At 62.2% G+C, this 52,593-nt stretch carries 67 protein-coding genes and 1 other RNA gene (2 of these 68 only partly in view); 48 read left to right on the plus strand and 20 right to left on the minus strand.

What is annotated here, in order from left to right:
• Positions 1-942 carry the 3' portion of an MFS transporter gene (locus Q4I12_RS02180; protein WP_204625349.1) on the plus strand. The gene continues 291 nt to the left of window position 1, outside the view, so only the last 942 of its 1,233 coding nucleotides appear in the window; the start codon falls outside the window, past its left edge; the stop codon is at positions 940-942.
• Between the two features lie 249 nt (positions 943-1,191).
• Here the strand turns inward: Q4I12_RS02180 and Q4I12_RS02185 are convergent, their stop codons facing one another.
• The 16 genes from Q4I12_RS02185 to Q4I12_RS02260 form a co-directional block, all read right to left on the minus strand.
• Complete coding sequence (locus Q4I12_RS02185; RefSeq protein ID WP_302260336.1) at positions 1,192-1,866, minus strand: hypothetical protein; 675 nt, start codon at positions 1,864-1,866, stop codon at positions 1,192-1,194.
• A 291-nt stretch (positions 1,867-2,157) separates the two neighbouring features.
• Positions 2,158-2,222, minus strand: an RNA gene (locus Q4I12_RS02190) — hammerhead ribozyme type II.
• 10 nt (positions 2,223-2,232) lie between these two features.
• Positions 2,233-2,577, minus strand: a complete 345-nt coding sequence (locus tag Q4I12_RS02195; RefSeq protein ID WP_302260337.1) for a hypothetical protein — start codon at positions 2,575-2,577, stop codon at positions 2,233-2,235.
• A 72-nt stretch (positions 2,578-2,649) separates the two neighbouring features.
• Positions 2,650-2,790 carry a hypothetical protein gene (locus Q4I12_RS02200; RefSeq protein ID WP_302260339.1) on the minus strand — a complete coding sequence of 47 codons (141 nt, stop codon included), beginning with the start codon at positions 2,788-2,790 and terminating at the stop codon, positions 2,650-2,652.
• Positions 2,783-3,076: an HU family DNA-binding protein gene (locus Q4I12_RS02205; protein WP_302260340.1), complete on the minus strand. Its 294-nt coding sequence runs from the start codon at positions 3,074-3,076 to the stop codon at positions 2,783-2,785. The genes Q4I12_RS02200 and Q4I12_RS02205 overlap by 8 nt, the downstream gene beginning before the upstream one ends.
• 23 nt (positions 3,077-3,099) lie before the next feature.
• Positions 3,100-3,552, minus strand: a complete 453-nt coding sequence (locus Q4I12_RS02210; RefSeq protein WP_302260341.1) for a regulatory protein GemA — start codon at positions 3,550-3,552, stop codon at positions 3,100-3,102.
• Entirely contained in the window at positions 3,549-4,091 is a 543-nt protein-coding gene (locus Q4I12_RS02215) for a host-nuclease inhibitor Gam family protein (RefSeq protein ID WP_302260342.1), read from the minus strand. The genes Q4I12_RS02210 and Q4I12_RS02215 overlap by 4 nt, the downstream gene beginning before the upstream one ends.
• A 125-nt stretch (positions 4,092-4,216) precedes the next feature.
• Entirely contained in the window at positions 4,217-4,393 is a 177-nt protein-coding gene (locus Q4I12_RS02220) for a hypothetical protein (RefSeq protein ID WP_278901183.1), read from the minus strand.
• A gap of 6 nt (positions 4,394-4,399) precedes the next feature.
• Positions 4,400-4,951 carry a DUF5420 family protein gene (locus Q4I12_RS02225; RefSeq protein WP_302260344.1) on the minus strand — a complete coding sequence of 184 codons (552 nt, stop codon included), beginning with the start codon at positions 4,949-4,951 and terminating at the stop codon, positions 4,400-4,402.
• 11 nt (positions 4,952-4,962) lie between these two features.
• A complete protein-coding gene (locus Q4I12_RS02230; protein ID WP_302260346.1) occupies positions 4,963-6,120 on the minus strand; it encodes an AAA family ATPase in 1,158 nt (385 codons plus the stop codon).
• Positions 6,111-7,949 (minus strand): hypothetical protein, encoded by a 1,839-nt coding sequence (locus Q4I12_RS02235; RefSeq protein WP_302260347.1) that lies wholly within the window; start codon positions 7,947-7,949, stop codon positions 6,111-6,113. Before Q4I12_RS02235 ends, Q4I12_RS02230 begins: the two co-directional genes overlap by 10 nt.
• Positions 7,950-7,961: 12 nt before the next feature.
• Positions 7,962-8,948, minus strand: coding sequence for a hypothetical protein (locus Q4I12_RS02240; RefSeq protein WP_302260349.1), 987 nt, complete (start codon positions 8,946-8,948; stop codon positions 7,962-7,964).
• A gap of 4 nt (positions 8,949-8,952) precedes the next feature.
• Positions 8,953-9,273 (minus strand): helix-turn-helix domain-containing protein, encoded by a 321-nt coding sequence (locus Q4I12_RS02245; RefSeq protein WP_302260351.1) that lies wholly within the window; start codon positions 9,271-9,273, stop codon positions 8,953-8,955.
• A complete protein-coding gene (locus Q4I12_RS02250; protein WP_302260353.1) occupies positions 9,266-9,715 on the minus strand; it encodes a hypothetical protein in 450 nt (149 codons plus the stop codon). The genes Q4I12_RS02245 and Q4I12_RS02250 overlap by 8 nt, the downstream gene beginning before the upstream one ends.
• Before the next feature lie 4 nt (positions 9,716-9,719).
• Positions 9,720-9,905: a hypothetical protein gene (locus Q4I12_RS02255; protein ID WP_302260354.1), complete on the minus strand. Its 186-nt coding sequence runs from the start codon at positions 9,903-9,905 to the stop codon at positions 9,720-9,722.
• Between the two features lie 98 nt (positions 9,906-10,003).
• The gene (locus Q4I12_RS02260; RefSeq protein WP_302260356.1) at positions 10,004-10,234 is read right to left on the minus strand and encodes a helix-turn-helix domain-containing protein; all 231 of its coding nucleotides are present in this window, start codon (positions 10,232-10,234) and stop codon (positions 10,004-10,006) included.
• 150 nt (positions 10,235-10,384) lie between these two features.
• Between Q4I12_RS02260 and Q4I12_RS02265 the strand changes: the two genes are divergently transcribed.
• From Q4I12_RS02265 to Q4I12_RS02405, 29 genes are all read left to right on the plus strand, one after another.
• Positions 10,385-10,978, plus strand: a complete 594-nt coding sequence (locus tag Q4I12_RS02265; protein ID WP_302260357.1) for a helix-turn-helix domain-containing protein — start codon at positions 10,385-10,387, stop codon at positions 10,976-10,978.
• Between the two features lie 80 nt (positions 10,979-11,058).
• A complete protein-coding gene (locus Q4I12_RS02270) occupies positions 11,059-12,027 on the plus strand; it encodes a hypothetical protein (RefSeq protein WP_302260359.1) in 969 nt (322 codons plus the stop codon).
• 1 nt (position 12,028) lies between these two features.
• The gene (locus Q4I12_RS02275) at positions 12,029-12,517 is read left to right on the plus strand and encodes a hypothetical protein (protein WP_302260362.1); all 489 of its coding nucleotides are present in this window, start codon (positions 12,029-12,031) and stop codon (positions 12,515-12,517) included.
• Positions 12,518-12,683: 166 nt separating this feature from the next.
• Positions 12,684-13,040, plus strand: coding sequence for a Mor transcription activator family protein (locus Q4I12_RS02280; protein WP_302260363.1), 357 nt, complete (start codon positions 12,684-12,686; stop codon positions 13,038-13,040).
• Between the two features lie 88 nt (positions 13,041-13,128).
• The gene (locus tag Q4I12_RS02285) at positions 13,129-13,485 is read left to right on the plus strand and encodes a putative holin (RefSeq protein ID WP_302260365.1); all 357 of its coding nucleotides are present in this window, start codon (positions 13,129-13,131) and stop codon (positions 13,483-13,485) included.
• A 98-nt stretch (positions 13,486-13,583) separates the two neighbouring features.
• Positions 13,584-14,165 carry a transglycosylase SLT domain-containing protein gene (locus Q4I12_RS02290; protein WP_302262083.1) on the plus strand — a complete coding sequence of 194 codons (582 nt, stop codon included), beginning with the start codon at positions 13,584-13,586 and terminating at the stop codon, positions 14,163-14,165.
• A 3-nt stretch (positions 14,166-14,168) separates the two neighbouring features.
• The gene (locus Q4I12_RS02295) at positions 14,169-14,795 is read left to right on the plus strand and encodes a hypothetical protein (RefSeq protein WP_302260367.1); all 627 of its coding nucleotides are present in this window, start codon (positions 14,169-14,171) and stop codon (positions 14,793-14,795) included.
• A complete protein-coding gene (locus tag Q4I12_RS02300; RefSeq protein ID WP_302260370.1) occupies positions 14,788-15,144 on the plus strand; it encodes a DUF2730 family protein in 357 nt (118 codons plus the stop codon). The genes Q4I12_RS02295 and Q4I12_RS02300 overlap by 8 nt, the downstream gene beginning before the upstream one ends.
• Positions 15,141-15,440 (plus strand): VpaChn25_0724 family phage protein, encoded by a 300-nt coding sequence (locus tag Q4I12_RS02305; protein WP_302260372.1) that lies wholly within the window; start codon positions 15,141-15,143, stop codon positions 15,438-15,440. Before Q4I12_RS02300 ends, Q4I12_RS02305 begins: the two co-directional genes overlap by 4 nt.
• Before the next feature lies 1 nt (position 15,441).
• Positions 15,442-15,996 carry a DUF3486 family protein gene (locus tag Q4I12_RS02310; protein WP_302260374.1) on the plus strand — a complete coding sequence of 185 codons (555 nt, stop codon included), beginning with the start codon at positions 15,442-15,444 and terminating at the stop codon, positions 15,994-15,996.
• Positions 15,989-17,590, plus strand: coding sequence for a hypothetical protein (locus Q4I12_RS02315; RefSeq protein WP_302260376.1), 1,602 nt, complete (start codon positions 15,989-15,991; stop codon positions 17,588-17,590). The genes Q4I12_RS02310 and Q4I12_RS02315 overlap by 8 nt, the downstream gene beginning before the upstream one ends.
• 16 nt (positions 17,591-17,606) lie before the next feature.
• Complete coding sequence (locus tag Q4I12_RS02320; RefSeq protein WP_302260378.1) at positions 17,607-19,115, plus strand: DUF935 domain-containing protein; 1,509 nt, start codon at positions 17,607-17,609, stop codon at positions 19,113-19,115.
• Complete coding sequence (locus Q4I12_RS02325) at positions 19,108-20,442, plus strand: phage minor head protein (protein WP_302260380.1); 1,335 nt, start codon at positions 19,108-19,110, stop codon at positions 20,440-20,442. The genes Q4I12_RS02320 and Q4I12_RS02325 overlap by 8 nt, the downstream gene beginning before the upstream one ends.
• A gap of 147 nt (positions 20,443-20,589) precedes the next feature.
• Complete coding sequence (locus tag Q4I12_RS02330) at positions 20,590-21,150, plus strand: phage virion morphogenesis protein (RefSeq protein ID WP_302260382.1); 561 nt, start codon at positions 20,590-20,592, stop codon at positions 21,148-21,150.
• A 312-nt stretch (positions 21,151-21,462) separates the two neighbouring features.
• Positions 21,463-22,368 (plus strand): hypothetical protein, encoded by a 906-nt coding sequence (locus Q4I12_RS02335; RefSeq protein WP_302260384.1) that lies wholly within the window; start codon positions 21,463-21,465, stop codon positions 22,366-22,368.
• Between the two features lie 3 nt (positions 22,369-22,371).
• Positions 22,372-22,782: a head decoration protein gene (locus tag Q4I12_RS02340; RefSeq protein WP_302260385.1), complete on the plus strand. Its 411-nt coding sequence runs from the start codon at positions 22,372-22,374 to the stop codon at positions 22,780-22,782.
• An 8-nt stretch (positions 22,783-22,790) separates the two neighbouring features.
• Positions 22,791-23,786: a major capsid protein gene (locus Q4I12_RS02345; protein ID WP_302260386.1), complete on the plus strand. Its 996-nt coding sequence runs from the start codon at positions 22,791-22,793 to the stop codon at positions 23,784-23,786.
• A gap of 2 nt (positions 23,787-23,788) precedes the next feature.
• The gene (locus Q4I12_RS02350) at positions 23,789-24,229 is read left to right on the plus strand and encodes a gp436 family protein (protein ID WP_302260387.1); all 441 of its coding nucleotides are present in this window, start codon (positions 23,789-23,791) and stop codon (positions 24,227-24,229) included.
• Positions 24,229-24,690, plus strand: a complete 462-nt coding sequence (locus Q4I12_RS02355) for a Gp37 family protein (protein WP_302260389.1) — start codon at positions 24,229-24,231, stop codon at positions 24,688-24,690. The genes Q4I12_RS02350 and Q4I12_RS02355 overlap by 1 nt, the downstream gene beginning before the upstream one ends.
• Entirely contained in the window at positions 24,687-24,908 is a 222-nt protein-coding gene (locus tag Q4I12_RS02360) for a hypothetical protein (RefSeq protein ID WP_302260391.1), read from the plus strand. The genes Q4I12_RS02355 and Q4I12_RS02360 overlap by 4 nt, the downstream gene beginning before the upstream one ends.
• Complete coding sequence (locus Q4I12_RS02365; protein ID WP_302260392.1) at positions 24,908-26,338, plus strand: phage tail sheath subtilisin-like domain-containing protein; 1,431 nt, start codon at positions 24,908-24,910, stop codon at positions 26,336-26,338. The genes Q4I12_RS02360 and Q4I12_RS02365 overlap by 1 nt, the downstream gene beginning before the upstream one ends.
• Positions 26,339-26,347: 9 nt before the next feature.
• On the plus strand, positions 26,348-26,869 hold the full coding sequence (locus Q4I12_RS02370) for a phage major tail tube protein (RefSeq protein WP_302260393.1): 522 nt from the start codon (positions 26,348-26,350) through the stop codon (positions 26,867-26,869).
• Positions 26,870-26,872: 3 nt separating this feature from the next.
• On the plus strand, positions 26,873-27,184 hold the full coding sequence (locus Q4I12_RS02375; protein WP_302260395.1) for a phage tail assembly protein: 312 nt from the start codon (positions 26,873-26,875) through the stop codon (positions 27,182-27,184).
• 4 nt (positions 27,185-27,188) lie between these two features.
• Positions 27,189-27,314: a hypothetical protein gene (locus tag Q4I12_RS02380; RefSeq protein WP_278901124.1), complete on the plus strand. Its 126-nt coding sequence runs from the start codon at positions 27,189-27,191 to the stop codon at positions 27,312-27,314.
• A 308-nt stretch (positions 27,315-27,622) separates the two neighbouring features.
• Complete coding sequence (locus Q4I12_RS02385) at positions 27,623-30,157, plus strand: phage tail tape measure protein (protein WP_302260398.1); 2,535 nt, start codon at positions 27,623-27,625, stop codon at positions 30,155-30,157.
• Positions 30,150-31,106, plus strand: a complete 957-nt coding sequence (locus tag Q4I12_RS02390; RefSeq protein ID WP_302260400.1) for a phage tail protein — start codon at positions 30,150-30,152, stop codon at positions 31,104-31,106. The genes Q4I12_RS02385 and Q4I12_RS02390 overlap by 8 nt, the downstream gene beginning before the upstream one ends.
• Before the next feature lies 1 nt (position 31,107).
• Complete coding sequence (locus Q4I12_RS02395; RefSeq protein WP_302260402.1) at positions 31,108-31,338, plus strand: tail protein X; 231 nt, start codon at positions 31,108-31,110, stop codon at positions 31,336-31,338.
• A 2-nt stretch (positions 31,339-31,340) separates the two neighbouring features.
• Complete coding sequence (locus Q4I12_RS02400; RefSeq protein ID WP_302260404.1) at positions 31,341-32,408, plus strand: phage late control D family protein; 1,068 nt, start codon at positions 31,341-31,343, stop codon at positions 32,406-32,408.
• Positions 32,405-33,073, plus strand: a complete 669-nt coding sequence (locus Q4I12_RS02405) for a phage baseplate assembly protein V (RefSeq protein WP_302260406.1) — start codon at positions 32,405-32,407, stop codon at positions 33,071-33,073. The genes Q4I12_RS02400 and Q4I12_RS02405 overlap by 4 nt, the downstream gene beginning before the upstream one ends.
• Here the strand turns inward: Q4I12_RS02405 and Q4I12_RS02410 are convergent.
• Positions 33,063-33,662, minus strand: a complete 600-nt coding sequence (locus Q4I12_RS02410; protein WP_302260407.1) for a hypothetical protein — start codon at positions 33,660-33,662, stop codon at positions 33,063-33,065. The genes Q4I12_RS02405 and Q4I12_RS02410 overlap by 11 nt on opposite strands.
• Positions 33,663-33,984: 322 nt before the next feature.
• Between Q4I12_RS02410 and Q4I12_RS02415 the strand changes: the two genes are divergently transcribed.
• The 15 genes from Q4I12_RS02415 (at position 33,985) to Q4I12_RS02490 (ending at position 44,976) form a co-directional block, all read left to right on the plus strand.
• Positions 33,985-34,566 carry a Rha family transcriptional regulator gene (locus tag Q4I12_RS02415; RefSeq protein WP_302260408.1) on the plus strand — a complete coding sequence of 194 codons (582 nt, stop codon included), beginning with the start codon at positions 33,985-33,987 and terminating at the stop codon, positions 34,564-34,566.
• Positions 34,563-34,781: a hypothetical protein gene (locus Q4I12_RS02420; protein WP_302260409.1), complete on the plus strand. Its 219-nt coding sequence runs from the start codon at positions 34,563-34,565 to the stop codon at positions 34,779-34,781. Before Q4I12_RS02415 ends, Q4I12_RS02420 begins: the two co-directional genes overlap by 4 nt.
• A gap of 84 nt (positions 34,782-34,865) precedes the next feature.
• Complete coding sequence (locus Q4I12_RS02425; RefSeq protein WP_302260411.1) at positions 34,866-35,273, plus strand: GPW/gp25 family protein; 408 nt, start codon at positions 34,866-34,868, stop codon at positions 35,271-35,273.
• Positions 35,270-36,388, plus strand: a complete 1,119-nt coding sequence (locus tag Q4I12_RS02430; protein WP_302260413.1) for a baseplate assembly protein — start codon at positions 35,270-35,272, stop codon at positions 36,386-36,388. Before Q4I12_RS02425 ends, Q4I12_RS02430 begins: the two co-directional genes overlap by 4 nt.
• Positions 36,381-37,184, plus strand: a complete 804-nt coding sequence (locus Q4I12_RS02435; protein ID WP_302260414.1) for a phage tail protein I — start codon at positions 36,381-36,383, stop codon at positions 37,182-37,184. Before Q4I12_RS02430 ends, Q4I12_RS02435 begins: the two co-directional genes overlap by 8 nt.
• A complete protein-coding gene (locus tag Q4I12_RS02440; protein WP_302260416.1) occupies positions 37,169-38,119 on the plus strand; it encodes a phage tail protein in 951 nt (316 codons plus the stop codon). The genes Q4I12_RS02435 and Q4I12_RS02440 overlap by 16 nt, the downstream gene beginning before the upstream one ends.
• 11 nt (positions 38,120-38,130) lie before the next feature.
• Positions 38,131-38,688 carry a hypothetical protein gene (locus Q4I12_RS02445; RefSeq protein WP_302260418.1) on the plus strand — a complete coding sequence of 186 codons (558 nt, stop codon included), beginning with the start codon at positions 38,131-38,133 and terminating at the stop codon, positions 38,686-38,688.
• 19 nt (positions 38,689-38,707) lie between these two features.
• The gene (locus tag Q4I12_RS02450) at positions 38,708-39,016 is read left to right on the plus strand and encodes a hypothetical protein (RefSeq protein ID WP_302260419.1); all 309 of its coding nucleotides are present in this window, start codon (positions 38,708-38,710) and stop codon (positions 39,014-39,016) included.
• A gap of 10 nt (positions 39,017-39,026) precedes the next feature.
• Positions 39,027-39,725: a hypothetical protein gene (locus Q4I12_RS02455; RefSeq protein ID WP_302260420.1), complete on the plus strand. Its 699-nt coding sequence runs from the start codon at positions 39,027-39,029 to the stop codon at positions 39,723-39,725.
• Between the two features lie 860 nt (positions 39,726-40,585).
• Entirely contained in the window at positions 40,586-41,257 is a 672-nt protein-coding gene (locus Q4I12_RS02460) for a DUF4376 domain-containing protein (RefSeq protein WP_302260421.1), read from the plus strand.
• Between the two features lie 259 nt (positions 41,258-41,516).
• A complete protein-coding gene (locus Q4I12_RS02470; protein ID WP_302260423.1) occupies positions 41,517-42,071 on the plus strand; it encodes a macro domain-containing protein in 555 nt (184 codons plus the stop codon).
• Positions 42,072-42,098: 27 nt separating this feature from the next.
• On the plus strand, positions 42,099-42,989 hold the full coding sequence (locus Q4I12_RS02475; RefSeq protein WP_302260425.1) for a tyrosine-type recombinase/integrase: 891 nt from the start codon (positions 42,099-42,101) through the stop codon (positions 42,987-42,989).
• Between the two features lie 171 nt (positions 42,990-43,160).
• Positions 43,161-43,373: a Com family DNA-binding transcriptional regulator gene (locus Q4I12_RS02480; RefSeq protein ID WP_302260427.1), complete on the plus strand. Its 213-nt coding sequence runs from the start codon at positions 43,161-43,163 to the stop codon at positions 43,371-43,373.
• Positions 43,330-44,169: a DNA cytosine methyltransferase gene (locus Q4I12_RS02485; RefSeq protein ID WP_302260429.1), complete on the plus strand. Its 840-nt coding sequence runs from the start codon at positions 43,330-43,332 to the stop codon at positions 44,167-44,169. The genes Q4I12_RS02480 and Q4I12_RS02485 overlap by 44 nt, the downstream gene beginning before the upstream one ends.
• Positions 44,170-44,223: 54 nt before the next feature.
• Positions 44,224-44,976, plus strand: a complete 753-nt coding sequence (locus Q4I12_RS02490) for a DNA-methyltransferase (RefSeq protein ID WP_302262085.1) — start codon at positions 44,224-44,226, stop codon at positions 44,974-44,976.
• A 276-nt stretch (positions 44,977-45,252) separates the two neighbouring features.
• Here the strand turns inward: Q4I12_RS02490 and Q4I12_RS02495 are convergent, their stop codons facing one another.
• Positions 45,253-46,803, minus strand: a complete 1,551-nt coding sequence (locus tag Q4I12_RS02495) for a hypothetical protein (RefSeq protein WP_302260430.1) — start codon at positions 46,801-46,803, stop codon at positions 45,253-45,255.
• Positions 46,804-47,252: 449 nt separating this feature from the next.
• Here Q4I12_RS02495 and Q4I12_RS02500 point away from each other — a divergent pair, with 449 nt between their 5' ends.
• The 3 genes from Q4I12_RS02500 to truA all read left to right on the plus strand — a co-directional run bounded on the left by Q4I12_RS02500 (position 47,253) and on the right by truA (position 50,783).
• Entirely contained in the window at positions 47,253-48,686 is a 1,434-nt protein-coding gene (locus tag Q4I12_RS02500; RefSeq protein WP_168935161.1) for a carbon starvation CstA family protein, read from the plus strand.
• A 185-nt stretch (positions 48,687-48,871) separates the two neighbouring features.
• Positions 48,872-49,681 (plus strand): bifunctional hydroxymethylpyrimidine kinase/phosphomethylpyrimidine kinase, encoded by an 810-nt coding sequence (thiD, locus tag Q4I12_RS02505; protein WP_297158563.1) that lies wholly within the window; start codon positions 48,872-48,874, stop codon positions 49,679-49,681.
• A gap of 307 nt (positions 49,682-49,988) precedes the next feature.
• Positions 49,989-50,783, plus strand: coding sequence for a tRNA pseudouridine(38-40) synthase TruA (gene truA, locus Q4I12_RS02510; RefSeq protein WP_204625345.1), 795 nt, complete (start codon positions 49,989-49,991; stop codon positions 50,781-50,783).
• A gap of 402 nt (positions 50,784-51,185) precedes the next feature.
• Here the strand turns inward: truA and Q4I12_RS02515 are convergent, their stop codons facing one another.
• A complete protein-coding gene (locus Q4I12_RS02515) occupies positions 51,186-52,124 on the minus strand; it encodes a hypothetical protein (RefSeq protein WP_302260433.1) in 939 nt (312 codons plus the stop codon).
• A 38-nt stretch (positions 52,125-52,162) separates the two neighbouring features.
• Positions 52,163-52,593, minus strand: the 3' portion of a protein-coding gene (locus Q4I12_RS02520) for an HAD family hydrolase (protein WP_302260435.1). 208 nt of this gene lie beyond the right edge of the window; the window shows 431 of its 639 coding nt (coding positions 209-639); the start codon falls outside the window, past its right edge — the gene reads right to left on this strand; its stop codon occupies positions 52,163-52,165.

Consider the following 52,593-nt stretch of genomic DNA (forward strand, 5'->3'; position numbering starts at 1 on the left):
TATCCCTTCATCCACGGGCCCGACAGCATCTGGCTGATCCTGGGCCTGCGCATCGCCCAGGGCATCTCGCTGGCGGTCTACTCCAGCTGTGTGGTGGCCGTGCTGGTCAGCTGCATCCCCAAGGGCCAGAGCGCCCGGGGCTTCGCCATCTTCTCCCTGACCACCCTGCTGCCCTATTCCATCATCCCGGCCGTGGGCGAACAGATCCTGCCCCTGCTGGGCGGTGAGCCCCGTTTGTTCGCCCTCATGGCCGTGCTGGCCATCCCCGCCCTGTGCATGCTCGTGCCCCTGGCCCCCAAGCTGCGCAAGCCCGAGATCTCCGCCGATACGGCCAAGAACCAGATGACGCCGCGCGCCATCCTCTATTCCATGACCCACTCCGGCCTGGGCTGCATCTATCTGGCCTGCCTTTCCTTCAGCATCATGACGGCCCTGGCCATCTACTTCATGAAGGGCCTGTGCGTGACCACCGGCGCCACCCCGGCCATGTTCTTCATGGGCTACACCACCACCATCATCCTGGTGCGTCTGTTCGGCGGCCATGTGCTGGATACCCTGCCCCGCTACCGTATCGTGCCCCTCTGCGCCGTGGCCCTGGCCATCAGCATGACCGGTCTGGCCTGGGGCCCCCTCTGGGCCTTCCTGCCCCTGACCATCCTGTACGGCATCGGCCTGGGCCTGCTCTATCCTTTGCTGGCGGCCACCATCTACGACCGCTCCACGGACGCCACGCGCTCCATCAACTCCAACGTGATGATGCTCACCTTCGATGCCAGCGGCATGCTGGGCCCCCTGCTGGGCGGCGCCGTGATCCATGCCGGTTTCGGCTACCGGGGCGTCTTCATGGCGGCGGCCTTCATGGTGCTGTGCAGCGGCGGCTTCATGGTCCTCGACCGCCTGCGTCTGGCCCTTTGGGACCGCAGGGAACAGCGGAAGCACTGATCCCCCGCCGCCCCGCCTGCCTGCCGGAAGGGAGGCTTGCCAGTGCGTTTTCCCGCCAAAACGCAGAAAACCACCCGGTAAAACGGGTGGTTTTCTATTTTGCCTTTAAAAAAGGGAGGGAGGCCAGTCCCCGGCGGGCCGTCCGGGATGGAGCACGGGCTTGCCCTGCGCCGCAGGGCGGGCTCTGTCCCGCTTGCCTCCCGCGGACGCAGATGCCTTACAGACCGGGACCGACGCCGTCCGAAGCGCCTAGCTTTCCAGCGCCTGGGCCTCCTTGCCCAGGATGACGAACAACTGACGCAGGTTCTCCACGGCCACCACGCGCGGGCTGCCCCCGGCATCGCTCACCCGCGCACGCACGGCATAGCTGTTGCCATTGCCGTGGTCACGCAGCACGAAGGGCACGATCCAGTCCTTGCCCTGGCGCACGGGCGTGCCCACATTGCGGATCTCCTTGCGGCCCATGGACACGGACTCGAACAGGGGCGCCACCCAGCCTTCCGCCCGGTAGTCCTGCACGCTCTTCCCGGCAAAGGCACCGGAAGCGATGCCATTGTGCACGAAGGCCCGGGCTTCGGAGACCAGCAGCTTGCGCACGCCCAGGCCGTTGTCCTCGGCCATGGCGGCCCCGGAGAACATCAGGGCCAGCATGGGCGGCAGCAGGGAAGAGTTCTCCGGCTTGGCGGCCTCCTTCATGAACAGGTCCACGGCCTCATTGAGGATGGCATCCATATCCACGAGCTGCTCGAAGCAGGCAGCATCCGCATTGTCCACGGCCCCGCCCGCCTCCACCACGCAGGCCCGGGCCGCATCGGACGAAAGGGCGCGGGCCCCGGCAGGCCAAAGGCACAGGCAGCATAAAAGCAGCGCACAGCACAGGATGCTGCCGCGGCAAAACATGTCTTTGATGACTACAGCGCGCATGGCACGCCTCCTTGCGGGCACGGGCCCGCCGTTAGAACCGGGACATCCCGGCGGACCGGGAGGGGCCGCCAAGGCTCCCTTGCCCGGCGTGTGAAAAAGGGGAGCCGCCCGAAGGCACTCCCCCTCTTTGCCTTGAAATGTGAGAATCGTGAAACTGAGGAACGTCATGATAACTTACTGGGCTAAAACGCGATAACTTGGGATTTAGATTTTGCGATGTTGAGAAACTTTGTAATTTTGTTGACGAATATGCAGTAGGAAAAGGGGGGCCTTGCCCCCCCTTTTTTATTTTCTTCGCTGCTCATCAGGCCGGAGCCGCCACGCCCCGACGACGGCCCCGTAAGGCCGTTTCGCATGCACCGGATGTTATTCTTCCCGGCTTGCTTTTGTATTGGTATCGGGCTTGGCAAGGAGCTGCTTTTCAAGACGCACATTGTACGGAATGCGGGCGATGGTACTTTCTTCCATATCGATGAGCAGAAAAACATCAGGCACACGGGGATCGAAGCGGGCAATACGCTTATTGTCATAGACATATTCCGTGATAACGACGACTTCCGGTTTCGGGTTGTCCGCTCTCCCGTCCTTCCAGCCGCGCTTGTAGGCAATATGCCCGCCGAGCTGGTACAGAAGGGAGCCATAAACAACGAAGCAGAACAGCGAAAAAAGAAGGCCGAAAAGTTTTGTTTGCATAAATTCATCAATGCTCATGCTGCTGTCTCCCTGGTCCTGTCGACCAATAGGGGCCGCCCCATTTTCTGAGGCGGCCCTGTTTCTCTCGTTCTACACCATACCTGCGGCATCCTTCAGTGTCCGCAAGGTCATTTCAGCTGATTCTTCGCCGCCCGAATATTCGACGAACTCCTGCCAGTTGTTTTCAACCAGCATAACCAGGGCGGTCTCATCTATGGTATCTTTATCCATGAAAGGCCTCCTTGAAGTTCTTGCCGGGCGTGAAAACGACCTTCCGGCCTGCGGGAATATCGATTGCTTCCCCCGTCCTGGGATTGCGCCCGGTGCGGGCGTTGGTGGTCCTTACCTTCAGCTTGCCCAGGTCGGGCAGGGGCACTTCCCCGCCGGCAAGCAGTTCCGCGGCGGCCACGGAAGAAAACGATTGCAGCGCCTTTTCCATATCGGTGGCGTTGAGATTGCGGGAATGTTTTTCCCGGACGGTTTTCAGGGCTTGCTTGATAAATTCGCTCTTGTCCATGATGTGACTCCGTAGACTACAAGTTATTGAAGGACGGGGGAGGAAACCGGCAGGGAGGCAAAGAACTGAAGCAGGCGCTCCCGGGCCGCGGCATCTTCCACACGGTCAATCCATTGTTTCAGCGTTTCGATGACACGCTGAAGATCTTTTACGCCGCAGGCACTGACGGCCTTTTTCGTGATCCGCCGAACATACGCGGCAATGGCCTGGTCGCTTTTGCTTCTGACCACGCCTTCGTCATACATGCTGAGCCAGAGACTTTTGATCTTCCGAAGCTGGGGATCGGTCGCACTGCGGAATCCGGCTTCACGCATCCGCCGGAGGACCTCCTTCAGCTGGTAGGCGTTCAGGTCCTTGCTTGACGTCTTGCCGCCGCTGACGTCCGCCAACAGGGCCCGGTAGGTTTCGTCGTCCATGCCCAGCTTGCGGCGACCGGTCTGTATGGTCTTGATAAGTCCACTGGTGGTCGTGCTCATTGGGCACCTCCTTCCGTCCTCGCAAGAGCTTCGTCGCGGGTATCGCAAAAGAACTCGTCGGCCTGTTCCAGGCGGCACCCCGCCTGGGCGAGCTTTTCCGGCGGCAGTTCCCGCAAGGCCATTTTGTCGACTTCCTGCTTGATGCGGACACAGGCGACAAGATCCTGATCGTCGGAATTTTTCAGGATGCCGAGCACCTGTTCCCAGGTGATTTTCTTCAACGGCTTGGGCACGGGCGGCGTCAACCGGAATCCGATGACACCAAAGTTCAGCGTGAGGGAGCGCTTTTTGCTGAAGAGCGCTTCCTTGTTCGCTTCGCCGAACCTGACAAGCGCCTGGTGCAGAATATCAAGTTCTTCCTGGATGGGCGCTGCGGCTTCGGCGCATTTCAGTTTCAGGGCGTCAATGTCTTCCTTCAGCTGGATCCCGAGCAGGGCAAGCTCACGCTCACGCGCCTTGATCTTTGCCAGAAAGGCGTCCGCTTCGTTCAGGTCGTGGACCGTGGGGATGTTCAGGATCGGTTTCACTCGCTTTGCCATTTTCTTCCTCCCGGGCTTTTTGAAGTGCTTTGAAGAAATTGTTTGCCGCCTTGCCGCTCAAGGTGGCACCCGTCACCCTGCCGTTCTTTATCCTGATTGTGATGGAACTCCGCATGACTGTTCCCTCAAAAGAACGTTGCCTGTTGCGGCGCTTCCTCGGCGGCCCGGCGTTCCAGCTCGCTGTCGACCTTGCGTTCAAGGGCTCTCGCCCGGTTCAGATCGGACGGCGCGCGATACTGGAAATAAACGCGTTGCACCGCCCGCATCCTGCGCACCAGATCCACAAATTCCTTGTCCGTCATGTTATGTTACCTCCCCTGGGCCGCAAGCCATTCGCTTTCTTTCACTTCCCGAAGCCATGCCGGAACCTCCGGGAACGGCTCCCGTCCATGTTCGCTTTCTTTGCTGCCCGGAATGGAAACAAGGATTTTCCCGGAAACAATGCCCGCGACGGAGTAATAAAGCGCACTCCCGGTTCGGGAACTTTGGCTCGTCCCGGCGACCATCCGGTGAAGGTTGAGCTTGTCAAGTATGAACTTTGACATACTGAAGGTCAGTTCTTCGGCTTCGAGCTTTTGGGCAAGACGCTTCCCTTCCTTTGTACTGAGCTTCGGATAATAGCCGTAGCCTTCTCCGTTCGAGAGCCGCGTTTCCCCTTTCAGGTACGGGCGGCTCGCCGGCTTTTCAAAGGCAAGCCCCGTGACTTTCCCGTCGTTCCATACGCTCAGGATCAGGCCGTCCGTCTCATATTCCGCAATAAGCGCCTTGCGGGCCTCACGCGCGACGTTTTCCCTTGCGAGAGCCTCAGCGATAAGAGACTCGGCCTGAGGGCCATCACCGATGTAGAAATGTTTTTCCATGCCCCCCCCTCCTATTGTCGCACCATGCGCACCACATCCGCCGTGACCTGCTTTTCCCCCACGCTGGCCGCGAGGTTCAGCGCGGCCGTGGCGAGGTTCGCGATCATGAGCGGGTAGCCCATATAGATGCCGTCGCCCCGGCTGTCCGGCGAAACGGTGAGACTTTCCCGTATGGCGTCCACCGCGTCGGGGGTAAAAATTGCCTTGAAGTTCAGGCCCGCGTGCTCAAAGCGGTAGCGGAGAAAATCGCCGGGGTCGCTGATTGCGGGCAGGTGGTAGACTTCGCAACGCTGCACGACTTCACGGGTCGACGTGTCCGTAACGCTGAACTTCTTTTCAAGTTCGGTCTGTCCGAGCAGGATAATGGACAGGAGGCGGGTCATACCGTTCTTGAGTTCGTGGAACCGCTTCAGGCTCTTGAGCGTCTGGCGGTGCAAATCGTGCGCCTCCTCGATGATCAGGCAATGCCGCATCCCGGCCATGCTGCTGGCCTTCAGGATTTCGTGCATCCGGCGGCGGCGCAATTCCGGCCGGACGGGAATGCGTTCGCCCGGCGCCACCGTGCTGAGGATGGCGTCTTCAATGTGAGCGGCCACAAGAGGCTTGCCCATGCGGTCGCTTTCCGACATGGCGAGGGTGTACGGCTCTATGAAAATGATGGGCAATTGATCTTCCTGCGCTCTGGTAATCAGCTCTTCCTTCAGTGTGGTCTTGCCGGAACCGGATTCCCCGATAAGCGCCATGAAGCCGCCGGTTCGCGCCTGCTCGTAAAGCACCTGGCGGATAGTCCTGCTTTCGCCGTTCAGATAGATTTCCGAAGACGTTTCCGGGTCGGCAAAGGGGTTGCGTACCAGCCCGAACATCTGCCGGGCCTGCATGGTCAAAGTCTGTTTGCGAAGGATCACGGGATCTTCCTCCTGTTCCGCCGTTTCTTCCGGGGCGGAGACCGGTTGTTGTTCAAGTTCTTTCAGGGCCGCTTCCATGTCGCTTTCCGCCTTGCCGCGGGCGACCGCGAGGGAAAGCATGGCCGCCCGGATCTCGGGCCAGCGCTTTTTGGGAAGGGCGCCGTGGTTCAAAAGCTGGCTGAGCGCCGCCGGGGATATGCCCAGTTCTTCCGCCAGCTTCCTGTGGGAAGGGGCACAGTCCAAAAGAAGCTCTTTTATCGACATGCCGCCCTCCTTTCGCCGTCGGCGGGGGCAAAGGCCAGCACGGCCGCCCGCCGGGGCATGAACTTCTCGCACATGCGGGCGACGACGTTTTCGATATCCGGCCCCGGTATGGAATCAGGGAAGCGCGTGGCAAGCCATTCCATGCAGTCGGCGGCCGTCGTATCGTTCCAGACGTCCGGGTGCTCCCGCTTCATCATGACCGCGAAGGCGATCCGGCTCATGGGCATGGGCTCCGCCGTGGGCGCGGCCACTCTGACGGGCTGGCCCGTCCGGCCAAGGTACAGGGGCGCTTCCTTCACATCGGCCATGATGTTGGTGACCGAGGAAGGCCGCGTGCCCGCATTGTGCAGGCGTTCCGCTTCCTCGGCGGATTCCACGCCGTAGGCCTGCTTCTTGATCTCTTCCAGAACCTTTTCCGTGTGCGTTTTCGGCATGGCCCTGAAGCCTTCGCCGAACACCGGGGCGGACAAGTCCTGATTGTACTGGTCCTTTTCCATCGGGGCGATGTTGAACCGCTTTTCCGTACCGTCCGGCATGTCCATCACGGCGACGATCTCCGGGGCCTTGAAGGGGTTCAACAGTACACGCACGGACTCCCTCGCGCTCAGACCGTGATAGGCCAGCTCCCGCAGGTCGTAGCTTTGAACGCCGTAGTGGGTGCGCGTATCAACGGAAATAACGAAGTCGGTTCCCACGTTCCGGCGTTCCGTCTTCCATTGTGCAATAGCTTCCAGCACGTCGCGCGGGACCGTGCGCAGTTGGTCTTCCCTGATGGTCAGCCACGCGGCGTTGCGCGTTATGGTACGCGTTGCCTTCAGTCGGGAATGTTCAGCCCTTGCGCAGAAGTGTCGCCGCCAGCGGTCCGCCTCGCTTTGCAGAAAGGCCACGTCCGGCACGTCCATGAAACGCAGACGGCTTTCAAACTGCTTTTCGACAATGTCCTGGTGGACTTCCACCGCGCCCGTGGCATTCTTCGCACCGGGCGCGTGATGGATAAGCCGGATGTCCAGCTGCTCGCAGAAGTTCGTTATCAGCGACGCCGTATTGGCCGGGCCGGGGTCCGTGTACAGGATGGACGGCAGTCCGTGCGCCGGATCCTGGTGGCCACGGTCGGAAATGAACTCTGTCAGGGTACGCAGCACCCCCTCGGCGGTTTCACCCGCAGCCTGCTCGTACCGGACATAAAAGGCGTTGGAGGTATGGTCGACAACGACATAGCGCACGATGCGCCGGTTGCCGATCTCAATGAGGTTTTTGGGTTTCTTCGCGTTGTAGGAACGCTCGTCCAGAAAGACGACGCGCTTTGTGCCGCGTATGCGGTAGAGGATGCACACCGAAGCGTCCAGCAGCCATGTGTGGTTGGGATGCAGGGAGCGGATGCGCCCTGTGGGCTTCCCCTTTTTGAGCTGTTCCGGGTGGCAGCCGTATTGCCGCATGGCCCGGCTGATGGTTCCAACTGAGGGCATGAGGATCTCCCCCGTTTCGGGGTCGGCTATGCCTTCCCCGTTGCTTTTTGCGATATGGACGGCAAGCTTCAGCGTCATGACCTGTTTGCCGTTGGCGCGCGGGAACAAAAGCAGTTCGGCCACCTTGCGGCACAAACTTTCCGGCACGCGGGTCTCGCCCTTGCCCCGGCGCGGCTTTTTCCCGCTCGTCCAGCCCGCATACTGCTTCAGGTACCGGTACGCGGTGTTGACCGAGACCCCGAGCGTTGCGGCCAGACGCTTCACGATGGCGCCGCGTTCTCCCGCGCAGGGGTCGGCAGCGTCCAGTTCCCGTGCAATGTCGCCCACGAGCCGGGTCTGTTCGGATGTAAGGATGGAAGCCATGCCGTCCGCCTTTTAGTCATCGTCCGTTCCGTCTCCGGCCTCTTCGTCGCCGAAGTCCACCGAGAACTCGGCGGCAAGGTCGATATCGATCCCATTGTCCAGTATGGCGGCGGCCATGCCCTTCACCGCCAGGGAGATGCGCTGGTGGACGTAGGCAAGCGTATCCTCGTCCAGATCCTCATCGGCCAGCATGGCCGCGCCGTGCGCCGCAAGCTGGGCCACGGCCAGCAGCGCGTCGCCGCACTTTTTGTCCAGCTCCTCACGCGAGGTCTGGTTGCGCAGGAGCTTCTGCGCTTCCCGGTCTGACGGATGCGGGCTGGTGGCGCGGATGTATTTTTCGTTCAGCTCGTCGTACTTCGTCGTCTGCGCTTCCAGCAGCTGGCCCCGGGCGTCGTAATCCGCGCGCAGATCTTCTTCCGTCTTCTTCAGTTTTTCGGCCTGGGCCGCGAGCTTCTTCGTTTCCGTCTTCGCGGCGGTAAGCTGGGCGCAGACAACGTCCAGGGCGGTTTTCAGGTCTTCCGAGGAATCCTTCGCGTCGCGCAGGGCCGCGAAGACCTCCTGTTTCGTTTCTTCCGGAGCGTCCTTCAGCGCCTTCCTTACCTTGCGCATGTCCCGAACTTTCAGACCAAGCTCCTGCGCTTCGGAAAGGTAGCGTTCGCCGAGGGTGCCGAAATTTTGAATATTTTCGCATACATAGCTTTTAGAAAACCCCATCCCTTTACATAGGTGTTCGAAAGTTTCCGGCCGGAATGTCTTGCCGTCCGCCCCCGCAAGAAGCTTGCCCTTGTAGCTCCCGGACTCCTTCATGGAAGCGAACCAGCGGATAATGCCGAGAGTAAGGCCGCTGGAAATGGCCTGCGCCATTTTGACTTTGCCGATTTCTTCCGCCATGCGGACGGACTCGGCAAAGTCGGCTTCTGATATGGAAACGGTTTCGGTACGCACGGCGGCAAGCTCCGCGTCGAGGGTGGCGGGGGCGGTTTCGGAAATGTCGGGCATGGCGTTACTTCTCCATCAGCCGGAAGGCTCCGGCGCTGATATTGCGTTTGAAATCGTCCTGACGCTCGCGGGCGGTCTTCAGGGCCAGATCGCAGGCCGTGGCCAGGGCGATGGGTTTGGTGGTCAGGGCCCAGCGCCCGGTCTCCAGTTTTTGTGCCCAGCCTGCGGCGGCCAGTTCATCCATGTCCCGGCAGACCACTGCGGCCGGAAGGCCGGTTTTTTCGGAAAGCTCGGTAACGGACAGGCCGGAGACGATATGCGGCGCCAGCACGTTCATCAGTTTGATGCAGCGGGTCAGGAGGTTTTGACGCTTGGCATTACCCACGGGGCGCCTCCAGACTGTTTTCCAGCGCGGCCACGCGTTCCGCGACGGCGCGCAGATTGGTGCGGAATATCTTCAAAAACTCCCATTCCTCGGCGGGAACCTTTCCGGCCAGAATGCCGAGGGATACGGCCAACCCTTCCAAGTCGGCAGCGATGGGCGGGAGTTGCGCGGAATTGCCCGGCGTGGTAGGTACGGCCTGAAGATTGCTGCTAGCTTCTTCGTTTTGGGCCTTTTCGCTGTTGGCGCAGCGGAGGGCCTTTTCGTCTACCTTGAGGCGGCAGACATAGGTCCGCGCCCGCACCTTCGCCGTATGCGCATACATCGGAGCCAGCATGACCGGGATTTGCCCCGTCCGCACGGCGGCCGCGATCAGACCGGCGGCCCCGATAAAATATGCGTGTTCCACCAGTTCTTTGACGTAATCCATAGCTTCATTACTCATAGCGTTACTCCTTCGTTTCTCTTTCGCAGCTTGCGTTGACGATGGCCTGGAACCCGACCATGCCCAGCGCGGCGCACGCTCCCGCATCCCCGACGCTGGGGAAAAAATCGATAGTCACATCCACGCTTCCGCCCCCGCCTTCCGTAAGGGTGATGACAGTCTTGCGCTTTTCATTTCTGGGCTGTTCCATACGTCCCTCCTTTAGTTCCCGTTTCAGTTTGGCGATCTTCATGTTCTTGCGGCGTAAGATCCGCAGCAACTTGGCAAGCCTTCTGCCGGGGGCATGTCTCATGGTTGCACCCGCTCTTCAATGACGCCTTCCTTCAGGCCCAGCAGTACGGCGGCGCGGTGGGCTTCGCCCCGCCTGCAGGACGAGCGGCGGGAGAAGATTTCGTACAGTACCCCCGGCTTGATCCCGTGTTCCCGTGCCCAGTCGGCCTTGCTGATTCCCTTCCGGTCGAGCTCGCGTTCCACGTCTTCCAGGGAACGCAGAAAGCCGTTTTCCGCCTGAGTTATCATGTTTCCTCCTTGTGTCCCCTGAGCGCGTTTAGTAGGCTTTTGGGGAATCGTGTTTTGTCGTGTTTTTGTTGGGGGAATAATGTTCCATTTGGAACTAAATGTCAACATATCTAACGAAAAAAGTTTATACATAGAAAAGAGGTTAATTTTATGTCCACCATTGGAGAACGTATAAGACAATTAAGGGGGGAGAAAACTCTTGATGAATTTTCAAAAATCAATGGCATTCACAGAGTTACCCTTTCAAGATTAGAAAAAGGAGAACGAACTCCTGATGCCAATTTTCTCCAAATGGTAATACAAAACACCGGTATATGTTCCGAATGGCTCATTATGGGGACAGGGAAGATGTACCCAGAGAGAAAGGTCACCCCTCTCGTGCAGCCGCATTATGAAGAGGACAAAAAAGCGTCCGACACGTCGGACGCTTTTATCCCCCTAAAACAGAATCAATTAGTTGAAAATATTGATTTTTATAAAAACAAAACGTCCGACATGTCGGACATTCGAGAGCTTCAGAAGGAAATCCTTGAGGCTTTCCGGGAACAAAACCGCTTGGTTCGGGAAAATGCTGAATTATGTATCGCTTTAGAACATGCGAAGCTAGAAATTGAGCGTAAGAATTTGCTTATCGACCGCCGCGATCAGCGCATCCGCGAACTCGAAAAGGAAAACGCCCAACTCCGGGAGTCCCGAAAGGGGGTTTCCCCTGTATTCCGTGCGGCTACGGGGGAAGCGAATTAACGTCTACGGACCGAATACTCAGTTTAAAAAGGAGTGAACCATGCGAATTTTGAAAGCAACGCCTGGCCGAGGATACTGATATGGAACGAATACTCAATATTGAAGATGAGCCGGCTAAGAAAACTCCGACGCAGTCAAAAACCATAAATTACTTTCGCATAGAGTTTAAAGCCCCGACAGGGGCCAATATGGAAGTCTTGCTTGACAAAGCACATGCCGCCCTGCCTGATGTCAATGACAGGGTATTTTCATCTGAAGGCCAAGAATTTAAGAGTTGTCATGTGCGGCAAACCAAGAGCGAAGGTCATTATGTCCACGTTACTGCGGTAACTCCCGGGGAGCCGTCATCAGCGGTTCCGAATAAAACAAACGTGCGTGAAGTGGATGTGCAGCTCGTGGCTCCCCCGGCTGACGGCAATTATATGGACTCCGACATGTTCTTCCTTGTTAAGGGCAATCATATGCTCTTTTCATCTTCTGGACTGCCGGTATCGAAAGCGAAGGAGTATATAAAGGCGCTCCTCGAAAAAACAGGCAATGCCGATGACGAGATCAAATTCTCTATTCAAAAAATGGCTAATGTTGATAAACTGCGACTTATCCGTCAAGGTGTCAGTGAGATTTCCTTGGGGTGCAATATTTCCCCGGCAACATTCCAGTATGAGGAAAGAACGACCGTCAGGACTTTTCTGATGGGGCATGTCCTTGACGGATTCCGTGCCTTCTTTGCAAAAGACCCCCGTTTTCGGGAGATTGCCGAACAGGAAAATGTGACGGCAGAAGTCACTTTTAAATTCAACAGAGCACGGAAAGGCGGGGAAAATGGCAAAGCGCGAATGCAGACCCTTTCAGAAAAATTGATAGCGGAAGATGATGACGGTTTTAGAATAATAACATATGGTGGGGAAAAGATAAGTCATGAGGAAGTCTGTATTAAAAAAGCAATAAAATTTAAAAAGTTTGGCAAAAGTGTACAGTATGAAGACGTATGGAATAGCATGAAAGAATATCTTTCCGAACTGCAACGAACAGGAGTTTTGGAGCAATGAGATGAAAATAGATATTTCCCGCTGTCTGTTCTTTGTGTTTGCCGCATCGTTGTCTGTCGCGGCCTTTCTATGGGGGCATCCCTTCATCCATGATAACAAGGAAGCGGTTACCATCATTGTTACCGTGTTTTCCGTTTTGGCCGGTTTCCTTGTGGGACTCATGGCTCTGACCGCTGATCCTTCCAAACTGGCCGCCCGGGGAAGCTGGAAATTTCTGGAACTGAACAGGCCTGCCGTCAGGCAACGCCTGACTCGTCAACTCTGGATGTTTGAGCTGTATCTTGTGACCTTGGCGTTGATATTCTTGTCGACACTCTGCAAGGAGATGGACGAGCTGCTTGTATGGATTGAGCGCACCTATATGGCGTTTACCGTCCTGTCCTTTCTGCTTTCTTTCCGACTGCCCTGGACGCTTGCCCGTATGCAAATGGACCACTACGATGAGGCTCTTGAACAGCTGCGCAAAGAAGCCGGGCTTCCTCCGCGGTAGCAGTTTGTCCGCCATAGCCACCGAACCTTATCCCCTCCCTGTCTTTCCCCTATTTCCCTATTTTCGACGTTTCGGCCTTTAAATTCGTCAACGTTATTGCATATACGTCAATTTTTCCCCGGCCGTGTGATTTTTGTGTATCCTTTCCGCAAAGGAGGATGCGCACATGGCGGAACGATATGCGGAACTGCTGGACGATGTGGCCGCGAAGGTGGCGCGCATGGCCCGCTGCGGGCTTCCCCCTATGGATGAAGCGCAGGCCAGGGACTTCGGGCGGCGTGTGGCGGACATGCTGGCCGAAGACTGGGGCGGTTCCAGTGTGTATATCCCGAAGAACCTCGCGTCCCGTTTCCGCCGGCGGGACGCGCTTCTGTACCGGGAGTTCACCGGGCAGAACGTGCAGGAGCTTGCGCAAAAGTACGGCCTGACGCAGCAGCGGGTCTATGCCATCATCAAGGCGGAACGCACCCGGCGGGCGCATGCGCAGCTTTCCCTTCCCGGCCTTTCCGGCCTGTTCTCCTGATCCCGTCCGGGGCATTTCCTAAAGCCCTTTCAAAGACGCCTCCGTTTGGCCGTTGTATCGTGACGGCAAATCAAACGGAGGTGTTTTCATGCTGAACAAACTGTTTTCCGCCCGCTGGTGGTTCCTGTACCTGGGGGTCGCCGCCCTGTGCCTTGTGACCGGGCTGGCTGTCTTTTCTCCCCAGCAGCTCCCTGTCGTGCTGTACAAGGCGGCGCTGGTGCTGCTTGCCGCGCTGCTGGGCAATGTGGTCAGCGTGGCCTTTTGCCCGTATGCCCGCCTGACCAGCTACCTTGTGGACGACTGGCGCAAGGATCCCGACGCGGACGGCGGTTCCGACGTGGACTATCCGATCGTGGAGGGCTATGCGGGCGTGTTCGCCGCGGCGCTGGTGTACCGGGCTGTCGTTGTGGGGGCGGTGACGCTGGCCTTTTGTCTGGGGCTGTAGCCATGCGCGGCACTCTGAGGGGATGGCTCGAGACCCTGAACGCGATCGGGGCGATCATACTGGTGGTTGTGCTGGTAGGCCTCCTGTCCCTTGTTGATATGGGCCTGGCCGCCGGAAGCACCCATGCCGCGGAAATCACGATCCCTCGTGCGGCGCTCCAGTACCGCAACCAGCTTGTCCGCGAGGCCCGCGCCGTGTGGGGCCTGGATGCCCCGGTGGCCGTGTTCGCGGCGCAGATCCACACGGAAAGCTGGTGGCGCAACGACACGGTTTCCCACGTGGGGGCTCAGGGACTGGCGCAGTTCATGCCGGCGACGGCCAAATGGCTGCCCACGGTCGCCCCGGAAACGGGCAGACCCGCGCCGTTCAATCCGGCATGGAGCCTGCGTGCCTGCGTCACCTATGATCGCTGGCTCTGGGAGCGTGTGCCCGGACATGACGACCGCGAGCGCATGGCCTTTACCCTGTCCGCCTACAACGGCGGTTTGGGCTGGGTGGGCCGTGACCGCAAAAAGGCCCGTGGCCTGGGGCTGGATGACCGCGTCTGGTTCGGTGCCGTGGAGAACGTGAACGCCGGACGCGGCAAAGCCGCCTTCCGTGAAAACCGCAACTACCCCAGGCTGATCCTGAACGAACGCCAGTACGCGTATATCAAGGCAGGCTGGGGGCCGGGAGTCTAGCACATGTGGCGCATCCTTTCCCTGTTGCCCGACAGCCTGACGGAATGGGTGGCGCTGGCCCTTGTGGCGGGCATGGCCTTTCTTGCCGGGTACGGACGCGGCGCCGACGATGCACGGCAGGAATGCGAGGCGCGGATCGCCGTCATGGAAAAGGATCGCGCCCGACAGGAACAGGCCCGGGCCGAGGCTATGGCCGCCGCCGAAAAGAGCGCCCGTGAGCGCCTGGCGGCGGCCATAGCCAGAGGTGACCGTCTGGCCCTGGAAGTGGCCCAAAAAACGAAAGAGCTGGACGCGGAACGTGCGTCCGTAAACAGGAGGCTTGCCCATGTTGCCGAAACCGCCCGTCGTGATTGTGCTGGCCTTACTGCTGACTGGGTGCGGCTCTACAACCAGGCCCTCGGCCTTGCCGGAACCGGTACCGGTCGTGGCGCCGAAAGCGGACGCACCGGTACCGGCAACGCTGCTGATGCTTCCGGCGCCGCCGGAGCCGCTGGCACCGGGATACGGCCGGACGCATTAGCCACGCCGGAAGACGTGCTGGCTCACGTTCGGGACTATGGCCAGTATTGCCGGAAGCTGGAGGCGGGCTACCGGGCGCTGGCCGACTATGCGGAGAACGCCCATGACTGACTTTTTGACCGTGCTTGACCGCTGGTGGCCTGTGCTGGGCGTGATCGCCACTCTCTTCTACGGCTGGGGCATCTACCATCTGTCCCGCCGTTTCGTCACCAAGGAAGAATACGAGGCCGTACGCACGGAACAGGAAAACATGTCCGGGCGGCTGGAATCGCTGGAGCGTCGCATGGAAACCGTACCGGACAGCGAGACCATGCACAGGATCGCGCTCTCGCTCGCCGAGGTGCGCGGCGACATGAAGGCCGTGCGCAACCGCATGGACGGCATGGATACGTCCATCGGCGGCATCAAGGAACAAATCAACATGCTTGTCCAGCACCATCTGGATCAGGAGAGAAGATGAGGACATTTGCCGAATTGCAGGCGGAGAATCGCCGTTGCGCGTTTTTGCGTTTTCTTGCCGAAGACCCTGATTATGCCATGAATACCAGCCTGCTGCAGAGCGCCCTTGAAGCCGTGGGGCATGGCGTTTCCCGTGATTGCGTGGATGCCGACGCCGCCTGGCTTGAGGACGCCGGGCTGGTCGAATGCGAAGCTTTGTCCGGTATCCTCGTCGTCAAGATCACCCGGCGCGGTCTTGACGTGGCCTGTGGCCGCGCTGTGGTTCCCGGCGTGAAGCGTCCAGGCCCGAGGCTGTGATATGGGGCGCAAATCCACACTGCGCCGCCTGCCGCCGGAGATTCGGGCGGAGATCAACCGCATCCTCTCCGAAGGCCGCCTGACGCTGGACGAGCTTCTGGAACATTTGCGGAGCATCGGCGTTGAAGGGGTATCCCGTTCGGCGCTGGGCAGGCAGAAGCAGAAGATCGACAAGATAGCCGCCAAACTGCGCCAAAGCCGGGAAATGACGGAAGCCCTCGTGCGCGAGATAGGCCCGGCGGTGGAAGAAGGCCAGCAGGGCCGCCTGCTGGTGGAGGTCCTGCGCCGCCTTGTCTTCGATCACCTGGAAAAACGCCTGACCTCCGAAGATGAGGAATCACAGGATATAGACAACCAGGGCTTTTTCTTTTTGGCCAAGGCCATCAAGGAGATGTCCCAGGCCAACAGGCTTGACCAGGATTTTGAAGCCAAGGTGCGCGAGCGGGTCCAAAAGGAAACCATCAAGGCCGTGGAAACTTCCGCGCGCGAAGCCGGGCTTTCGGCCGAGACTGTGGAAGCCATCAAGAGCCGTATCCTTGGGGTGAAAGATGCCTAAAGCGCCCGTGACCGTCAAAGAATGGGAACGCCACCGGGAAAGATCCCGGCAAACCATGCCGGAAGAGCTGCGGGGTCGTGAGTTGCCGGACGTGCTGCTTGCCTACCAGCAGCGGGCGGTTTCCGTCATCATGGGCGAGCCGGTGACGGTCATCGAGAAAAGCCGGCGCATCGGCCTGACCTGGGCCATTGCGGCCGCGTCCGTGCTGGTATCGGCATCGGCGCGCTCCGCCGGAGGCATGGATACCCTGTATCTGGGCTATTCGCTGGATATGGCGCGGGAGTTCATCGACACGGCGGCCATGTGGGCAAAGTCCTTTGCGCCGGCGGCGTGCGAGGTGGAGGAATGCCTGTTCAAGGATACGAAGCCGGACGGATCGTCCGACGACATCCTGGCCTACCGGATAGTCTTCGCTTCCGGTTATGAGATCATGGCCCTGACTTCCCGGCCGCGTTCCCTTCGCGGCCGCCAGGGCATGGTCATCCTGGACGAGGCGGCCTTCCACGACAACCTGAACGAGGTCATGAAGGCGGCCCTTGCTTTGCTCATGTGGGGCGGCAAGGTGGTTGTCGTATCCACGCATGACGGAGATACCAACCCCTTCAATCTGCTGTGTGAGGAAGTGCGCAAGGGCAACAAGCCCTATAGCCTTATCAAGATTACGTTCGACAACGCCCTGAAGGACGGGCTGTACCGCCGTATCTGCCTGACGCAAGGCAAGACGTGGAGCCCGGAGGCGGAAGCCGCCTGGCGCGAGGACATCATCGCCTTTTACGGGGAAGACGCGGACGAGGAACTCTTTGTCATCCCCCGGCACGGTTCCGGGGCGTATATCCCAGCGGCGTTGCTGGAGCGTGCGCAGCGGGCGGAAACTCCGGTTCTGCGTTTTGAAAGGCCGGACGCCTGGGCGGAACTGGCGGATTATCTTCAGGAAGCCGAGGCCCGCGACTGGTGCGAGGCGGAAGTGCTGCCCTTGCTTGCTGGCATTGCGCCGGAGTTCGACACCTACGCCGGGGAAGACTTCGCGCGCAAGGGCGACCTGACTTCCCTGTGGATAGCCCAGCGCCGGCAGGACATGGGCTTTGCCTGCGTGCTGCTTCTGGAACTGCGCAACGTGCCGTATGAGATCCAGCGCCTGGTGGTGTTCTATGTGTTGTCCCGCCTGCCGCGTTTGCGGGGCGGGATATTCGACGCCACGGGCAACGGCGGCTACCTGGCGGAAGCCGCGGCAAAGCATTTCCGGGGCGTACGGGCGCAAATGCTGAACCCGGCCTTTTACGCGGAAGTGACGCCCAAGTTCAAGGCCGCGTTCGAGCGGGACGAGATTTCCATGCCCCGGGACGTGGACGTGTACAACGACCACCGGGCCGTGCGTCTGGTAAAGGGCGTCCCGCAGATCGAGCGGGAGGAACAGCGCGCGGGCAAGGGGGAAGACAGCAAGGGCCGGAAGAAGCGCCGGCACGGCGACTCCGCCATTGCGCATCTTTTGTGTTACGCGGCCTCTGTTTCCGACAACGCGCCGCCCGTGCCCAGCGTCCGGTCTGGCGGGGTACGGCGTTCGGCGTCACTTCTAAGCGGGTATGGAAATGTCTGATACGAAGAAACCGGTTATGCCGAAAAGCGGGGGCCGCGGGGCCATGACCGCCTTTATTGAAGAGTTCGCCACGTTGCAGGCGGCGGAAGGTTCCTGGTTCTTCCAGGGCTGGCCGCTGCCGAACCCAGATCCCATTCTTCGGGCCACGGGCCACGCCCTGCCGGTGTATCGTGCCATGCTGTACGACGCGCATATCGGCGGCCTGGCCCGCCGGCGTCGCGCCGCGGTAAAGGCGCTGGACTGGCGGCTGGAAACGGACAAGGCGAAAAGTAAGACCGTCCGTCTGGTGCAGGACGCGCTTTCCCGCCTGGACGTGCCGGCCATGGTGGGCGGCCTGTGGGAGGCGGCGCTTTTCGGCTACGCCTGCGCGGAAGTCATGTGGGAAAAGCGGGAAAGCCATGTACTGCCCCGGGCCGTCATTGCCAAGCCGCAGGAATGGTTCCGCTTCGACAGCGAAGGGACCATGCTCTTCATGGTCATGGGCAGCGCAAACGGCGTGCCCGTGCCGGCGCGCAAGTTTCTGCTTTCCCGCCAGGACGCCACCTTGAAGAATCCCTACGGCATAGCGGACCTGGCCCGCTGTTTCTGGCCGCATACCTTCAAGAAAGGCGGCCTGCAATTCTGGCTCAAGTTTGTTGAGAAATACGGCTCGCCCAAGCTGGTGGGCAAGTTCGACCGCCAAACGCCCGCAAAAGAGCAGGAAGACCTTCTTGCCTCGCTGGAAGCCTGCGTTCAGGACGCGGTGATGGTCATCCCCAACGACAACAGCGTGGAGATTCTGAAGCAGGACGGTTCAAGCCTGTCCGGAGCGGCGGAAAACTACGAGGCTTTTCTGCGTTTCTGCCGCTCGGAAATCTCCATTGCCCTGCTGGGGCAGGATCAGACCACGGAAGCGGACACCAACCATGCGTCGGCCACGGCCGGCCTGGAAGTGACGGGAGACATCCGGGACGCGGACGCGGTCATGGTACAGCGGGCCGTGCAGGACCTGGTGGCCTGGATCGTGGAGCTGAACATTGGGCCGGAAGCGGACGCGCCGGAATTCGTGCTGTACGAGCAGGCGGACGCGGCGGCCGAAGCGGAAGCGGACACGAAGAAGGCCGCACGGGACAGGGCCGTGGCGGAACTGCGGCCCTACTACACCGATGATTATCTGGAAAAGACCTACAACCTGCCGCCCGGCGCATTGCGGGAGGAAAAGGAGCCGGAAGGACAGAAGCCGGCTCCGGAAGGGACGGAAGACGGCGCGCCTGACGAGCCTTTCTTTGCGGAGCCTGCCCCGGCGCTGGCGGAAGCCATGCGGGTACAGGCCCCGGTGGACGCGCTTTCCGCCGACCTTTCCCCGGCGTTCGAGGCCATGCTTGCGCCGGTACTGGACCGGCTGGCACAAAGCGGTGACTACTCGGAAAAAGGCATGGCCGAGGCCATAGCGGCGGAATACCCGAAGATGGACCTTGAAGGCATGGCGGACATGCTGGCGCGTGCCCGTTTCGTGTGCCGCCTGTGGGGGTATGTCAATGCCTGAAAGCGTAAGTCTGCAAGCCGCGTTCCGCCTGCCGCCTGAAGAGGCGGTCAAATACTTTGAAAGCAAGGGCTACAAGATCTCCTTCGACTGGCGGCAGGTCTGGCAGGAAGAACACGACAGGGTGTTCACCGTGGCGGGCGTGGCCCGTGACGACGTGCTTTTCGATATCCGCAAATCCCTGACCACGGCCCTGCAAGAAGGCTGGAGCGGGCAACGCTGGGCAAAGGAAATTACGCCTACGCTGAAGCAAAAAGGCTGGTGGGGGTCGGAAGTCATCATTGACGAAGACGGAAAGGCCCGCGTCTATCAGAAGGGCAACGCGTCCCGGCTCGATCTCATTTTCCGGCAGAACGTCATGACGGCGTATGCCGCCGGGCGCTGGCAGCGCCAGCAGGAGACAAAGAAGGAGCGGCCCTATCTGCGCTATTCCGCCATCATGGACGGGCGCACCCGCCCGGCGCACCGCGCCCTGGACGGCCTTGTTTTTCCTGTGGATGATCCGTTCTGGAAGACATTCTATCCCCCGAACGGATTCCGCTGCCGCTGCACGGTGGTTTCCCTTTCCCGTCGGGAAGTTGCCCCCGGGGAAGTCAAACACGGCGACGGGGCCATGACGGAGCGGGAAGTGGAGCTGAAGCCGGACAGGGACACGGGGGAAGTGCGCACGGTACAGGTGGGCGGCTACATGCTGGACGGCACGCCTTCGGGCCGGGTGGTCTTTGTGGACCCCGGCTTTTCCCGCAACCCCGGCGCAGGCTGGGAAACGTGGGACCCCATGCGGGCCTTGCCGGATATTCCGCCGGGCGTGGGCGGAAAGGGCACGGGTAGCACGGCCATGTTGCCGGGGCAGCCGACCTTTGCCGACTACGGACTGCCGAAAGCGAAGGACATGGATAAGGCCGGTCTGGGGGAAAGCCCGGAGCGCCTGCCGCCGGCAAAGACCCGGGAAGAGGCGGAAGAACAGCTTGCCGCGGCCCTGAAGCTGGACGGGGAAAAGCCACGCGTAGTGGAAACGCCGGCCGGCCCGGTGGTCCTTCAGCGGGCGCTCATACGGCACATGGTACAAAAGGAACGTGACGCCCGCGAGCAGTTCGCGGCCTTCATTTTACCCACGTTGGAGGAGCCCGGTGAAATATGGTTGACGGCGTATGCCGACGGCTACCGGCGGCGCTACGCCCGGTTCTTCCGTAGCAGCAATATGCTGCTCATTGTGCGGGTAAACAAGGATGGAAGCCTGTTCTGGAACGGTATGAAATACCGGGACAAGGAAATTGACAAGGCACGGACGGGCGTCCTGCTGTACGCAGCAGGCACAAAAAAAGACTGATCAGAATGCGGGCCAACCCGGACGGGCTGCAAGGCCACCCGTCCCGTCCTTCACCGTCCGCTTTGTCCCCTGCGACCCGGACGGCTCTCGCACATGCTGATCAGTCAATTTTCTTCAGGATAGGCTCAGCCGATGAAGGAGTCAACAATGGCAGAGGAAGTCACCCCCATAACCATCACGGTGGAATCGGCAGTGGTGGAGGCCGCCCTTGACCGTCTGGCACGCGCGGCACGCGACCTTCGCCCGGCCATGCGGGACATAGGCGGCCTTCTGGAAAAGGAGACGGACGACAATTTCCGCGCCCAGGGGCGGCCCCACTGGAAGCCGCTTTCCCAGGCGACCATCCTGAACCGGCTCATGGGGAAGGACAGAGAAGGCAGGAGCAAAGGCATTTCCAGTGTATTGAGGAAGGACGGAGATCTGCGGGCATCGGCGAAGCGGAAGCTGGAAGGCGGGCTTGCCATCCTTCAGGACACGGGAGCGCTTCGCAGCAGCATCCGCGCCCACTCGGACAGGGATTCCGTCACCATCGGTTCCGTCCTGGAATACGCGGCGATCCATCAGTTCGGGGGCATGGCCGGTCGGGGGAAGAAAGTCCGCATCCCGGCCCGCCCCTTCATTCCCGTGGACAGGGACGGCAACCTGTCACCGGAAGCCGAGCGCGGCGTGCTGGCCGCCATTTATGACCACCTGGCGGAATCAGTTTGATTCCCTTCGCAGCGGCCTTTTTTCTTCCGCCCTTCCCGATGTTCGGGCAAAGGCAGTTTTGAGCCGGAAAACCTGTTTATAAACGTTTTTAAACATATCCCAGGGGGGGCGAGCATAACCAAGCCGAGTTCCCCCACCCGCGCTTTCTCCCGAATTTGGGCGGGAACAATTTCCTAAAGCCCTTTCAAAGACGCCTCCTCTGCCTTTCCCGTAGAACGGAAGACAAAGGAGGCTTTTTGCGCGGCAGCCGTTAGGCGGCCTGGCCGCCTTACGGATGGCGACAGTAAACCACCGCAAAAAAGGATTGGAGCTATGGGTAAGACAATTTTCCGGGCCGGGCGGCACCGGACCATTACGGGGCAGGAGGTCGAGTTCAGCGAGGCGGACCTGAACGCCATAGCCGCGGCCTATGACACGGCGGTGCACGAGGCCCCGCTGGTTATCGGGCACCCGAAAACGGACGACCCGGCTATGGGCTGGGTATCTGGGTTGAAGTGCGTCGGCCTGCGGCTGGAGGCGGATTTCCGGCAGATGGACCCGGCCTTTGCCGAGGCCGTGGAAGCGGGCCGCTACAAACACGTTTCGGCGGCCTTTTACGCGCCGGATTCCCCGTGCAATCCGAAGCCAGGCGGCTACTACCTGCGGCATGTGGGCGTGCTGGGGGCCATGCCTCCGGCGGTGAAGGGCCTGGGGCCGCTGAACTTCGCCGAAGACGACACGCTGTTCCTTGTCTTCGGCGAAGAGGAAGCCGCGCCCCCCGAAGGGATGCCGTCCGCCGATCCCCTGAACAATGAACAGAACGAGGACCCTATGGACAGAAAAACCGACCCTGCGGCCGAGAACGCGGCACTGAGGAAGGAGCTGGAAGAGATGAAGACACGCATGGCGAAACAGGACGCCGAGCGCCGCCATGCGGACAACCTGGCCTTTGCGGAAGGACTTGTTTCCGCCGGCAAGCTGGCCCCGGCCGGGCGTGACGTGGTGGTAGCCACGCTGGATGCCCTGACCACGCCGAAAGAAGACGGCAGCATGATCGCCTTCGGCGAGGGCGACGAAGCCGGGCCGCTGGCCGAACGCTTCCGCTCCCTTCTGTCTGCCGCCGAGCCTGTGGTGATGTTCGCGGAGTTCGCCGAACGCGGAGCGGATCCCGCTTTGAAGGAATCCCCGCTTGTAGCCGACGCCCGCCGCCGCGCCGAACAGGCGAAAGGCAGGAGGTAGGACATGCTCGACGTCAAAAACTATGACGCCCCGGAACTTTTGGGCGAACTGGTGCTTTTCGAGATCTCCCCGGACTACTGCCGGGAAACGGCGGCCATCAAGGCCGCTTCGGCGGAAATCCCTCTGGGGACCGTCCTTATGAAAAACGACGACGGGACGCTTTCTCCGTGGGCCCCCGCAGCTGCCGCGGCCGCCCTGGAGGAAGGGGAAGAAAAGGCCGCCGCGACGACCGACCCCGCTCCCGTGGGGATTCTCCTTCGGACCGTTGCCGCCTCGTCCGTCAATATTGAAGCGCCCGTGCTCAAGCGCGGGGCGCTGGTGTCGGCTTCCATGCTCAAATGGCCCGCCGGCGCGGAGGAAAAGAAGCCCGCGGCGCTGGCGGTGCTTGAAGCTCTGGGCATCGTCGCCCGCTAGGAGGAACCATGCTTACCGTGAATATGCGTTCGGCTTCGGAACTGACCAAAGCCGTGAACCTGCTGCCGGTGAAGCCGACCTATTTCGGCAGCATCGGCCTGTTTGAGGAAAAGGGCAGCCGCACCACGAGCGTGACCCTGGACGTGCGGCACGGCCGCTTTGTGCTGGTGCCCAACCGCGACCGCCGCGAAGGCGCGACGCCGCTTGCCGGACGCGGGAGCAAATGGAAAACGCAGACCTTCCAGACCGCGCACCTGCCGCTTTCGGACGTGCTCCTGCCTGACGACGTGCAGGATCTGCGCGCCTTCGGCACGGAGCAGCTTTCCACGGTCGACCGCGTCCTGAACGACAGGATGCAGGACTTGAAGGATTCCATCACGGCGACGCTGGAATACCATCGGACCGGGGCCGTGAAGGGCGTGATCTATGACGCCGGGGGCGATGTGCTGCTGAACCTGTTCGACGCCGCGGGCGTGGCGCAGCTCAAAAAGGCCATCACCCTGCCCACGGCGGAATCCGTCAAGGACAACCCGATCAAGAAAGCCATCTACGATGTGAAGCGCAACGCCAAGAAATACCTTTCCGGCTTCATGATCAAACGGTTCGAGTGCATGTGTTCGCCGGCCTTCTTTGACGGGCTGACCGGCCATGCCCTGGTGCGTGAGGCCTACGAGCGGTGGCAGGCGGTCCAGGACAGGTTCGGGGAAGACGACCGCAAGGGCTTCACCTACGGCGGTGTGACGTTCTGGGACTGCCCGGACGAGATCGGCGGCAAGCCCCTGGTTGAAGACGGCAAGGCGCATTTCTACCCCGTGGGATCTGGCCTGTTCAGTACGTTCTATGCCCCGGCCAACTGGAACGAGACAGTCAATACCATCGGCCTGCCGTTCTACGCCAAGACGGAACCGCGGCCTATGGGCAAGGGCTGGGACATGGAAGTACAGAGCAACCCTGTATGCATCTGCCACGTCCCGGGCGCCCTGGCCGAACTTTCGCTGGCCTGACCATGTACCTGACGCCTGAAGAACTGCTTTCCTTCCTGCCCGGGCAGTCGGTCATCGAGCTGACGAACGACGACCCGCGCGGGACGGAGCCGGACATGGGCAAGGTGGAGGAAGCCCTGCGTGCCGCCGGGGAACTGGTGGACGGGTATCTCCGGGGCCGTTACGAACTGCCGCTTGCCACGGTCCCCACGCTGCTTCGGGACGTGGTGCGGACCATAGCCCGCTTCAAACTGTACGAGCGCCGCCCGGAAAGCGACATGCCGGAAACGGTCATGGAAACATACAGGGCCGCGGTGAAGACGCTGGAACAGATACGCAGCGGGCGGATCACCCTGGGGGTGGCGGCTACGGCCGAAGTCCTGCCGGAACGCGGGGAACATCGCATGAGCGCGCCGAAGGCCTTTTTTTCAGACGCCATGCGCAAAGCGTATGAGAGGTCATGATGGCGACGACCAATGAGATGCTTGAGGCCATACGGTCCCGGCTGGCGGAGCTGCCGCTTTCGGCCGAGTTCTGGCCGGAAGAAGAAAGGGAATACCGCCTGAACCATCCCGTGGGCGCGGCTCTTGTGGGCTATGCCGGGGCGACGTACGGGCCTTCGCGGGACATGTTCGCGGTGATCCAGGAGCGGGAGATCAGCCTTTCGGTCATCCTGGTGTTCCGGCAGCTGAACGGCCGGGACGGGGCCGTGGACATGGTCGACCGTATCCGGAGGCTGCTGACGGGTTTCCGCCCGCCGGACTGCGGCAAACTGCACATGCGGTCCGAACGCTTCGCCGGACAGGCGTCCCGGCTGTGGTGGTACGAGTTGACCCTGACCTGTACCGGGATGCTGGTGGAGGCGATGGAGATGGAAGACGAACCGAAACTGGCGGACGTCGGTTTCAAGGGAGAAATATCATGATCTACAAATTTTGCGGGCGTCTGACGACCGGGGCGACCCTGGAGCTTGCCGGCGGAGGGCGGCGCGAAGTGCTGCTTTATCCCGGCCGCACCTGCGACCTGCCGGAAGAGCACCCCTGGGTACAGCGTATGGTCAAGCGGGGCTGCCTGGCTCCCATGCCGGGCCATCCGGCCCAAACGGAAACGGCGATGCCCCCCGCCGAGAAGGAGAACGCATAATGGCCGCGAATTTTCTGCATGGCGTGGAAACGATCGAGGTCAAAAACGGCGGTGTGCCGATCACCGTCGTCAAGTCCGCCGTTGTCGGGCTGGTGGGGATCGCGCCCGCCGGCCCCGTCAACGAGCCGGTCCAGATTCTTTCCTCGAGTGACGCCGCCCAGTTCGGCTCCGCGCTTTCGGGCTTCACCATCCCCCAGGCGCTGGACGCCATTTTCGACCACGGAGCGGGCACGGTGATCGTCGTCAACGTCCTTGACCCTGCTGTGCATTGCGAACAGGCAACGGACGAGGTGCTGGAGTTCGTCGCCGTGAACGGACGGGCGAACCTTGCCCATGTCGCCGTGCGCGAGCTGGTGCTGAAGGATGAAAACGGAGAGACCACCTATACGGAAGGCGAGGACTACACGCTTTCGGCCACGTCCGGACTGGTGACACGCCTGGCTTCCGGGGGGATCCCGGCGGGCGGCAAGGTGAAGGCGACTTACAAATACGCCGATCCATCCAAGGTCAAGGCGGAGGACATTATCGGCGGTATTGACGAAGACGGGGACCGCACGGGCTTTGCCCTGCTGGAAAGCTGTTACCAGCTTTTCGGCTATGACCCCAAGATCCTGATCGCGCCGGGTTACTGCACGCAGCTTTCCGTGGCGTCCGAGATGGTGGCCCAGGCGGAGAAGCTCCAGGCAATGGCGCTCATCGATGCGCCTGTGGGCACCACCTTTGACGAGGCCGTCACCGGACGCGGTCCTGCGGGCACGATCAACTTTTCCTTTGCCAGCCAGCGGACGGTGCTCTGCTTCCCGCACCTGAAGGTGTACAGCGCGGAACTGGATGCCGACGTCCTGGAGCCGTTTTCCCAGCGTCTTGCCGGCGTCATGTGCGTGACGGACAACAATGAAGGCTACTGGAAAAGCCCCAGCAACGAGGCCATCCAGGGCATCACGGGCGCGGAGCTTTCCCTGACCGCCAAGATCGACGACGCGCAAAGCCAGGTCAACCTGTTGAACGAAAAGGGCATCCTGACCGTGTTCAATTCCTATGGCTCCGGCTGGAAGGTCTGGGGCAACCGCTCCAGCGCCTGGCCGACGGAGACGGACTGGGAGACCTTCATCTGCGTTCGCAGGACCAAGGATATCATCGACGAAAGCATCCGCTACTCTTCGGCACAGTTCATGGACCGGCCCATCGACAAGGCGCTCATCGACACGATCCTGGAGAGCGTGAACCAGTTTTTCCGCAAGCTCCAGGGCGACGGGGCCATCATGGGCGGCCTGGCCTGGTTCGACCAGGCACGCAACCCGGATACGGAGATCAAGGCCGGGCACCTGCTGATTCAATACAAGTTTACCCCCAAGCCCCCGCTGGAACGCCTGACCTATGAAAGCGAACTGACCGGGGAATATCTTGTTTCCCTGAGTGGCGGCGAATAAGGAGGCATCATGAGCGGCATACAGACTGCGCAGGTAGTCAATGCGACCATCTACCTGAACGGAAAAACCCTGCTGGGACGGGCTGCTGAAGTGAAGCTGCCGGAGATCACGGCGGCCATGAAAGAACACAGCGCCCTGGGCATGGTGGGCAAGTTCGAACTGCCTGCGGGTTTTGAGAAAATGGAAGGCGAGATCGTCTGGAACTCTTTCTATGCGGACGTGCTGAAGTCCCAGGCGGATATCTTCACGGCGTATTCCCTTCAGTGCCGCTCTTCCTGGGAATTGTGGAGCAGCCAGGGACGCGACAGGGAGGCCCCGCTGGTCACCTTCCTGACCGTACAGTTCAAGTCGTTCCCCTTAGGCGAGTTCAAGCAGCACGAGGGCGTTTCCCTGACCACAAAGTTTTCCTGCACCTACGTCAAGCAGGTCCTCGACGGTCAGGACATTCTGGAGCTGGACGTGCTGGCGAACATCTACAAGGCGGGTGGAAGGGATCTCCTTTCCAATTACCGCGTCAACATCGGAGGCTAGATCATGGGCGAAGTCAAGGAACAGCCCCAAGAGGCCGTCAAGGATGAACATACCTACACCCTGCTTTTCCCCTACACCATGACGGACGGGCGGGAGCTGAAGGAAATCAACCTGCGTCCCCGCCTTACGGCCCGCGACATCCGGGAAGCTAACCGCCGGACGAAAAAGGCGGAAGATTACGAGATATCGGGCGTTGCGGTCATGTGCGACATGCTCGAAGACGACCTGCTGGACATGGATGCCCGCGATTATCTGGCCCTGCGTGACCGCTTCTTTCGCCTCGTCGGTGTCACGGGCGACGTTTCGGAGCGGTAACGCCATGCTTGCCCGCTGGTGGCGCTGGTCGCCGCGGGACATTGACGACCTCACGATGGAAGAATGGCGGGAAGCGGTGGAAGACGCCGCTTCCCAGATCGAAGCCTATAACGACAGCCTGAAGAAGTGACCATGCCGCGAGAGCTTTCCCTAGCCGTCAATATCAGCGCCCGCCTGGCGTCGTCCTTCCGGTCCGCCGTGGACGCCGCCCGTGCGGGTTTTCGCGGCATGCATGCCGACGCGCGGCAACAGGCGGCAGCCGTGCGGGCCGGAGCGGCCGCGACCGGGGAGTTTGCCCGTTCTTCCGCTCTGGCCCGGCAGGCCGCGGCCACGGCAGGTTCTGCGGCTGCGGGTTCCTTTGGTCAGGCCGGTGCCGCGGCCGGTAACGCCGGCGGGCAGGTCAGCAAACTTTCCGGGCAGGTGGCCGCGCTTCCCGGCGTGGCGCGGGAGTTCGACAAGGCATTTTCCTACGCGGCGGGTGCCGCGGAAAACGCATTGAAAGGCACGGGCGCGGCCTCTGATCTCCTGGCAAAAAAGCAGAAGGCGCTTCATGACTATCTGAAGCGCACGAATATCGAAGCCGGGAACCGGTCCCGGGCGGAAGCTGCCATGCGAGCCCTGGCGCTTCGGCAAGTGGAGCTCAGACGCAACGAGGAAGCACTTGCCCGCGCGATGGATCGCAGCAATGCCGTTGCCGAAAAGCGCAGCCGCCTTTATGCCGATGTGGGCAAGCTGACCGTGTCCGGAGCGGCTGCCGCCGCGCCGGCGGCAATGGCCGTCAAGACAGCGGCGCAAAAGCAGGACACCATCCGCGACATGGCCATAACCGGCGGCATGAGTGCTGAGGATGAAGCCAGGCTGTCCGAATCCGTACGGAACATCTCGCGGGAATCCAACCAGTACCAGACGGACGTCCTGCAGGGGATGCAGGTCCTGGTGGCGGGCGGCGTCCAAAGCCGGGAAGAGCTGGAAGGTTACGGGGCGGTGCTTGCCCGGACGGCCACGTCGACCCGGGCAAGTATGGACGACCTTGGCGCGACCACGCTGGCCCTGCGTGACAACCTGGGCATTACGGCCGAAGGGCTGAACGAATCCTTCAATATTCTGGCTGCGGGCGGCAAGGCCGGTCTTGTGGAAATGAAGGACATGGCGAAGTTCCTCCCCCAGCTGGCACCGATGTTTGCCGGCATGGGCGTCACGGGACAGCAGGCCGTGGCGGAAATGACGGCGGGATTGCAGATTGCCCGGCGTGGCGCGGGTACCAATGATGAAGCCGCGAACAATATGCGCAACTATCTGCAAAAGATCTTCGCTCCGGACACGGTGAAGAACTTCGCCGACGCGGGCATTGATCTGCAAGGCTCGCTGAAGCAGCTGGCCAAAGACGGCATCGGCCCCTTCGAGGGGACCATGCGGCTTGTCATGGAATACATGAAAAGCAAGAGCCCGCAGGCGGCCGCCGAGTTCAAGAAAGCCATGACGATCGAGGATGAGGCCAAGCGGAAGCAGGCCTTGCAGCGCATCAGCGAAGCCTACGCGCTTTCCGACCTGTTCCGGGACATGCAGGCCATGAACTTTTTGCGGCCGCTCGTCATGCAGATGGACGACTACAAAAAGATCAAGGCCGAAGCCCTGGAAGCGGGCAAACAGGACGTTCTCGGAAAAGATTTTGACCTGCGAATGGCGTCTCCGGTGGAAAAAGCAAAACGGCTGCGCGTGGAGTTCGATCTTGCGGCGGAATCGCTGGGTAAGGCGCTTTTGCCCTCGGCGCTGGCCGTGGGGGACAGCCTGTTGCCGCTGCTCCAGCGCGGGGCGGACTGGATGGAACAGAACCAGGAGACTGTGGCACTGGTGGCGAAAGTGGCCGCTGGCCTGTTCCTGTTCCGGGGCGGGTTGCTGGCCTTGCGTCTGGGCTTCACCTTGCTTGGCGGGCCACTGGTATCGGCGGCGGTCCGGTTCCTGACTTTCCGTGCCCTGCTGGCCGGCGGCGTCCGCCCTATGCAGGCATTGTTCCGTCTGTTCGGCCTGTCGCCCCGCGCTGCCGGTATTTTTGCCGGGGCGCTGGGCAAGGCAGGCAGCGCCGTCCGCGGTCTTGGAACTCTTGTGCTTCGTGCGGGGCGCGTGCTTTCCGGCGCTCTTGTGAAAGGGCTTTCGCTTGCCGGCAAGGCAGTATTCGTACTGGGGCGCGCCCTGCTGCTCAACCCCGTGGGGCTTCTGGTAACGGGCATCGGCGTGGCCGCTTACCTGATCTACAAGAACTGGGACAAGGTCAAGGCCGCCTTTTCCGCCGGCTGGAACTGGCTGAAGGCGCTGGGGCCGCGTCTCATGCAACAGGGTCGGGAGCTGATAGCCTCGATCTTTCCTGAAGGCGGTATCGGCCCGGCGCTGGAAGCGGGCTGGAACACGGTCAAGACCAAATTCCAGGGCGGCATGACATATATCAAGGGCTTGCCGGCTCAATTCCTGGGCTTGGGCAGGAGTGTGGCTTCCGGTCTTGTCGAGGGGCTCAAGTCCGGCATCGATGCGGCGACGGAAGCCATCGCGGGCATGGCCGAGAGCGTGAAGAACAAATTCAAGGGCTGGCTCGGTATCGCCAGTCCGAGCAAGGTCTTTGCCGGCTACGGCCTGAACGTCGCCCAGGGCGCCGCCCTGGGCATAAAGGCCGGGGAAGGCGAAGCAGCCGGTGCCGCCGCCGGCCTCGCAAAAGCCGCAGCGGCTGAATGGCAGCCGCCCAGGCTGCTGACCGCTCCGGACGGCCCGGCAAAGATCGCCAGAGCCGCGCGGGCCGACCGGGAGGGCATACACGGCTTTGGTGGCAGCGCCGGGGTGAACGTCACCTTTTCGCCGAACATCACCATCCAGGGCAACGCGACGGAAAAGGAAGTACGGAGTGCTCTTGCCATGACCTTGCCGGAGCTGGAACGCATGATCCGCCGCGTCATGCACGACAGGGAGCGCCGCGCGTATGTTTAGCGTTTTCGCCACACTGGGGGACGTGCTTTTTGCTCCACGGCTTTCGCCATCCGGGCTTGACGTGCAGCAGGGGGCGGCATTCGCGGAGCATGCCCTGTTCTCCCGCGCCCCGCGTCTGCAATACACCGGCCGGGAGCTGGACGTGCTGAATCTGGTCTTTGATCTGCATTTCAGTTTTTGCACACCGGCCGAAGAGAAAAAGAAGCTGGAAACCATGCTGAGGGGGCATCAGGCCCATCCGCTGGTGTTCGGCGACGGCTCCTGGTGGGGCTACTTCGTCCTTGAACGGCTCTCCACCACATTTGAGCAGTGCTCCCCGTCCGGTACACCCTGGCTGATTTCCATGCAGGCGGAGCTGAAGGAATACACGGGCGACCCGGCAAAGCCCCTTGAGCGTCCGGCGGTGAGCGACGGTGCCCCTTCTCTGGCGGTATACCCGGGCCGGGGCTCCCTGCTTTCCCTGGCGACGCCGGCGGCCGGCGGAGGCCTGTGGGACACCATGCGCACGGCGGTTTCCTTTGCGCAGCAGGCACGGGGGATCGTCAGCGAGGCCACGGATCTTGTGGGGCTGGCCAGAGATGTGGCGGGCGCGGGCGGTCCGTTCGAGGCCGTGTCTCTGGCTCTGGGCGGCGCGGACAGGCTGGGGGGACTTTTGGGCAAGGCGGGCGGCCTGGCGTCAGGATTGACAGACGCCCTCGTGGCGTGCCTGTCGGCCCTGCCGCTGGAAGAGATCACGATCGCCGTGGGAGCCGCCGGAGAACTGGCCGGCCTCATGCGGGACGGGGCAGCCCTTGCCTCTACGCTGGGCGTGGATACAGGCAACGTGGGGCAAACGCTGGGGCAGGTGGATGCCTGCCTGGTCGCGGGCTCGTCCTGCCTTGACCGTTGCGCGCCCGTCCTGCAACGGTTTTCCGCCGACGTCGCAGCGCGGCGAGTTCAGGAGGCTTGATGTGGACAGGCTCGTACACGTCACAAGTGAGGGCGAGCGTTGGGATACGCTGGCCTGGCGCTACTACGGGGATGTATCGGAAGTGGAACGCATCATCACGGCCAATCCCCACATGCCGATAACCCCGGTCCTTCCGGGCGGGGTACGGATATTCATCCCTGTGGTCAGGGCCGCGGAACTGGAACACAACGTCAATCTTCCGCCCTGGTGCTCCGGGGCGAGTGAGGAATGAACATGAGCGGCCCGGTAGAAGTCCCTGTGCCCCAGGCACGGATCATATATGAAGGAAAGGACATTTCCGCGGACATCAGCCCGTATCTTCTCAGCGTCGGCTATACGGACAGATTGTCCGGGGAATCCGACGAGCTGGAGCTGCGCCTTGAAGACACCGACGGGCGCTGGCGCGGCGACTGGTACCCGGGCAAGGGGGATTCCCTCACGGTATCCATCGGCTACGCCGGGCAGGAGCCTGTTTCCTGCGGCTCCTTCGAGATTGACGAGATAGAACTTTCCTTTCCACCGGACGAGGTTTCCATCCGGGCGCTGGCCACAGGCATCAGCGTTTCGTGCAGGACGCGGAAAAGCAAGGGGTACGAGAAAACTACGCTGGCCGGAGTGGTCCGCGTGGTGTGCGGACGGCTGGGGCTGACGCCGGCCGGAGAAGTGGCGGACATACCCCTTGACCGGGTGACGCAGTATCAGGAGAGCGATCTTGCCTTTCTGACCCGGCTTGCCGGCGAGTACGGGCACACGTTCAAGATCAGCGGCAAAAAGATGATTTTCCAGCGCAAGGACAGTGTGCTGACTGCGGACAGCGCGCGGACCTTCAAACGGGAGGACGTGACGTCGTGCAGCTTCCGGGACAAGCTGAAGGACATTCCCCAAAAGGTCAAAATCAAGAAACAGGACGCGGGGAAAAAGGCGCTGAAGGTGTACGGCAAGAGCAGCGACGACAGCCTGGCCGTGGTGGCCACCACGGAGCAGGCACAGAAGAAACGCGGGCGAACCTCAAAAAAAGCCAGCGGTGACGAGCTGCGCATCGTGGGGCGCGGCAGCCAGGCGCAGCTTGAAGCCAAGGGCAACGCGGCTCTTCAGGACGTGGAACTGGAACGTTGCCATGCGGAACTTTCACTGTACGGCGACCCTTCCCTGCGTGCCGGAGTATCGGTGGAACTTGGGGAAGACTTCGGCGCGCCGGCGGGCAAGTACCTGATCACCTGCTCCCGGCATGAAATAAGCCGGGAGGGATACACAACAACGCTGACGCTTGCACGGACGGCGGCCCCGGAGAAAAAGGCATGAGCCGGACACAGGAAGAATCCGGGGCAACGTTCGCCTTCGGCATCGTCACGGCGGTGGACGCCGGGCGGGGCTGGGCGCGGGCCAGCCTGCCGGAATACGATAATCTGGAAACGGCCTTCCTGCCGGTGCTCCAGCGCCGCACGCACAGGGACAAGGCGCTCAATCTGCCGGACGTGGGGGAACAGGTGGTGCTTCTCCTTGACTTGCGGGGGGAGGACGGCGTCATCCTGGGCGCGGTCTGGTCGGACGCGGACCCCGTGCCGCAGACTGGAGGCCCGGATGTGGATGTGCGGCGCTATGCCGACGGCACGGTGCTGCGCTATGACCGCGCGGCGCACAGGCTGACGGCGGATGTTCAGGGGGAAATCGTGGCTACCTGCACGGGCAAGGCTGACGTGACAGTGGAAGGCCCCGCTCGCGTGGAGTCAAAGGTGGCCCTTACCTTGGCCGCGCCGACCATTACCATGCGGGGAGCCTTGTCCATGCGGAGCTATGAGGGTGACGGCCCGACCACGGCGGAGATCGACGGTCCCCTGACCGTGAATCGCGGTGACGTGACCGTGCCCGGCAACGACGTAAAGGCCGGCGACGTTTCCCTGAAGGAACACAGGCACGGCGGCGTAGATACGGGCGGCGGTACCAGCGGCCCGCCGGTCAATGCTTGAGTTTTCTTCGTTCAGCGGCTTCCTGAGCGGCTTTCATGCGCGTAAACTTGCCGTAATGAAAACGAGCCTTTTCGCTGTATATTTCAAGCAGGTCTGACCGTTTCTGCCGTTTGCAAGCCGTCATCATGTGGCCGTATATCTCAGACAGACGCAAATGAAGAAATTTCTCCCGTACATTTTTGCGCTGATGTCCGAACTCATACTGATTGGCGGCTTCCGCATTATCCAGCAATTCCTGAAACTCGGCGAGGGCTTCGTCAAAATGCCCTGCCTGCTGTAAAAACAGAGGAAGCCGACAAAGCCTCTGCACCGTATGCCCATCCCCTGAAGGAGTTACCAATTCTTTAGCCTTTCGCAGACAGGCTATAGCATCTTCCCATTGTTTGGCGTCCTTGAACTCCGTTGCCTTGCGGTGCAGCGCGGCAAACTCCTCTTCAACGGATGCCTCTTGTGTCGATGCTGCATCATCTGGCGTTACCTCAGCGCTGACAGCAACGGGTACGTCCTCACCATGCGATATGCCTACGCTGCCGGCCTGCTCCTTGACAGCAGCCCTTCTGCGACCAAACAGAAAGGATAAAATTCCCATACCGAACTCCTCTTGCCTCTCGCTGTTTTTGTAATTTTATTACAATTTCGCTTGACGGTCGAGGCATGGGCGAGGTAACTGTCCTTTTCAGGAGCTTAAGAACTCCTTCCAAGACGGCTGGTCACCCCGTAGCGTGGCTCTTTTTATGCTCTGTCAAGACTGTTTTTTTCTTGGCGGTGGTGTATAGTACGATCTCACAGGTCGGGAGTGGGCTAATACAATACCGCTTGTCGGGAATAGGCCCGCCGTTTCTTGGACGGTTCTTAGCTCCCGGCCTTTTTGTTTTCTGAAAAGGTCAATAAGAAAATCCAAGAGGTGTTTCATGACCCAGCTTCCCGCCATTGCCCTGACGCCCGACGCGCAGGGCCGCCCCACCTGCCTTTCCACCGACGTAGCCCTGCACTTCCAGAAGAAGCATCTTCACATTCTCCGCGACATCGACCGACTCAAATCTCTCCTTCCGAACTCCTTCACTGAATCCAATTTTGGATTCAGTGAATACACCGACAAGACAGGACGTAAACTTCGTGCCTTTCGCCTGACCCGCGACGCCTTCAGCCTTCTGATCATGGGCATGACCGGCCCGGCGGCCATCCGCTGGAAGCTGCGCTACATTGAGGCGTTCAATACGATGGAAAGGGAACTGCTGGAACGGCATGACGGCGACCTGTTTCTGGCCGGGGCGCGGGCGGCGGCCCAGCGCCTTGCCGGGGAAGAACGCGCCCGGCTGGCCGACTGCGCCCTTGCCCTGCTGGACGAAGGGCTGACCCAGCGCGAAGTCGGGGAACTTTTACATGTCAGCCGCTGGACGGTGCGGCGGCTCAAGCGGCGCTTCGGCTTCATGGCCGCGCCGAGGACGGAAACGCGCCCTGAAATCCGTATGGTTCAGGGGGTGCTGGCATGAAAGCTCCCGTCAATCCTCTGTACGTTCCCGGCTGTCCCATGGATACCGTAACCAACGTTTCGCGGATTCTGGCCTATCTTGGCGACATATCCCTTCATCTTCATCAGCCGGACTCGGACCGCATCGCGCTGGAACTGTCCGGCGACGGCGCGGACGGACAGTATCACCTGTTCCGAACATTGCAGGAAACACTTGATTCCGTTGTGGAAGAATAACTACAGGCCCCGCTTCGGCGGGGCTTTTCGTTTTCCTAAAGCCCTTTCAAAGACGCGGCGCGCTCCGTTTCCTATAAAGGAGACATGTCAAACCTGCTTGCCTCCTCCCGATACCGCGCGACTCCAGACACCCCCCACTGGCAACTTGCCCTTGGGGGGGACGGCGTCGTGCAGCAGATCGCGGATGTGCACCAGTGCATCCGCATCATCCTGACCACCCCCAAAGGTTCCGACCCGTTACGGCCGGATTTCGGGTGCGACGCGGGCAATTATCTTGACTTGCCCCTGGACGCGGCCCGGCCTCATATCGTGCGGGAAGTGCGTGCGGCGCTCGTCTGGGAACCACGCATCCGTGTTGACGGTGTGGCGGTAAGCCAGGGGAAGGAGCAAAGCGGCGGCCATGCCGTGGTCCGCATAACCTGGAGGCTTGCCGATATGAGCGGTACGGACGGGCGGAACACGACAAGCGTCGTCATGGGGGGCGCGGCATGATGAGAGAACTGCCGGAACCGAAGTTCATCGAGACGGACCAGCAGGCCGTACTTGAATCCTGCATCCGCAAATATGAGGAACTGACCGGGCGCACGCTGTACCCGGCGCAGGCCGAGCGGCTGATCATAAATCTGATCGCCTACCGGGAACACCTTGTCCGTGTGGGCATCCAGGAGGCGGCAAAACAGAATCTCGTCCGCTACGCCCAGGCTCCCATGCTGGACATGCTGGGAGAGCTTGTCGGTGTGACGCGACTTTCCGAAGCGGCGGCATCCTGTGTCATGCGATTCTCTGTGAAGACGGCACTCCCTGCCGACCTGTCCATTCCCGCAGGCGTGAAAATCTACAGCCAGGACGGAGCATACCGCTTCGACACGCTGGCGACCGTGGTGCTGAAGGCAGGAGAGTTTTTCGTGGATGCCGCTGCGCAATGCTCCGAAGGAGGCGCCGCGGCCAACGGGATACTTCCCGGCGGAGTATGCCAGCTTGCCGATCCTCTTTCCGATGCGGACGTGAGTGTTGCCAATGTGGACACCACGGCAGGAGGTGTGGACGCTGAAGATGACGGACATTTGCGGGAGCGCATCATGCTTGCGCCCGAGGCTTTTTCCGTCGCGGGGAGCGAACTTGCCTACCGGTATCACGCGCTTTCCGCCTCTCCGGACATTGTGGATGTGGGTGTCCTGTCGCCCGCGCCCGGAGAAGTGGATCTGTATCTTCTGGCGCAAAATGGACTGCCCGGCGAAGCCCAGCTGGTACTGGTTGCGACCTATGTCAGCGGAGAAAAAATCCGCCCCCTGACAGACCTTGTCCATGTGTATGCGGCTTTACGTGTGCCCGCACGCCTCGAGGCGGAGCTGACTCTCTATGTCTGGGCCGATGAAGCGGCCGTCAGGGCACTGGTCGATCAGGCAGTGTCTTCCTGGCTGGAATCCGGTCGCACGAAGCTCGGCGTGGATATCGTGCGTACCCAGCTTGTCGCCCTGCTTTCCGTGTACGGGGTGTACCGCGTGCATCTGGTCGCACCGGAATCGGATCGCGAGACCGATGCCAGCCAGTGGGTGGACTGGGAAGAGATCCGCATCACCATAATGCCGGAGCGGAAAAATGGATAGGGACGACCTGCTTCAGCCGTCGCTTCGGGGCGACGTTCGCATGGAAGCTCTTGCCCGGCTCGCGGCCCGCATTTCGGCGCTCCCCGTCTCTACACCGCTCGTCAATCTTTTTGACCTTGTGGATGCGTCAGCCCTGCCGGCCTTGGGGGAGCAGTTCCATATCCTGGGGGTGGAGGGCTGGAATCTGGCGGGAACGGAAGCCGCCCGGCGGGCGCTGCTGAAAAGAGCCATTGAGCTGCACCGGCACAAGGGCACGCCCTGGGCCGTGCGCACGGCGCTGGAAACGGCGCTGCCCACCGAGGCGAGCATAAAAGAGTGGTTCGCCTATGGCGGCGATCCCTTCTTCTTCCGCGTGCGTCTGGACGTGAGCGAACTTGGTCTGGACGAATCGGGCATGACCAGCGCCGTCCGGCTGATCCTCGACTACAAGAACGTGCGCAGCTGGCTTGAATGCCTTGAGACCTTCACCCGCAGGCCCCTTCCCATAGCCGTGGCCACGGCGGGTGTCATGCGCACCCTGAACCGCGTGCGCCTCTGGTTCCCGCCAAAACCTGTGCCGCCCGCCCGCGTCCATGTGGCGACGGCCGGCATCATGCGCACCCTGAGTCGCGTGCGCCTGCATTTTCCGCCGGAGCCGGCGGCCCCCGCGCGTCCGCGCATCGCCTTCGTAAGCCTGATCTGCTCGCGCGGCCGCCTCCGTCCCTTTACGCCGCCGCGGCCTGTGCCCGCGGCGCGCGGCCGCGTTGCCCTTGCCCTGTTGACCATGACCCGGAGTCGCGTATGTCCGCAACCGTAAGAGCCGTCGTTCCCGGCGGCACGGACGACCTGCCCGAAGTGGGCGGCGTCGCCACCGACACCCCCGAATATTTTTGTCTGCTCACCCGTGCCGGCGCGGCGCTGGAAGCCGCCGCCCATGCCGCGGGCAAGCCCGTCCGTCTCAGCGTCATTGCCGTGGGCGATGGTGACGGCGAAGTCCCCGTGCCAACTGATGATGCCGTGGCGCTGGTGCATGAGGTCTACCGCCGCCCCATCGACAGCCTGTCGCAGGACGAGGAAGACCCCAACATCTGCTGGGTCCATATCGTCATCCCGACCACGGAAGGCGGCTTCTGGATACGCGAGTTCGGCGTCTGGGCCGAACCGCTGGAGGACGACGGCGAGCCCGTGCTCTACGCCTACGGCAACCATGCCCCGTTCTACAAGCTGAAATCCGTGCTGGGACAGGCCACCACGCATGAGCTGTCCGTGCCCATCATCATGTCCGGCACGGCGGACGTGGAGATCGTGGTCAGCGAGGCGGGCTACGCCTCGCGGCTGGAACTGCTCCAAATCGCGGGCGTGGTGGAAGACCTGCGCCGCAACCGGGAGGCCGTCTGGACGCTGGACGCGCCCGTGGAGGAAGGCGGCGCGCTGACCCTGCCGGAGGGCCTGACCTATGCGCCGGGAAAACATCTGCTGGATGTCTTCTGGGACGGCGTGGCCTGCTATCCGGGCCAGCAGTACGAGGAAATTTCTTCGGCTGACGCGCTGGAATCGACCGCGATCCGCCTGCTTTTCGCTGCTCCGGCCGGGAGCGAGATGCGGGTGCTGGTGCGGGCCTACAGCATCCAGCCGAAGCTGGAGGGCGTGGAGGTGCCGGAGGGCATCGCCGAGCGCGTGGACGCGCTGGAGACACGCCTCGAGGACGTGGCCGCGAACGTGGCCTATATCGACAAACCCTCTCATGAGTAAGGAGAAAACTCATGGCTGAACTCATTAAGGTTAAACTGCTTGACGCGCAGAAGAACACCATCCTGCCCGAAACCACCGCTGAACAGGTCAAGACGAACGATGGCAGCAATGTCGAAACCAAGCTCGCCTCACTGCAAACCGCTATCAGCGGCAAGGTCCCCTGCCATATCGTCAACGACATCGCTGCCCGTGACGGTCTGGAGAGCCCGAAGCAGGGGGACCTGTGCTGGGTCAAGGATGCCACGGCTGATGCGACCGTTACCTCCGGTGCTGCCCAGTACATCTACGACGGCGCACGGTGGGTGAAGATCGCCGAAGCCGAAAGCATGGATCTGGTCGTCAAGTGGACCGACATCCAGGGCAAGGAAGGCGTTGAAGCCGCTATGGCCAAGGCCCACGAGCACGCCAATGCCGACGTCCTCAACGGCATCTCCGCCACCGGTGATACCGCGATCATCAACGGCAAGACCTACTACTCCGGCCGTATGGTGGCCATCATCGAGAATGGCGGCGAGATCCCCGCGGATATGAACCCCAACGGCATCGTCTTCGAAAAAGCCGCCGTCTAGGGGGCAGGGAGGGAGTCCTGTGTCGTATATCATCAAGGATGCCAAAGGTAACAAAATCGGTATGCTGCCGGACTCCCTCCGCGTGGCCCAGGCTGCCGAGCTGCGCTCCCTTGCCGGGAGCCGCTCGGCGGCCATCGCGGCCAGCACGCAGTTCACGGTGCCGCAGTATGAGGTGGGCAGCGTGGCGCTGGAGGTCTTTTTGGACGGCGTCGCCTGCATGATCGGCGAGCAGTACGCCGAGGTCGGCAGCAAGGGCCAGACCAGCACGAAAATCACCTGGAACATCGAAGTCGCCACGGATCGGGACATCCTGGTCCGCTGCAAGTAGGAGGTCAGCCATGTCGTTTCCCGGAATCATCCGCCGCCTGTTCGCCAACAACGGGGCAGGCCCCAAGCTGCGTAAGGACATCTTGCCCTCCCATGCCGATACTCATGCCCCGGGGGGGAGTGATCCTCTTGATCTTGAAACCTTGGGTGGTGTGAGCTCCGATGATTTTTCGGCACTGCAGGAGAAGGTCGCGGGCTTGATCGAGGCCATCGGAAATATCGATCCTTGGACAATATTCCCGCCGCGCCTCCCTGTTGCCATCGACGGCGTGACCTTCGGCGGGAGCGATGGCCGTCGGGCCATCATGCCCGGGGAGACAGAGGCCCGTGAGGACTGGATACTCTGTGACGGTGGCAGCGACGGCAAAGGCGGCACCGTGCCGGATCTGCGCGGGCGCATGATTTTGGGCGCCTCCGATGAGCATACGGCTGGCTCCACCGGCGGCTCTGAGACCCATAGCCACAGTATTTCCGGCACTGTCGGGGCCACGACGCTTACCGCGGAGCAGATGCCCTCTCACAGCCACAGTACCACTTCGGGCACGACAAATGCGGCAGGAGGTAGCCAGCGGAGCGAGGTCGCAGGACAGAGACAGACAGGGGCTGCCGGTGGCTCTCAACCCCATACGCACACGCTGGATGGAGCATCTGGGGAGGCGTCCTCCCTGCCTCCGTATTATGCCCTTTCGTACATCATGCGGACGGCCTGATCCGGCGGCAGGCGTGGTCTGCGGGACCATGACCAGGTGTTTCCGGCACTGTCGGCAGCACGACCTTGAGCGTGGCGCAGATGCCAAGACATACTCATACGTTCGACAAGGGCACTTATGGCAATATTGCAGAAGCCAAAGGCAGTGCGAACTCCGGAAAACAAACGACTGATGCAACAGGCGGCTCCCAAGCCCATACGCATAGTCTGTCCGGGGCCGAGTCTGGCAGCGCCTCAAACCTGCCTCCCTATTACGCCCTGTCCTACATCATGCGATGCGCATGATGTAGGTGAGTGCATAGTATGGCGGGAGCGTGCTGGCCGACCCGGATTTGGCTCCCGACAACGCATGAGTATGCGCCTGGGAACCGCCCGAGGCATCAGTGGGCTGTCCGTCTCTCGGCGGTTTGCAGTCATTGCCGTCATTTTTGCCGTGCCAGCCGCTCCACGATGTGACCTTGCGATAACCATGTGTATGGCTTGGCATCTGCTTAGTGGACAACGTGGTCTCACCCACAGTGCCGGAAACACCCGGCCGTCACCCTCAACCCCACGTCTACCGGGGCTCAGACGCGGATCACATAATGTCCGGCGTAGTACGGCGGAAGGCTGTCTGCGGCCTCGGAGCTGACCCCGGACAGGCTGTGCGTGTGCGACTGAGACCCCCCTGTCTGGCTAGTAGATGCAACGACATTATCACCTGATGCATATGTACCTCGATTATTTCCGCCCGTATGGAACTTACCAACATTCGCAGTATGATTATGCCCAGGCATCTGCTCCACGCTCAACGTCGTGGCGCCGACAGTGCCGGAAAGACATTTTTAATCGCCGCCATGCGGCATAACCAGGAGCTTTTCCATGCCTCAAGTTACCGTAGTTCCCGCTGACCATTTGATCATCGTCGATGGCGCGACCCTCGTTTTTACCTATGTGGCTCCCGAAAATCTGCATGCCCTGCAATGGCGTGGGGACACTGGCCATACCGAGTGGACGGACGGCCCCAACAAGCCGCTGACTGCTGAGGATTATGACGAGCAGGTCGTGCCGTATGTGGCCCTGTGGGAAGAGGAGAAAAGACGGCTGGAAGCCGAAGCAGCAGCCGCCGAGGAAGCCTACAACTCCCTGGAGAACGTGAAAGCCCGCAAGCTCTCCGCCATCGACGCCGAGACCTCTTCCGCCATCATGGCCGGATTCGAGTGCGAGGCCACCCCGCCGGATACCGGCACGCCTGAGCTGCTGCACTTCTCCTACGACAGCTTTGACCAGCAGAACTTCGCCGACGCGGCCGTATCCATGCAGCTCGCGACGGCCAGCGATGGCGGTATCCCTACTACCACGCCCTGGAATGCCTACCGTAACCACACGGCTGACAGCAAGGGAGAGCTGGTCATCCTGCAACTGACCGCTGAGACCTTCCTGCCCATCTATGCGGCCGCGCTGAACCACAAGGCCACCCAGATGGCCATTGGCGGACAGCGCAAGGCTGCCGTGGCCGCCGCGCAGACCGTGGAAGATGTGAAGGCTATCTGATGCCCAGTTACCTCCACAACCTGCTCGTGGCTTGCGACCAGCTTGTGAATGCGGCCATCGGTGGCTGGCCTGACGAAACGCTGAGTTCACGCTGCTGGCGCTGGCACAAAGATGGCGTGCGCTCCTGGCCATGCCGCTGCTTGGATAAAATGGCGGCATGGCTGGGAGACAAGGATCACTGCCGGACATCCTATGAATCAGAACGAACCCGCAGGCAGCTCCCACCTGAGCTGCGGGGGGCTTTGTAATGGGGGAAGATATGGAAATTATCCTTTGTGCAGTGCAGCCTTACTTGGCTAAGGCATGGCGAGAGCATATCAGCGAGGACCTGTCCCGCACTGTGCGCGTGGTGGAGGGGAGTATCCTCTCCCTGGACGTGGCTGCTGTGGTCAGCCCGGCCAATTCGTTCGGATTTATGGATGGCGGCCTGGATGCCCTCTATACGCAGTATTTCGGTCCGCAACTCCAGCAGCGTCTGCAACGGATGATCCGGGAACAGACTGGCGGTGAGCTGCTGGTGGGGCAGGCATTGCTGGTGGAGACCGGGCACCCGCGCATCCGCTGGTGCATCAGTGCACCGACCATGCGCGTGCCACGCGGCCTGGAGACGGCGGAGCCGGCCTATCTGGCCACACGGGCTGCCGTGCGCTGTGCTTTGGCGGCCGGGTTGGAGTGTGTGGCCATCCCGGGCATGGGGACGGGTGTGGGTGGGCTGCATCCTCAACGTGCTGCCCGTGCCATGATGCATGCCATCCATGACGTACTTTTCCCGCGCCCATTCCCCGCCTCTCTGGCCGAGGTATACGCATTTTGATGCAATGGCCTCCCACAAGGAGGTCATATGACAACAAAACACAAACGGGCCACCATGACGGCCCGCCAACTGGCAGAGGATTATCTGGCACACCAGATCACACGGGATGTGACCCGCACCAGTACCCGATATCATCTCAATCAGCTGCTGGCCCTGTTCGGGGGCTGGCAAGCCCGCCGGGGGGGCGCGGCCCAGATGCAGGAGTTTTTGGCCGCCCAGAGGGGGCGCGGCGTCATGGCCACCACAGCGCACCACCGCGTCCGGCTGTGGCGTACCGTCCTGACCTGGGCCGTGGAGACGGGCCGCCTGCCTGCGTCGCCTCTGGCAGGCTTCCGGCTGCATCGTCCCAGGGCTCGGCGCATCGATCCGCCCACGCGAGCCGAGGCTGCGCGCATGTACAAAATGGCCGCGCCGCATATCCGGCGTGTGATTGTCCTTGGCATGGCCGCAGGGCCGCGCATAGGCCCCAGCGAGCTTTTCAGGCTCGCGTGGGCGGACGTGGAACTGACGGCGGGCTACATGAGGATGCCCAACGCGGCCAAGGGTGCGAAGGAAGACAGCAGAATCGTCCCTATTCGGGACGATATTCTGCCCCTGTTGCGGGCGTGGAAAGAGGAAGACGAAAAACGGAGCTGCCCGTGGGTCATCCACTGGCAAGGACGACAGGTGCGTTGCATAGGCCATGCCTGGCACCAGGCCCGCAAAGCGGCGGGCATCACGCGGCGCATAACGCCCTACAGCCTGCGTCATGCCATGCCCACGGAAGCCCTGGAACATGGCGCGGACGTGAAAGCGGTGGCGGAGGTCATGGGCCATGCTGACCCGACCATGCTACTGCGCGTCTATCAGCACACGCGCTACAGGCTGAAGAAGAAAGCGGTCAACGCCGCACCCGGCCTGCGGCTGGACAAGATTTGACAGTGGCGGGGGCGCTCCACACGCCCCCACCGGCCCGGCAAGGACCATACCGGACCACGGCCCCACAAGCGGAAGGCAGCCGCTTGCAGAGTATCCGCCTGTCGGTCGTCTCGGGGTGAGACAAAAGGCAGAATAGGCGGATTATTCGCGGGGCGCAACGCTTTTGACACTATGAACAAGAGAGATTTGCCGGAAATCAGGTGCCCGTACTGCAACAAGCTTATTGCCAAGGGGGAAGCCGTCGAGCTTGAGTTTCGCTGCGGGCGATGCAAGAACTTCTTCATTCTGCGGGCCACGCGCCCCAATTCGGAACGTCCAGAGCGTCCACAGGAGCTTTGTCATGCTGAAAGTGGGCAGCCTGTTCAGCGGAGCCGGTCTGTGTGACCTTGGCCTGAGCTGGGCGGGATTCAGGCATCAATGGTTTTGCGAGATTGATCCATTTTGTCGGTCGGTACTCGCACGTCACTGGCCGGACATTCCTCTTTATGAGGATGTGAATACTCTGAAAGGCTCTGAACTGCCGCCCGTGGATGTGCTCTGCGGCGGCTTCCCCTGTCAGGACGTATCCCAGGGAGGGAAACATGCGGGAATCAAGAAGGGCACGCGCAGCGGCCTGTGGCTCGAATACGCACGACTCATCGGAGAAATACGTCCCCGGTACGTCATCATCGAAAACGTCCGGGGCTTGCTCGCCAGGGGAATTGAGATCGTCCTGCAAAATTTGGCCGAGATCGGGTATGATGCGGAATGGGAAGTGCTTTCCGCAGCCGCCCTTGGTGCCCCTCATCGGCGCGAACGCGTGTTTGTTGTTGCCTTCCCCCACGGTAACGGCCCTGACCCAGAGCGTAGGCTTCTATCTCCGCTCCAAAGAATCGTGGGAGAAGTCGACCAACCTTTCGGCATACTTGCTTGGCTTGGAATACGGATTGTCGGGCAAAGCCGCGAAGCCGTCCGGCACGCATATCCCGGCCCCGTCCTTTATCGAGTGGATGATGGGTGTGCCGGAGGGCTGGACTATCCCGTAAATACCCCGCCCGTTCCCCGGCGGGTTCTTCCTGAATGGCGCAGACGCCTGAAGGCTCTGGGGAACGGCATCCTGCCCCAGCAGGCGTATGCTGTGGGAGCCTGCATCATGGCGCGCGAGGGAAGGCGCGTTTTCCCCATGCCGCTTGACTCCTGAGAACCGAGAGTTCCAGCGATGAGGGCCACGAGCCCCGTTTTGAAGAAGAAATATATGGATTCTCACTTTCAAACGGACGGTATCTCGCTCTATCAGGGGGATGCCCTGCGCGTCCTCACAACCTTGCCTGAGGCAAGCGTGGACGCGGTCCTCACCGATCCGCCGTATTCCAGCGGAGGCGTCACTCTGGGGGCACGACAGGCCGACCCGGCACAAAAATATCAGTCTAGTGGAACAAAGAAACAATACCCGCCCATGCTGGGCGATTCCAAGGACCAGCATAGCTGGATCATGTGGTGTACGCTGTGGCTCGGCGAATGCTGGCGTATTGCCCGCGAAGGTGCACCGCTCATGGTGTTCACTGACTGGAGGCAACTTCCGGCCTTGAGTGATGCCGTGCAAGCCGCAGGGTGGAAATGGCTGGGCATCGTGCCTTGGGACAAGCGGAGTGCCCGCCCGCAAATCGGCAAGTTTCGTCAGCAGTGCGAATATGTGCTGTTCGCCGTCAAGGGGCGCTTCATTGCCCATACGCGAGCCTGCTTGCCGGGCGTGTATGGCTACCCTGTGATTGCCGCCAGAAAAGTGCATCTGACCAGCAAGCCGGTGGAGCTCATCGAAGACCTGCTGGCTGTGGCGGCTCCACAGGCGACTGTCCTGGATCCATTCATGGGTGGCGGGAGCGTGGGCGAGGCATGTATCAGGACGGGCCGGAGCTATATCGGTATGGAGCTATCTCCAGAATATTACGAGATCAGCCGGGGCAGGCTGACAGCCGTACTCGCTGAGCGCGAAAACGAGACCGAATAGACCGTAAACAGAAAGGGCGAGGGGTTTCCCTCGCCCTTCGCTTTTTTGTAATTTTGTTGACAAATATGTAGTAGGCTTTTGGAAGAACTTATCGCGCCGCTGCCTGGTGAGTTATCGCGCCGCGCATCATGAAACTGCCGGGACTCCGGCCGGATCCAGCCTGCCGCGAAAGGACATCCTTCCCGCATGGCCGTATGACCGGAGACGGCTGCCATACCGCCCTGCCTCCGCCCTTCCCGCTCCCCTGCTTGCGGGAACGGGCCGGACGTCGTCTCCCTAACGGGACGGGGCCGGTGCGGGCAGCACGGGACCGCCGGCCGAAGCGCCTCCCGTTGCCGGGGGCTGGGCCGCAGGCATGGGCACGGACGCGGGCGCCGCAGGTGTTTGCGGGGCCGCGAGGGCCGGAGGCGTGACCGTCCCGCCGACGGCAGGCCCCTGCGCGGGCAGGGCCGCCGGAGCAGTCCCTTGCGGAGCGACCGCCGGTGCCGCTACCGGAACAGCCGGGGCAACAGGCGCGCTCCCGCCGGCCGCAGCCGGAAGTGCCGGAGCTGCCGCCGGACGGGGCCGGGCCTGCTTGGGGCCGGGCCGCAGGGGAACATCATTGACGGCAGGGGCCGCAGGCTGTTCCGCAGCCGCCTTGCCGCTGGCGATCCGGGTGCAACGGCCCGCCATGTCACGCAACGCGGCGGAACCGGCGCGGACGGTGGCCAGGGCCTTGCTGTCCTGCTGCAGGCGGCGGCCCACCCACTGGGCCACGAACAGCAGGCTGTCGTCATCCAGGGCGGCACCGGCATGACGGCGGATGTCGCCCACCAGAGCATGCTGGGCCGCCGTTCGGGCATCCATGGCCTGACGGTAGCGGCCCGTGATGTCGTCCACCCGCAGCTGCGCCGTGGCGATGGCGGCGGCATCGTTGCGCTGCCGGGCCTCGTCCAGCTCGAACACCGTGCCGGCCATGCGGCCGTAGATGTCCAACGATTCCTGCAACAGGCGCTCGCTCTCGGCCAGCCGTGCGCTCAGGTCCGGTACGGCGGCCACGCCGTCCAGGGCAGCGGCCCAGGCGTTCAGACGCCCGGCAAGGGCCATGTGCAGCTGCCGCTTTTGCAGGTCGCTCCAGTTGCGTTCCGTGCACTGGCGGTCAAGGCTGTCCAGGAAGCGGTCGGCATAGATGGTGTACAGGCTGCGCAGCATGTCGGGATGGAAGGCATAGCGCAGCACCGCGGCGCGGCTGCCGCCGGCCAGGCCCGTCAGCTTGACGCCGTAGCGCTGGTTGAGGGACGGCAGGCTCAGATCGAGACCGCTGCCCTGGAAGCGCTCCAGCACATGTCCGGCAAGGTCATCCACGAAAGCGGGCTGCACACGGCTGTCCGCAGGATACTGGCGCTTTGGCACCTCCTGCCCTGCGGGGACGGGCGCGACGGCCCCGGGGGATACGAAGTCCGTCCTGACCAGGGCACTGACCGTCCCCTGCACCGTGGGACCGGCCAGCGTGCCCGGCTCCGTGGCGGGCGTGGCCACCGACGGCGGGGGCGGGGGAGGCGTCTCGCGCAGCAGGTTCATGAGGGGCGCCAGGGCCGTGCCTTCCAGCTTCGCATCCAGCCAGGTCACGGCGTCCTTGCGCCAGGCATCGCGGGTGGCATCGTCACGGGTCAGCCACACGGCGGCCCCGGCCACCAGCAAAAGGGCCAGCAGGGCCAGACAGCCCAGCTTGTGTCCGCCGCGTGACGTCCTGGGGGCGGGCAGGTCATCCAGCCGTCCGCCGGACGGGGACGCGGAGGCGGGGGTAGCGAACCGGCTTTGCACCGGTGCCTTGGTTTCCAGTTTCATGCAGGACCTCCGGGCGGCGGGAAGGCACGCCCATAAAAACTCGCTGCCGACGGTACGGCAGGCTGTGGGCATGCTAGCATCCCGGCACACGGCTGTGAAGGCATTTTGCGCTGCCCTCCCCGCCGCTGCCCGGCGGGCCCGATGCGCCTTGGGCCCCTGCATGGCCCGAAGTTTTTGTTCCTGGAGAATGCGCTCCAGCCGCCCCGGGGGACAGCCTGAAACAAAAATCGTGCCAACTGCCTGTTTTTCCGAAAAAACCCTCTCTTCCCCGGCGGGCATGGACGCCCCGGCAGCCGCACCGGCAGCGGGAAAAAAGCATTTCCCTCTGTTGACGCCCCCCTTTCGCCATGCTAATCACGAACCCCTACTAACAATGGGCAGCCGGACGCCAAAGGCACGGCTGCCGCTTTCACCTTTTAACCGGAATAGCCGCAGAGGGAGCGGATACTATGCCGAATTACGTTTACTTTCTTCTTGCCGTAGCCGGCCTCATCGTGGGCTACATCATCTACGGTTCCATCGTCGCCAAAATCTTCGGTGCGGACGAAAACCGCCCCACCCCCGCCAAGACCATGGCCGACGGCGTCGACTACGTCGAAATGCCCATGTGGAAGGTCTGGCTCATCCAGCTGCTGAACATCGCCGGTGTGGGCCCCGTCTTCGGCCCCATCCTGGGCGCCCTGTACGGCCCCAGCGCCCTGCTGTGGATCGTTATCGGCACCATCTTCGCCGGTGCCGTGCATGACTACTTCTCCGGCATGCTCTCCGTGCGTTACAAGGGCGCCAACGTGCCCACCATCGTGGGTTACAACCTGGGCAACGTGGCCAAGCAGGTGATGCGCGTGTTCGCCGTCATCCTCCTGCTGCTCGTGGGCGTGGTCTTCGTGGCCGCTCCCGCCGGCCTGCTGGCCAAGCTGACCCCCGACTACATGGACCAGATGTTCTGGGTCGCCGTCATCTTCGCCTACTACTTCCTGGCCACCATCCTGCCCATCGACAAGATCATCGGCCGCCTCTACCCCCTGTTCGGCGCCGTGCTGATCATCATGGCCGTGGGCATGACCGTGACCATGTTCACCAACGGTTGCGAGTTCTACAACTGGGCCTCCTTCCCCAATAACCATCCCCAGCAGCTGCCCATCTTCCCGCTGGTGTTCATCACCATCGCCTGCGGCGCCCTGTCCGGCTTCCACGCCACCCAGTCGCCCCTGATGTCCCGCTGCCTGTCCAATGAAAAGCAGGGCAAGGCCGTGTTCTACGGCGGCATGGTGGCCGAAGGCTTCATCGGCCTCGTGTGGGCCACCGTGGGCATGACCTTCTACACCAGCCCCGAAGCCCTGGCCGCTGCCGGCGGTCCCGCCAACGTGGTCAACGAGACCGCCCGCGCCCTCATGGGCCCCGTCGGCGGCGTGCTGGCCATCCTGGGCGTGGTGGCCCTGCCCGTCACCTCCGGTGACACGGCCTTCCGTGCCGCCCGCCTGACCATCGCCGAAATGTTCAACTTCAAGCAGTCCGCCATCCCGGCCCGTCTGGCCATCGCCATCCCGATCTTCGCCATCGGCGTGGTGCTGAACTTCGTGGACTTCAACGTGATCTGGCGTTACTTCGGCTTCGCCAACCAGGCCCTGGCCGCCATCATGCTCTGGGCCTCCGGCGCCTACCTGTACCGCAAGCATCGTCTGCACTGGATCTGCACCGTGCCCGCCACCTTCATGACGGCCGTGTGTATCTCCTACATCTGCTATGAGCCCAAGATGGGCTTTGGCATGGGCATCGAGATCGCCGACATCATCGGCGTGATCGTGGCCGTCGTCAGCCTGGTCGCCTTCCTAGCTCTGGGCCGCAAGCCCATCGCCGGTGCTCCCAGCATCGACGAAGTGTAGCGCTCACCGCTCCATAGCCACGCACAAGGGCAGGGATCTTCCCTGCCCTTTTTTCGTGCCGACGGTACGGCGCGCCCGGCCTGACGCCCGGCATTGCGCCGTGCCCTGAGGCAGCGTATAACCCTGCTGTCCGGCCGCTTGTGTCCTACGGCCGTCAGACCGCCATCACAGAACAGGAGATATCCATGCGCACCCCCAACATCCTGACCATTGCCGGTTCCGATTCCGGCGGCGGTGCCGGCATCCAGGCCGACCTCAAGACCATCATGGCCCTAGGCGGCTACGGCATGAGCGTCATCACGGCCCTGACCGCCCAGAACGGCCTGGGCGTCACCGGCATCCACGCGCCCGAGCCCGAATTCGTCGTGCTGCAGCTGCGCGCCGTGCTGGACGGTTTTCCCGTGCACGCCGCCAAGACCGGCATGCTGTTCTCGGCCGGCATCATCAACGCCCTGGCCGACGCCCTGCGCGACCGCAGCTTCCCGCTGGTGGTGGACCCTGTTTCCGTGAGCCAGAGCGGCAGCCGCCTGCTGCGTGAGGATGCCGTGGAGGCCCTCAAGGAACGCATGATCCCCGGCTGCGACCTGCTGACCCCCAACCGCCCCGAAGCCGAGATGCTCACCGGCATGACCATCAGCTGCGCCGATGACGCCGCTGCCGCCGGTGAGGCGCTCATCAGGATGGGCGCCAAGGCCGTGCTCATCAAGGGCGGTCATATGGAAAGCTCCATCGTGGTCACGGACTGCCTTTGCCAGGCCGGACAGGCGCCCAAGTTCCTGCCCCAGCCCAAGGTGGAGACCAACAACAACCACGGCACCGGCTGCACCCTGTCGGCCGCCATCGCCACCGGCCTTGGCCACGGCCTGCCCCTGCAGGTGGCCGTGACCCGCGCCCAGGAATTCCTCAACCTTGCCCTGCGCAAGAGCTACGCGCCCGGCAAGGGCTGCGGGCCCGTCAACCACGCCGCCCGCCGCCAGGCATCATTGCAAAACTGACCGGGGGAAAGGGCTGCGGGAAAGGGACCTCCTGTGCATGACGCAAGAAGGGCCCTTTCCCCGGCCCCTGTCCCTCTCCGGATGCGCCCTGCCCCTCAAAAACGCGCCCCGGTGAGAGCCCGGCAGGCCATGGTCTTCCACCTCGGCAGGGGATGGGAAAACGCCCTTCCCCGGCATCAAGCCCAAGAGTTGCGGATGCCGGTCCCTTCCCTGCGGGAAAAGGCTTCCGGGCAGGCACCTGACCGTCACCAGGCCGGGCTGCGGCCCCGCCGCCCTTCTTTCCTTCCACATCAACCCCAAAGCCTCCATGCCGGACATTTCTTCCACCATGCGTCTCAGGCTGTTGCTGGCCTATGACGGCAGCCGTTACTGCGGCTGGCAGATCCAGGACATCCCCACCCCGCCGCCCACCGTGCAGGCCGCCGTGGAAGCCGCCGTGGGCCGCATCGCCGGGCGACCCGTGCGCGTGTTCGGCTCCGGTCGCACCGATGCGGGCGTCCATGCCCACGGTCAGGTGGCCCATTGCGATGTGCCCCGCCGCCCCGGTCTGGACTGGCGTCACGCCCTCAATGCCCTGCTGCCTGCGGACGTGCGCGTCCTGCACTGGCAGGAGGCCGCCCCCGACTTCCATGCCCGCATCAGCGCCCTGCGCAAGACCTATGTGTATGACTTCTGGCAGGAGAAAGGCTTCGTGCCGCCCCGGCTGGCGCCCTTCGTCTGGCGCAGCGGCCCCCTGGACGCCGGGGCCATGCGCGCGGCCCTGCCCTTTTTGCTGGGCAGGCATGACTTCGCCAGCTTCCAGAACGCGGGCACCGAGATGGAAAGCACGGTGCGCGAGCTCCAGGCCGCCACACTGACGGAACTGCCGCCCGTGGAGTTCATGCCGCCCTACCTGCCCTGCCTGCGCCTGACCGTCACGGCCAACGGTTTTTTGAAGCAGATGGTCCGTAACATGGCCGGACTGCTGGCCGCCTGCGGCCGCCACAAGCTGCGCCCCGACCAGATCCCCGCCATCCTTGAGGCCGCCGACCGCCGCGCCCTGCCCAGCCCCACGGCCCCGCCGCAGGGCCTGGCCCTGGCCCATGTGGAGTACCCGGACTAAGCCCTGTCTGCCTCCCTGAACATAGAAAGACCACCCGCCGGCGGGTGGTCTTTTGTTTTGTCCCGCTGATTCCCGGCAGGCAGGCGAATGCCCTGCCCTTTTCCTTTCCGGGAAAGAGCTTCCTTATTTTCCACTATCTGGAATGATATGCCGGTATCCTGAAAACGGCATTCTGCCGTTCTTCATGCCCGACGGTCCCGATAGCGGGCAGCGGCCGTTCCCCGGAGACCGGCCGCCCCCCTTTGCCTGGCGCGTTTCCCGCAGCCTGTCTCCATCGCTCTACGCCCGGGAAGGGCCGGAGCCTCCGCACCAGCAAAAAAAGGACGCCCCGCAGTAGCAGGACGTCCTTCTTCTGTAGCCATCCTCCCGGCAGGGGGCTGTCCTTGGGGGCGTCGTCAGCATCTACCGGGATGCGGCATCCCGCCTGTTATGGGCTTCCACGAACGCATTATAGGCTTCCTGGGCTTCCTGCAGCACCAGATTGAGCTGGCGGCGCGTCGCATTGCTGAACGCATCCTCCTGTCCCTGGGCCACGGTGCGGGGGAAGAGATCGGCCTTGTCCAGAAAAGCCTGCCAGAGACGCCGCTCTTCTTCCGTCATGCCCCGGGTGTGGCTACGGGCCACGGCCAGGGCCTCTTCCATCTCCTTGCGCCAGCCCGCCACGGCCACGGTGTCGGGATTGCCCTCGCGCAGCAGGATGCCGCCCAGCAGGAAGCGGCTGAACAGGAAGCGGGCCGAGCTGATGGCTTCTTTCAGCGGATTGCCCTGAAGCAGCACGTCCTCGGCCTGGCGGCTGCGGTCACGCACCAGCACCAGCAGGGCATCACGGGCCCTGGAAAACTCGGCATGCGCGTCCTGCAGGCGACGCAGCAGCTTCTTGCCCTGCGCGCCGTCGTCCACGATGCTGTCGTCCAGGGCGTACTTGCGGAACGCCGTGCCCAGCTTTTCCATGCTGGTCAGCGTCCGCCGCATGGTGGCCATCAGATCCCGCAAACGGGCGGCATCGGCCTCGCCCCACACGGATCTTTCCACAGCGGGCCTGTCGTCCAGCTCCGCAGGGCGCTGCGGCTCCTTGCCCAGCAGCCAGGTACGCATATAGTCCTCGGCCTGCCGCAGCAGATGACCGGCATGGATGCCCGCCACATCGGCCCAGCGCCAGACGGCATTACCGGCATCCAGCACCCTGGCGGCCGCGGCCGCTTCCTCTGCCGGGGCCGGAGCCTCCGGCGCCTGCAGACCGGCGGCGGCCTTCGCCACCACGGCGGACGCGGTCTCCTTGTCCAGCGCCGCTTTGGGGACGCTCTCTTCCTGACAGGCACTCAGGCCGAAAGCCAGTGCCATGAGGCACACCAGCCACAGAAAACGAACGGGACGCCGCATCATTCCACATGCTCCGCGATCCAGGCATCGAGCCCGGTCAGATCAGGCCCCCTGGGGAAATCCCCGCCCCTGAGATCAGGCCCGGTGCCGTAGAACAGGGTGCCCACCTCTTCGGCGGCATTGCGGTCCGTGGAGGCGTCGCCCACCATGAGCACCTCGTCAGGCAGGACGCAGGCCTTGTCCACGATCATGGCCAGCAGCTTGGCCTTGGACGGCGGCGAGCCGTAGATGCCCGTAAAGCAGCTGTCCAGGCCGCGTTCCTTGAGGATGAAGTTCAGTTCTTCGTGCGGTGCGCCGGAGCAGACATAGAGCGGCAGTTTGCCCTGCCAGTGTTCCAGCACCCGGGCGATGCCGGGGATGAGCTCGCAGCGGCGCACTTCGTCCAGGGCGTATTCGGCAAAGCGCCTGCCCCACTCCTCGGACTCGGCGG

This window comes from Desulfovibrio piger, from assembly GCF_951793255.1.
Lineage (GTDB): Bacteria > Desulfobacterota > Desulfovibrionia > Desulfovibrionales > Desulfovibrionaceae > Desulfovibrio.

Bases quoted from the DNA above. Each gene is read 5' to 3' on its own strand.
- Q4I12_RS02185 (WP_302260336.1), bottom strand. From the start codon at position 1,866: ATGCGCGCTGTAGTCATCAAAGACATGTTTTGCCGCGGCAGCATCCTG.
- Q4I12_RS02195 (WP_302260337.1), bottom strand. From the start codon at position 2,577: ATGAGCATTGATGAATTTATGCAAACAAAACTTTTCGGCCTTCTTTTT.
- Q4I12_RS02200 (WP_302260339.1), bottom strand. From the start codon at position 2,790: ATGGATAAAGATACCATAGATGAGACCGCCCTGGTTATGCTGGTTGAA.
- Q4I12_RS02205 (WP_302260340.1), bottom strand. From the start codon at position 3,076: ATGGACAAGAGCGAATTTATCAAGCAAGCCCTGAAAACCGTCCGGGAA.
- Q4I12_RS02210 (WP_302260341.1), bottom strand. From the start codon at position 3,552: ATGAGCACGACCACCAGTGGACTTATCAAGACCATACAGACCGGTCGC.
- Q4I12_RS02215 (WP_302260342.1), bottom strand. From the start codon at position 4,091: ATGGCAAAGCGAGTGAAACCGATCCTGAACATCCCCACGGTCCACGAC.
- Q4I12_RS02220 (WP_278901183.1), bottom strand. From the start codon at position 4,393: ATGACGGACAAGGAATTTGTGGATCTGGTGCGCAGGATGCGGGCGGTG.
- Q4I12_RS02225 (WP_302260344.1), bottom strand. From the start codon at position 4,951: ATGGAAAAACATTTCTACATCGGTGATGGCCCTCAGGCCGAGTCTCTT.
- Q4I12_RS02230 (WP_302260346.1), bottom strand. From the start codon at position 6,120: ATGTCGATAAAAGAGCTTCTTTTGGACTGTGCCCCTTCCCACAGGAAG.
- Q4I12_RS02235 (WP_302260347.1), bottom strand. From the start codon at position 7,949: ATGGCTTCCATCCTTACATCCGAACAGACCCGGCTCGTGGGCGACATT.
- Q4I12_RS02240 (WP_302260349.1), bottom strand. From the start codon at position 8,948: ATGCCCGACATTTCCGAAACCGCCCCCGCCACCCTCGACGCGGAGCTT.
- Q4I12_RS02250 (WP_302260353.1), bottom strand. From the start codon at position 9,715: ATGAGTAATGAAGCTATGGATTACGTCAAAGAACTGGTGGAACACGCA.
- Q4I12_RS02255 (WP_302260354.1), bottom strand. From the start codon at position 9,905: ATGGAACAGCCCAGAAATGAAAAGCGCAAGACTGTCATCACCCTTACG.
- Q4I12_RS02260 (WP_302260356.1), bottom strand. From the start codon at position 10,234: ATGATAACTCAGGCGGAAAACGGCTTTCTGCGTTCCCTGGAAGACGTG.
- Q4I12_RS02265 (WP_302260357.1), top strand. From the start codon at position 10,385: ATGTCCACCATTGGAGAACGTATAAGACAATTAAGGGGGGAGAAAACT.
- Q4I12_RS02270 (WP_302260359.1), top strand. From the start codon at position 11,059: ATGGAACGAATACTCAATATTGAAGATGAGCCGGCTAAGAAAACTCCG.
- Q4I12_RS02275 (WP_302260362.1), top strand. From the start codon at position 12,029: ATGAAAATAGATATTTCCCGCTGTCTGTTCTTTGTGTTTGCCGCATCG.
- Q4I12_RS02280 (WP_302260363.1), top strand. From the start codon at position 12,684: ATGGCGGAACGATATGCGGAACTGCTGGACGATGTGGCCGCGAAGGTG.
- Q4I12_RS02285 (WP_302260365.1), top strand. From the start codon at position 13,129: ATGCTGAACAAACTGTTTTCCGCCCGCTGGTGGTTCCTGTACCTGGGG.
- Q4I12_RS02290 (WP_302262083.1), top strand. From the start codon at position 13,584: ATGGGCCTGGCCGCCGGAAGCACCCATGCCGCGGAAATCACGATCCCT.
- Q4I12_RS02295 (WP_302260367.1), top strand. From the start codon at position 14,169: ATGTGGCGCATCCTTTCCCTGTTGCCCGACAGCCTGACGGAATGGGTG.
- Q4I12_RS02300 (WP_302260370.1), top strand. From the start codon at position 14,788: ATGACTGACTTTTTGACCGTGCTTGACCGCTGGTGGCCTGTGCTGGGC.
- Q4I12_RS02305 (WP_302260372.1), top strand. From the start codon at position 15,141: ATGAGGACATTTGCCGAATTGCAGGCGGAGAATCGCCGTTGCGCGTTT.
- Q4I12_RS02310 (WP_302260374.1), top strand. From the start codon at position 15,442: ATGGGGCGCAAATCCACACTGCGCCGCCTGCCGCCGGAGATTCGGGCG.
- Q4I12_RS02315 (WP_302260376.1), top strand. From the start codon at position 15,989: ATGCCTAAAGCGCCCGTGACCGTCAAAGAATGGGAACGCCACCGGGAA.
- Q4I12_RS02320 (WP_302260378.1), top strand. From the start codon at position 17,607: ATGCCGAAAAGCGGGGGCCGCGGGGCCATGACCGCCTTTATTGAAGAG.
- Q4I12_RS02325 (WP_302260380.1), top strand. From the start codon at position 19,108: ATGCCTGAAAGCGTAAGTCTGCAAGCCGCGTTCCGCCTGCCGCCTGAA.
- Q4I12_RS02330 (WP_302260382.1), top strand. From the start codon at position 20,590: ATGGCAGAGGAAGTCACCCCCATAACCATCACGGTGGAATCGGCAGTG.
- Q4I12_RS02335 (WP_302260384.1), top strand. From the start codon at position 21,463: ATGGGTAAGACAATTTTCCGGGCCGGGCGGCACCGGACCATTACGGGG.
- Q4I12_RS02340 (WP_302260385.1), top strand. From the start codon at position 22,372: ATGCTCGACGTCAAAAACTATGACGCCCCGGAACTTTTGGGCGAACTG.
- Q4I12_RS02345 (WP_302260386.1), top strand. From the start codon at position 22,791: ATGCTTACCGTGAATATGCGTTCGGCTTCGGAACTGACCAAAGCCGTG.
- Q4I12_RS02350 (WP_302260387.1), top strand. From the start codon at position 23,789: ATGTACCTGACGCCTGAAGAACTGCTTTCCTTCCTGCCCGGGCAGTCG.
- Q4I12_RS02355 (WP_302260389.1), top strand. From the start codon at position 24,229: ATGGCGACGACCAATGAGATGCTTGAGGCCATACGGTCCCGGCTGGCG.
- Q4I12_RS02360 (WP_302260391.1), top strand. From the start codon at position 24,687: ATGATCTACAAATTTTGCGGGCGTCTGACGACCGGGGCGACCCTGGAG.
- Q4I12_RS02365 (WP_302260392.1), top strand. From the start codon at position 24,908: ATGGCCGCGAATTTTCTGCATGGCGTGGAAACGATCGAGGTCAAAAAC.
- Q4I12_RS02370 (WP_302260393.1), top strand. From the start codon at position 26,348: ATGAGCGGCATACAGACTGCGCAGGTAGTCAATGCGACCATCTACCTG.
- Q4I12_RS02375 (WP_302260395.1), top strand. From the start codon at position 26,873: ATGGGCGAAGTCAAGGAACAGCCCCAAGAGGCCGTCAAGGATGAACAT.
- Q4I12_RS02380 (WP_278901124.1), top strand. From the start codon at position 27,189: ATGCTTGCCCGCTGGTGGCGCTGGTCGCCGCGGGACATTGACGACCTC.
- Q4I12_RS02390 (WP_302260400.1), top strand. From the start codon at position 30,150: ATGTTTAGCGTTTTCGCCACACTGGGGGACGTGCTTTTTGCTCCACGG.
- Q4I12_RS02400 (WP_302260404.1), top strand. From the start codon at position 31,341: ATGAGCGGCCCGGTAGAAGTCCCTGTGCCCCAGGCACGGATCATATAT.
- Q4I12_RS02405 (WP_302260406.1), top strand. From the start codon at position 32,405: ATGAGCCGGACACAGGAAGAATCCGGGGCAACGTTCGCCTTCGGCATC.
- Q4I12_RS02410 (WP_302260407.1), bottom strand. From the start codon at position 33,662: ATGGGAATTTTATCCTTTCTGTTTGGTCGCAGAAGGGCTGCTGTCAAG.
- Q4I12_RS02415 (WP_302260408.1), top strand. From the start codon at position 33,985: ATGACCCAGCTTCCCGCCATTGCCCTGACGCCCGACGCGCAGGGCCGC.
- Q4I12_RS02420 (WP_302260409.1), top strand. From the start codon at position 34,563: ATGAAAGCTCCCGTCAATCCTCTGTACGTTCCCGGCTGTCCCATGGAT.
- Q4I12_RS02425 (WP_302260411.1), top strand. From the start codon at position 34,866: ATGTCAAACCTGCTTGCCTCCTCCCGATACCGCGCGACTCCAGACACC.
- Q4I12_RS02430 (WP_302260413.1), top strand. From the start codon at position 35,270: ATGATGAGAGAACTGCCGGAACCGAAGTTCATCGAGACGGACCAGCAG.
- Q4I12_RS02435 (WP_302260414.1), top strand. From the start codon at position 36,381: ATGGATAGGGACGACCTGCTTCAGCCGTCGCTTCGGGGCGACGTTCGC.
- Q4I12_RS02440 (WP_302260416.1), top strand. From the start codon at position 37,169: ATGTCCGCAACCGTAAGAGCCGTCGTTCCCGGCGGCACGGACGACCTG.
- Q4I12_RS02445 (WP_302260418.1), top strand. From the start codon at position 38,131: ATGGCTGAACTCATTAAGGTTAAACTGCTTGACGCGCAGAAGAACACC.
- Q4I12_RS02455 (WP_302260420.1), top strand. From the start codon at position 39,027: ATGTCGTTTCCCGGAATCATCCGCCGCCTGTTCGCCAACAACGGGGCA.
- Q4I12_RS02460 (WP_302260421.1), top strand. From the start codon at position 40,586: ATGCCTCAAGTTACCGTAGTTCCCGCTGACCATTTGATCATCGTCGAT.
- Q4I12_RS02470 (WP_302260423.1), top strand. From the start codon at position 41,517: ATGGAAATTATCCTTTGTGCAGTGCAGCCTTACTTGGCTAAGGCATGG.
- Q4I12_RS02475 (WP_302260425.1), top strand. From the start codon at position 42,099: ATGACAACAAAACACAAACGGGCCACCATGACGGCCCGCCAACTGGCA.
- Q4I12_RS02480 (WP_302260427.1), top strand. From the start codon at position 43,161: ATGAACAAGAGAGATTTGCCGGAAATCAGGTGCCCGTACTGCAACAAG.
- Q4I12_RS02485 (WP_302260429.1), top strand. From the start codon at position 43,330: ATGCTGAAAGTGGGCAGCCTGTTCAGCGGAGCCGGTCTGTGTGACCTT.
- Q4I12_RS02490 (WP_302262085.1), top strand. From the start codon at position 44,224: ATGGATTCTCACTTTCAAACGGACGGTATCTCGCTCTATCAGGGGGAT.
- Q4I12_RS02495 (WP_302260430.1), bottom strand. From the start codon at position 46,803: ATGAAACTGGAAACCAAGGCACCGGTGCAAAGCCGGTTCGCTACCCCC.
- Q4I12_RS02500 (WP_168935161.1), top strand. From the start codon at position 47,253: ATGCCGAATTACGTTTACTTTCTTCTTGCCGTAGCCGGCCTCATCGTG.
- thiD (WP_297158563.1), top strand. From the start codon at position 48,872: ATGCGCACCCCCAACATCCTGACCATTGCCGGTTCCGATTCCGGCGGC.
- truA (WP_204625345.1), top strand. From the start codon at position 49,989: ATGCCGGACATTTCTTCCACCATGCGTCTCAGGCTGTTGCTGGCCTAT.
- Q4I12_RS02515 (WP_302260433.1), bottom strand. From the start codon at position 52,124: ATGGCACTGGCTTTCGGCCTGAGTGCCTGTCAGGAAGAGAGCGTCCCC.